The organism is Brevibacterium sp. S111 (genome assembly GCF_004745075.1).
Lineage (GTDB): Bacteria > Actinomycetota > Actinomycetes > Actinomycetales > Brevibacteriaceae > Brevibacterium.
Genome location: NZ_RHFH01000020.1, coordinates 1 through 42,514, shown reverse-complemented (window position 1 = coordinate 42,514; position 42,514 = coordinate 1). Strand labels below are relative to the sequence as shown.

Annotated in this window: 37 protein-coding genes, 2 tRNA genes, 1 other RNA gene and 2 pseudogenes; 21 read left to right on the top strand and 21 right to left on the bottom strand. The window is 64.6% G+C overall.

The features are described 5' to 3' along the window. Positions 1-135: 135 nt before the first annotated feature. A pseudogene (locus EB836_RS16630) lies at positions 136-321 on the bottom strand (MerR family transcriptional regulator); the annotation flags it as partial. Between the two features lie 114 nt (positions 322-435). Then, a complete protein-coding gene (locus tag EB836_RS16625; RefSeq protein ID WP_135542404.1) occupies positions 436-1,617 on the bottom strand; it encodes a PLP-dependent aspartate aminotransferase family protein in 1,182 nt (393 codons plus the stop codon). 109 nt (positions 1,618-1,726) lie between these two features. Between EB836_RS16625 and EB836_RS16620 the strand changes: the two genes are divergently transcribed. Next, a complete protein-coding gene (locus tag EB836_RS16620; RefSeq protein ID WP_135542403.1) occupies positions 1,727-2,203 on the top strand; it encodes an Lrp/AsnC family transcriptional regulator in 477 nt (158 codons plus the stop codon). 41 nt (positions 2,204-2,244) lie between these two features. Here EB836_RS16620 and EB836_RS16615 read toward each other — a convergent pair whose 3' ends face one another. Continuing rightward, positions 2,245-2,835, bottom strand: coding sequence for a DUF2249 domain-containing protein (locus tag EB836_RS16615; RefSeq protein ID WP_135542401.1), 591 nt, complete (start codon positions 2,833-2,835; stop codon positions 2,245-2,247). A 48-nt stretch (positions 2,836-2,883) separates the two neighbouring features. On the opposite strand from EB836_RS16615, the gene EB836_RS16610 reads away from it, so the two are divergent. Next, positions 2,884-3,549, top strand: a complete 666-nt coding sequence (locus EB836_RS16610) for a helix-turn-helix domain-containing protein (RefSeq protein ID WP_135542399.1) — start codon at positions 2,884-2,886, stop codon at positions 3,547-3,549. 54 nt (positions 3,550-3,603) lie between these two features. Continuing rightward, positions 3,604-3,945: a cupin domain-containing protein gene (locus tag EB836_RS16605; RefSeq protein ID WP_135542397.1), complete on the top strand. Its 342-nt coding sequence runs from the start codon at positions 3,604-3,606 to the stop codon at positions 3,943-3,945. Between the two features lie 247 nt (positions 3,946-4,192). Here the strand turns inward: EB836_RS16605 and EB836_RS16600 are convergent. Together EB836_RS16600 and EB836_RS16595 are read right to left on the bottom strand one after the other, a co-directional pair. Beyond that, positions 4,193-4,269 (bottom strand) — tRNA-Val (locus EB836_RS16600). A gap of 117 nt (positions 4,270-4,386) precedes the next feature. Continuing rightward, positions 4,387-4,884 (bottom strand): TetR family transcriptional regulator, encoded by a 498-nt coding sequence (locus tag EB836_RS16595; RefSeq protein WP_135542395.1) that lies wholly within the window; start codon positions 4,882-4,884, stop codon positions 4,387-4,389. A gap of 82 nt (positions 4,885-4,966) precedes the next feature. Here EB836_RS16595 and EB836_RS16590 point away from each other — a divergent pair. Further along, positions 4,967-5,043: transfer RNA gene (locus tag EB836_RS16590), tRNA-Pro, on the top strand. Between the two features lie 191 nt (positions 5,044-5,234). Here the strand turns inward: EB836_RS16590 and EB836_RS16585 are convergent. After that, positions 5,235-6,719, bottom strand: coding sequence for a solute carrier family 23 protein (locus EB836_RS16585; RefSeq protein WP_135542393.1), 1,485 nt, complete (start codon positions 6,717-6,719; stop codon positions 5,235-5,237). 226 nt (positions 6,720-6,945) lie between these two features. Here EB836_RS16585 and bioB point away from each other — a divergent pair, with 226 nt between their 5' ends. Next, positions 6,946-8,040, top strand: a complete 1,095-nt coding sequence (gene bioB / locus EB836_RS16580) for a biotin synthase BioB (RefSeq protein WP_205683401.1) — start codon at positions 6,946-6,948, stop codon at positions 8,038-8,040. A 75-nt stretch (positions 8,041-8,115) separates the two neighbouring features. On the opposite strand, the gene EB836_RS16575 is transcribed toward bioB, so the two are convergent. Continuing rightward, positions 8,116-9,657, bottom strand: coding sequence for a fatty acyl-CoA synthetase (locus tag EB836_RS16575; RefSeq protein WP_135542390.1), 1,542 nt, complete (start codon positions 9,655-9,657; stop codon positions 8,116-8,118). Positions 9,658-9,759: 102 nt separating this feature from the next. Here EB836_RS16575 and EB836_RS16570 point away from each other — a divergent pair, with 102 nt between their 5' ends. Next, on the top strand, positions 9,760-10,620 hold the full coding sequence (locus EB836_RS16570; RefSeq protein WP_135542388.1) for a Nif3-like dinuclear metal center hexameric protein: 861 nt from the start codon (positions 9,760-9,762) through the stop codon (positions 10,618-10,620). Positions 10,621-10,634: 14 nt separating this feature from the next. After that, entirely contained in the window at positions 10,635-11,363 is a 729-nt protein-coding gene (locus EB836_RS16565) for a hypothetical protein (RefSeq protein WP_135542386.1), read from the top strand. A gap of 50 nt (positions 11,364-11,413) precedes the next feature. Here EB836_RS16565 and yaaA read toward each other — a convergent pair whose 3' ends face one another. After that, entirely contained in the window at positions 11,414-12,190 is a 777-nt protein-coding gene (gene yaaA / locus EB836_RS16560) for a peroxide stress protein YaaA (RefSeq protein ID WP_135542384.1), read from the bottom strand. A gap of 140 nt (positions 12,191-12,330) precedes the next feature. Here yaaA and rnpB point away from each other — a divergent pair. Beyond that, positions 12,331-12,698: RNase P RNA component class A (gene rnpB / locus EB836_RS16555), an RNA gene on the top strand. Between the two features lies 1 nt (position 12,699). Here rnpB and ppgK read toward each other — a convergent pair. Beyond that, on the bottom strand, positions 12,700-13,542 hold the full coding sequence (ppgK, locus tag EB836_RS16550; protein WP_135542382.1) for a polyphosphate--glucose phosphotransferase: 843 nt from the start codon (positions 13,540-13,542) through the stop codon (positions 12,700-12,702). Between the two features lies 1 nt (position 13,543). Further along, the gene (gene map / locus EB836_RS16545) at positions 13,544-14,452 is read right to left on the bottom strand and encodes a type I methionyl aminopeptidase (protein ID WP_135542380.1); all 909 of its coding nucleotides are present in this window, start codon (positions 14,450-14,452) and stop codon (positions 13,544-13,546) included. Between the two features lie 209 nt (positions 14,453-14,661). On the opposite strand from map, the gene EB836_RS16540 reads away from it, so the two are divergent. Beyond that, complete coding sequence (locus EB836_RS16540) at positions 14,662-15,387, top strand: FCD domain-containing protein (RefSeq protein ID WP_135542379.1); 726 nt, start codon at positions 14,662-14,664, stop codon at positions 15,385-15,387. 124 nt (positions 15,388-15,511) lie between these two features. On the opposite strand, the gene ald is transcribed toward EB836_RS16540, so the two are convergent. Then, positions 15,512-16,630, bottom strand: coding sequence for an alanine dehydrogenase (ald, locus tag EB836_RS16535; protein ID WP_135542377.1), 1,119 nt, complete (start codon positions 16,628-16,630; stop codon positions 15,512-15,514). A 297-nt stretch (positions 16,631-16,927) separates the two neighbouring features. Between ald and EB836_RS16530 the strand changes: the two genes are divergently transcribed. Genes EB836_RS16530 through EB836_RS16520 form a run of 3 tightly spaced genes read left to right on the top strand, consistent with a single transcriptional unit; the run spans position 16,928 to position 21,541 of the window. Continuing rightward, positions 16,928-17,131 carry a hypothetical protein gene (locus tag EB836_RS16530; RefSeq protein ID WP_135542375.1) on the top strand — a complete coding sequence of 68 codons (204 nt, stop codon included), beginning with the start codon at positions 16,928-16,930 and terminating at the stop codon, positions 17,129-17,131. 4 nt (positions 17,132-17,135) lie between these two features. Beyond that, entirely contained in the window at positions 17,136-18,494 is a 1,359-nt protein-coding gene (glnA, locus tag EB836_RS16525) for a type I glutamate--ammonia ligase (protein WP_135542373.1), read from the top strand. 5 nt (positions 18,495-18,499) lie between these two features. Further along, a complete protein-coding gene (locus tag EB836_RS16520) occupies positions 18,500-21,541 on the top strand; it encodes a bifunctional [glutamine synthetase] adenylyltransferase/[glutamine synthetase]-adenylyl-L-tyrosine phosphorylase (protein WP_135542371.1) in 3,042 nt (1,013 codons plus the stop codon). Positions 21,542-21,568: 27 nt separating this feature from the next. On the opposite strand, the gene EB836_RS16515 is transcribed toward EB836_RS16520, so the two are convergent. Both EB836_RS16515 and glnA (EB836_RS16510) read right to left on the bottom strand, forming a co-directional pair. Continuing rightward, on the bottom strand, positions 21,569-23,035 hold the full coding sequence (locus tag EB836_RS16515) for a mycothione reductase (protein ID WP_135542369.1): 1,467 nt from the start codon (positions 23,033-23,035) through the stop codon (positions 21,569-21,571). Positions 23,036-23,161: 126 nt separating this feature from the next. Beyond that, complete coding sequence (gene glnA / locus EB836_RS16510) at positions 23,162-24,586, bottom strand: type I glutamate--ammonia ligase (protein WP_135542367.1); 1,425 nt, start codon at positions 24,584-24,586, stop codon at positions 23,162-23,164. A 143-nt stretch (positions 24,587-24,729) separates the two neighbouring features. On the opposite strand from glnA (EB836_RS16510), the gene EB836_RS16505 reads away from it, so the two are divergent. After that, entirely contained in the window at positions 24,730-25,170 is a 441-nt protein-coding gene (locus tag EB836_RS16505; RefSeq protein ID WP_135542365.1) for an RDD family protein, read from the top strand. A gap of 209 nt (positions 25,171-25,379) precedes the next feature. Here the strand turns inward: EB836_RS16505 and EB836_RS16500 are convergent, their stop codons facing one another. From EB836_RS16500 to lipB, 3 genes are read right to left on the bottom strand one after another with little or no spacing between them, the layout of a single operon-like run. Further along, on the bottom strand, positions 25,380-26,117 hold the full coding sequence (locus EB836_RS16500; protein WP_135542364.1) for a DUF4191 family protein: 738 nt from the start codon (positions 26,115-26,117) through the stop codon (positions 25,380-25,382). Positions 26,118-26,172: 55 nt separating this feature from the next. Further along, positions 26,173-27,225: a lipoyl synthase gene (gene lipA / locus EB836_RS16495; RefSeq protein ID WP_135542362.1), complete on the bottom strand. Its 1,053-nt coding sequence runs from the start codon at positions 27,223-27,225 to the stop codon at positions 26,173-26,175. A 10-nt stretch (positions 27,226-27,235) separates the two neighbouring features. After that, positions 27,236-27,874: a lipoyl(octanoyl) transferase LipB gene (gene lipB / locus EB836_RS16490; protein ID WP_135542360.1), complete on the bottom strand. Its 639-nt coding sequence runs from the start codon at positions 27,872-27,874 to the stop codon at positions 27,236-27,238. A 157-nt stretch (positions 27,875-28,031) separates the two neighbouring features. Here lipB and EB836_RS16485 point away from each other — a divergent pair, with 157 nt between their 5' ends. After that, complete coding sequence (locus EB836_RS16485; RefSeq protein WP_135542358.1) at positions 28,032-29,540, top strand: hypothetical protein; 1,509 nt, start codon at positions 28,032-28,034, stop codon at positions 29,538-29,540. Positions 29,541-29,634: 94 nt separating this feature from the next. On the opposite strand, the gene sucB is transcribed toward EB836_RS16485, so the two are convergent. The 3 genes from sucB to EB836_RS16470 all read right to left on the bottom strand — a co-directional run bounded on the left by sucB (position 29,635) and on the right by EB836_RS16470 (position 34,533). After that, the gene (gene sucB / locus EB836_RS16480; RefSeq protein ID WP_135542356.1) at positions 29,635-31,494 is read right to left on the bottom strand and encodes a 2-oxoglutarate dehydrogenase, E2 component, dihydrolipoamide succinyltransferase; all 1,860 of its coding nucleotides are present in this window, start codon (positions 31,492-31,494) and stop codon (positions 29,635-29,637) included. 21 nt (positions 31,495-31,515) lie between these two features. After that, complete coding sequence (gene lpdA / locus EB836_RS16475; protein ID WP_135542354.1) at positions 31,516-32,904, bottom strand: dihydrolipoyl dehydrogenase; 1,389 nt, start codon at positions 32,902-32,904, stop codon at positions 31,516-31,518. Between the two features lie 153 nt (positions 32,905-33,057). Further along, on the bottom strand, positions 33,058-34,533 hold the full coding sequence (locus EB836_RS16470) for a leucyl aminopeptidase (protein WP_135542352.1): 1,476 nt from the start codon (positions 34,531-34,533) through the stop codon (positions 33,058-33,060). Between the two features lie 107 nt (positions 34,534-34,640). Here EB836_RS16470 and EB836_RS16465 point away from each other — a divergent pair, with 107 nt between their 5' ends. Continuing rightward, entirely contained in the window at positions 34,641-35,747 is a 1,107-nt protein-coding gene (locus EB836_RS16465; protein ID WP_135542350.1) for a quinone-dependent dihydroorotate dehydrogenase, read from the top strand. Here EB836_RS16465 and EB836_RS16460 read toward each other — a convergent pair. Then, entirely contained in the window at positions 35,722-36,333 is a 612-nt protein-coding gene (locus tag EB836_RS16460) for a DUF3043 domain-containing protein (RefSeq protein ID WP_135542348.1), read from the bottom strand. The two genes, EB836_RS16465 and EB836_RS16460, sit on opposite strands and share 26 nt — an antisense overlap. A gap of 23 nt (positions 36,334-36,356) precedes the next feature. Between EB836_RS16460 and EB836_RS16455 the strand changes: the two genes are divergently transcribed. The 6 genes from EB836_RS16455 to EB836_RS16430 all read left to right on the top strand — a co-directional run bounded on the left by EB836_RS16455 (position 36,357) and on the right by EB836_RS16430 (position 41,951). Next, positions 36,357-37,733, top strand: a complete 1,377-nt coding sequence (locus tag EB836_RS16455; protein ID WP_135542346.1) for a dipeptidase — start codon at positions 36,357-36,359, stop codon at positions 37,731-37,733. A gap of 79 nt (positions 37,734-37,812) precedes the next feature. Beyond that, the gene (locus tag EB836_RS16450; protein ID WP_135542344.1) at positions 37,813-38,166 is read left to right on the top strand and encodes an iron-sulfur cluster assembly accessory protein; all 354 of its coding nucleotides are present in this window, start codon (positions 37,813-37,815) and stop codon (positions 38,164-38,166) included. Positions 38,167-38,198: 32 nt separating this feature from the next. Further along, positions 38,199-38,876, top strand: coding sequence for a leucyl/phenylalanyl-tRNA--protein transferase (aat, locus tag EB836_RS16445; RefSeq protein WP_135542342.1), 678 nt, complete (start codon positions 38,199-38,201; stop codon positions 38,874-38,876). Positions 38,877-38,986: 110 nt separating this feature from the next. Then, on the top strand, positions 38,987-39,859 hold the full coding sequence (gene coxB / locus EB836_RS16440) for a cytochrome c oxidase subunit II (protein WP_135542340.1): 873 nt from the start codon (positions 38,987-38,989) through the stop codon (positions 39,857-39,859). Continuing rightward, positions 39,856-41,553 carry a cytochrome c oxidase subunit I gene (gene ctaD, locus EB836_RS16435; protein ID WP_135542339.1) on the top strand — a complete coding sequence of 566 codons (1,698 nt, stop codon included), beginning with the start codon at positions 39,856-39,858 and terminating at the stop codon, positions 41,551-41,553. Before coxB ends, ctaD begins: the two co-directional genes overlap by 4 nt. Continuing rightward, positions 41,550-41,951 carry a cytochrome c oxidase subunit 4 gene (locus EB836_RS16430; RefSeq protein ID WP_135542337.1) on the top strand — a complete coding sequence of 134 codons (402 nt, stop codon included), beginning with the start codon at positions 41,550-41,552 and terminating at the stop codon, positions 41,949-41,951. Before ctaD ends, EB836_RS16430 begins: the two co-directional genes overlap by 4 nt. 98 nt (positions 41,952-42,049) lie before the next feature. Here the strand turns inward: EB836_RS16430 and EB836_RS16425 are convergent. Further along, positions 42,050-42,387, bottom strand: a pseudogene (locus EB836_RS16425) (transposase); the annotation flags it as partial. Positions 42,388-42,514 lie beyond the last annotated feature (127 nt).

The following is a 42,514-nucleotide window of genomic DNA, read 5'->3' as shown; positions in this document are numbered from 1 at the left end:
CAGTGACGGGCGACACGGACGTGCCGCCCCACCGCTCAGAAGACCACCGAAATCACGGCAGTACCACCTATCCAGAAAACTGATACCAGGTACGTGGACTATCGGGACCAAGTAGCGCTACGCGCCAATCGTCGTCAACGACAGCCCCAGTTCTTTGAGCAGCAGGATGCGTTGGAGGCGCACCAGAGCCGCTTCGTCGTAGCAGCGGTAGCCGTTGGCGGCGATGTACGTCGGCGGCAGCAGACCGATCGCGTCGTAATGACGCAGAGTCCTGCTCGTCGTTCCCGTCAGCCGTGCTGTTTCCTGAATGGACCAGTCCATGCCTGACAGCCTAGAAGTTGACGCGACGTCAAGGTCAAGCCAGAACTGAGACGACTGTGCCCGCCCCGGGATCGTCCGGGGCGGGCACGAGGGGCGCCGGTGCTCCGGTGGGCCTCAGGCGGCACTCCGGATCGCATCGAGTGCGGTGAACAGGTCGCGTGCGAGGTCATCGACATGTTCGAGCCCGACCGACAGCCGTACCAGTCCGTCGCCGGGCTTCGCGGTGGCCGCGACGGGGCGGTGCGTCAGTGAGGCCGGGTGCTGGATGAGTGTGTCGGCACCGCCGAGTGAGACGGCATGGACGATGAGGTCGCAGTGTTCGACCAGGGTTCGGGCGGCCTCGAAGCCCCCAGCGAGTTCGAGTGCGATCATCGCGCCGCCGCCGTCCATCTGCCGGCCGACGAGTCCGCGCGGGTCGCCCCCGGATAGGCCGGGATAGTGGACGCGGGCGATTTCCGGACGCGACTGCAGGCGGCGGGCGAGCTCTCCGGCCGTGTCCTGGGCCGCATGCATCCGCACCGACAGCGTGCGCAGTCCGCGATGGAGGAGATAGGCACCCATCGGATGCAGCAGGGCGCCGGTGATCGCGCGGACCTGGCGCAGCCGGGTGGCCCATTCGGAGTTCGCGGCGATGATTCCGCCCATCGCATCACCGTGGCCGCCGAGGTACTTCGTGGCGCTGTGGAGCACGAGGGCGGCACCGTGGTCGACGGGCCTCTGCAGCACCGGGGTGCAGAAGGTGTTGTCGACGAGGACGGGTACCCCACCGGCTGCTGTCACGACGGCCCCGATGTCGACGAGGTCGAGGCTCGGGTTGGCCGGGGTCTCGACGATGACGAGCCCGGTGTCCTCACGGATGGCCTCGGCGATTCCGTCTTCCTCGGCCCAGGTCACCGATGTTCCGAGCAGGCCGGATTCGAGGATGTGGTCGCTGCCGCCGTAGAGCGGGCGGACGGCCACGATGTGAGGGGTGCCGGCCTGGACCGCGGCGAGGAGGGCCGCGGTGAGTGCGGCCATGCCTGTGGCGAAGGCAACGGCCTCCTCGGTGTTCTCCAGGTCTGCCAGTGCTGTTTCGAAGCGTGCCACGCCGGGCTGCCACAGCCGCTGGTACACGGCCGAGTCGCCGGCGCCCGGCCGGTGCCCTGACGCGAGGTTCTCATATGAGTCCCCTCCGGTCCGGACGTCATTGACCGGGTTGGTGGTGGACAGGTCGATGGCAGGAACATGGACGCCGGCCTCCGCCAGACCCTCCATTCCGCCATGGACCATTCGGGTCTCCGGATGCATTGAGGTCATACTCGCATTCAATATGGTTCTCCTATTGCGCGCAAGGAATTCTCAAGAGACTTCGATGATCGGCGTCAGTGATGGAAATCCTGCGAGAATCTCTGGAAGAATGTGACTCATGTCGCAGAATGTCTCACTCGATGTCACCGACCACCGCCTCCTGCGGGCGCTCAACGCCGATGCGCGCGCCTCGGGCGCCGCCTTGGCCGCGGAAGTCGGCATCTCCGAGTCGACGGTGTCTCTGCGACTCAAGCGCCTCAAGTCCCTCGGCGTGATCCGCGGCTTCCGGCTCGATGTCGATCCCGGTGCCCTCGGTGTCAGCCTGCACGCTCTCGTCTCGATCCGACTGGCCAAGCACGACCGGGCCGATATCGACGCCTTCACGGCCGCAGCGCTGAAGTTCCCCGGGGTGGTGCGGATGTACCACATGGCTGGGGCGGATGACTATCTGCTGCACATCGTCGCCGCCGACACCGAGGCGGTGCAGTCGTTCGTCCTCGACTACCTCACCCGGTATCCAGCGGTAGCGCATACACGCACGAACCTCATCTATCGGGTCGAGGAGGGCTCGGCGTGGATGCCTGAGGACATCTGAGTCGCGTCATGTCGGCATCGGCGATGCCCACGAGGGGAGGCTCAGGGCCGGGCGGAGATCGTCAGGCCCTGCTTGCGCTGGTGGACGGAGAAGTACTTGAGCCCGTTCTCGGCGTCGGCGGTGAACCGGCGACGTGAGAGGCGCGGCAGCCATACGATCTGGCCAGGTGACAGGTCGATCGTGCCGGTTTCGGTCTCGAGCGTTCCGGCGCCGTCGAGAATATGGATGAGGACGTCGAGGTTCGGTCCGGTGTGCTCGCGGATCTCTCCGCCCGGGGCGAGGGCGATGACATTCGCGTCGAGATCACGCTGCTGAGTCGGCAGCTGCCAGACCGAACCGGACTCTGCCTCGGTGCCGGCCACCTCGGCGACGTCGAGGACGACCCGCGGAGTCGGAGTCGCCGCCTGCTTGACGATGCGCACCCGCACGGCGTCCTCGCTGCTCTCCAGCGGCTCCCATCCGACGGCATCGGCGAACTCGCGGACCATCTCTACGCGCAGGCCCTCGGGGACGTGATCATTGACGAGGATCAGCCCAGCACCGACGTCGAGCTTCTCGTAGGCGTCGATGATGAGTGGGTGGCGTTCGGGCTTGGGGATGGTGCGAACGTCGATGACGGCTTCTTCGGACACGAAAGCTCCTCTGGTTTGTTCTGAATATCTCTTGGATAAACTATCATCATGGACACTCGACTGGGACCACGCGGCGATTCCCTCGGCCGGCCGGATTCGACGGCTGCGCGAGGGGGTCGGCGCGCCGAAATCCTTCGACAGCTGCGAGGACGATCCAGTGCCACAGCGGTCGAACTCGCCGAGAGTCTCGGAGTTCACCCGAACACGGTCCGCTTTCACCTCGGAGTCCTCGAACGCGACGGTGACGTCGTTCGTCACACGCGGCCCGCTCATGGGCCCGGACGGCCCGAGGTCCGATACTTCCTCACGCCGGCCACGGACTCCGGGCCGCACCGAGCCGATCTGCTCGCTCGTATCCTTCTTTCGCGCGTCGCGTCCGCGCCCGATCCCGCGGGCGAGGCCGAGGAGGCGGGGTATCAGTGGGGGAGCGGTGCAGCCGCAGGCGCGGGCAGTCGGGCCGACTCCGCCGTCGACGGACTCATCGACACGCTGGATGCGGCCGGGTTCGCGCCGGCCCGCCTCGACGGGAATCAGATCGACCTCCACAACTGTCCGCTGCGCGAGTTCCTCGGCACGCACGGGAGCCTGGTGTGTGCGATCCACCGCGGAATGATGACCGGCTTCCTCGAAGCCGCACAGTCATCGAATGCCGTCGAATCGCTCGAGCCCTTCGCCACCCCGACCAGCTGCCGCGCCCGTCTGCGCAGACGCTGATCTGGACCCTGGACCACGAGCACCACTCACCAATGTGAAAGGAACCGCACCACCATGACCGAGAAGCTCACGTCCGAGAATCTTGCCGAACTCAGCCGCGAACTGCTCAGCAGAGCTCGCCGCGCCGGCAGCGGTCGAGCAGCCAAAGGAATATTCACCGGCACCTATCTGCGGCAGGTGCTGCTCGCCCTCACTGCCGGCTCCGAACTCGCCGAGCACGATTCCCCGCCCGAAGCGACATTGCAGGTTCTCGAGGGTTCTGTGCGTCTGACGACGACGGACGAGTCATGGGAGTTGTCGACCGGAGATCACATCGCCATCCCAGCCGAGAGGCACGCGGTCACCGCGCTCGAGGACGCCGCCTTCATTCTCACCATCAGAATGGACATCAGCTGAAGTGAGGATGTGACTCAAGGATTCCGATCGTGAGCTGCTCCAGTGGCTGTCGACGAGTCCTCAGCCCGCAGACGGGCGCGACACTGTCGATTCCTCCAGGGGGTGCGAAATTCGGCTTGGTCTATGCCGGTTATTGTCTCGGTGCCAATCCGAAGCCCCGTAGGATGAACATGAGACGTTGAGGGCTCGGGGGGCGCCGGGGGAGTGGATCGACGTGCGCCGATGGTGTCTGGGTAAGTGTTTGTGCTGGTGGGCCCAGAGGGACTCGAACCCCCGACCCTCTCGGTGTAAACGAGATGCTCTAGCCAACTGAGCTATAGGCCCCACTGCGTCATCGGAGACTCCGAGAACGCCTGATCAGTATGCCACACCCGTGGGGCTCCGACGAATCGCAACCGCGGCTCATCAGGGGCGCGGTCGTCTCGGCAGCAGGATCGGCATTCAGGGACGTGGTGGCGAACCTTGAAGGATCTGAGCGACATTCGCCGCGAAATTCTCTGCCACGTCGGCAGGGTCGATATCGAACAGTGCGCGACTCTGTTCGACGGCCACTGCACCCAGAGTCAGGGTCAGGACCCCTTGGGAGACGTCGGGTCCCAGCCGCTGGGCGTTGAGCGCCTGCGGAGCGACATCCTCGGCGGCGATCGAATAGCCGAGCAGGACGATCTCGGCACCGTCGCGATACTTCAGCAGGATCTCGCGCATGGACAGTGCCGCGGCCAGAGGGTCGGCCGTGACAGGGCAACGGGCATCGACCTCGGCTTTGAGGCTCTTCGAGATGAGGACGAGAAGAGACTGTTTGTCCTTGACGTGCCAGTAGAGAGCAGAGGGCTGAACCCCGAGTTCACGGGCCAGTCGGCGCATGGACAGGTCGCCGAGACCGTAGCGCGAAAGGATGTCCAAAGCGGTGTGCGTGATGCTTTCGGCGGTCAGTGCCAATGAGACATACCTTTCATTCTTCGTCTGGGGCTCGTCCCGATTTTTCAGATCGCGTTCCCCTCGCTATAGTAGTTCCTGGTCACGGGATATAGCGCAGCTTGGTAGCGCGCCTCGTTCGGGACGAGGAGGTCGTGGGTTCGAATCCCGCTATCCCGACCACGGGAAAGTGCCGCAGCATCGCTCAGGCGAGGTTGCGGCACTTTCTGCATCTCCAGCTCGACACAGTGCCGCAGGTCGTCTCCGGCAGCCGGAAGTGGTGATCATCACTTTTCGTACCAGCCATCGGGTTGCGAACCGATGGCTGGTACGAAACCTGATGGCGGAGTGCACGAAAAGCGGCTCGAGGGCCTCTACTCCCGCTCATCGCTCGCCTCCACGCCCGACGATGGAGCAGCTCCCGAACTCGGATCCGAGCCCGCTGACGAACCGTCCCCCGAGCTTGGGTCCGAGTCCGCTGATGGTTGCGCGCTCGGTTCGGCCTCGGCGAAGGTCTCGACGAGGGCATCGGGATCCGTTCCGCGCCACCGGGCGATCGCCTTCATCACCTGGTAGACGATGATCGCCGAGGCGGAGCCCAGTGCGATTCCTTCGAACTGGAGACCGCCGGGAGTCCAGGTGAAATTCGCAATCGCGACGATGAGGGACACCGCGGCGGTGTTGAGATTGATCGGATTGGCGAAGTCGACCCTGTTCTCCACCCAGATCCGCACACCGAGCATGCCGATCATCCCGTAGAGGACGGTTGCCGCACCGCCGAGGACGCCCGGGGGAATGGTGGCGATGATCTCGCCGAATTTCGGCAGCAGGCTGAGGATGAGTGCGATGACCGCAGCGCACAGGTAGGCCGCGGTGGAGAAGATGCGAGTAGCGGCCATGACGCCGATATTCTCCGCATAGGTCGTCGTTCCCGAACCGCCTCCGGAGCCGGCGAGGATCGTGGAGAATCCGTCGGCGAAGAGTGTGCGTCCCGTCAGCTTGTCCAGATCTCGTCCCGTCATGGCCGCCACCGACTTCACGTGCCCGATGTTCTCGGCGATGAGAACGAGGACGACGGGCAGGAAGAGGCCGAGGTATCCGAGATCGAATGCCGGAGCATGGAACGCGGGCAGTCCGACCCAGTCGGCCTGGTCGACGGTCGTGAAGTCGATCTCGCCCTGCAGCCACGCCGCCGCGTAGCCGATGAGCACCCCGATGAGGATCGACAGTCGCCCGAACATGCCCCGGTACGCCACGGTGACCAGCAGAATGGCCACGATGGTGATGACTGCTGTCAGAGGTGCCTCCTGCACCCAATCCCACGCGGCCGGTGCGAGGTTGAGCCCGATGAGGGCGACGATGGCACCGGTCACGACAGGTGGCATCGTCAGTTCGATCCACCGCACCCCGACGAAATGGACGACGAGCCCGACGAGCGCCAAGGTGACTCCCACAGAGATGATTCCTCCCTGCGCCAAGGCCATGGCGTGCGGTTCGAGGTCCTCGCCGGCGGTCGCCGAGAACCCGGTGACCGCACCGATCGGTGCCAGCAGGCCGAACGAGGACCCGAGGTAGGACGGCATCATCCCCTTGGTGATGAGCAGGAAGAGCAGGGTGCCGATCGCGGTGAAGAACAGAGTCGTCGACGGCGGGAAGCCGGTGAGCAGCGGGACGAGGAACGTCGCACCGAACATCGCGACGACATGCTGGGCACCGACGCTGATCGTCCGCGGCCAGCTCAGACGCTCTTCGGGCAGCACACGCTCTCCCGGGCGGATGGTCCGCCCGTCGCCGTGCAGCCGCCAACCGCGCTGTCTTCCGGGCTGCTGCCGAGTGCCCGTCTGCTCCGAGTCCGTCATTGCGCTCCTTGTTCCGTATTCATCGCCGAGTCCGGGAGGTGGCCTCAGCCGCCGGAAGAATTCTATGCGCTCACTGACAATTGGGGTGTCCGGGCGCCGGGGGTGAGTGGCCGGAGACGTGGCAGGAAGGGCATCTCTGCTATCGTATTGAACACTGTTCAGGACTGTTGACCTGGGCAGATTTCAAACCAGGATTTCTTCCAGTCAGGCAAAGGACCATTCGATGATGACCATGACTCCCCACCGACTTGCCGATTCCATTCTGGACGGAGGACAGATCACCGAGTCTGAAGCACTCGCCCTCCTGGCCACGCCCGATGCAGACCTCCTCGAACTCGTATCCGCCGGATCCCGGCTGCGCCGCCGGTACTTCGCGATGACGATCAAGCTCAACTACCTCGTCAATCTCAAATCGGGGATGTGCCCGGAGTCCTGCGCGTACTGCTCGCAGTCGCTGGGATCGACGGCCGAGATCCTCAAATACTCGTGGCTGAGCACCGAGGAGGCGATGGACCAGGCGAACATGGGAATCGGCGGGGGAGCCGCACGTGTCTGTCTCGTCGCCAGCGGTCGCGGGCCCAGCCGCCGCGATGTCGGCCGCGTCGGCGAGATCGTCGAACGGCTCAAGGGCGAGAACCCCGACGTCGAGGTCTGCGCGTGTCTGGGCATCCTTCGCGAAGGGCAGGCCGAGGCACTGAGAGATGCCGGTGCCGATGCCTACAACCACAACATCAACACAGCCGAGTCCTTCCACGACAACATCGTCAAGACCCACACCTACGAAGACCGGACGAACACCGTCGAGCTCGCCAAATCCGCCGGACTCTCGCCGTGCAGCGGACTCATCGTCGGCCTCGGCGAGAGCGACGAACAGATCATCGAAGCTCTCTTCGCGTTGAAGAACCTCGATTCCGATTCCATTCCGATCAACTTCCTCGTGCCTTTCGACGGCACCCCGCTCGAAGGCCAATGGAACCTCACCCCGACACAGTGCATGAAGATCGTCGCAACGGCACGCTTCGTCTGCCCCGATCGCGAGATCCGTCTCGCCGGCGGGCGCGAGATCCACCTCAAATCTCTCCAGCCGATGGCACTGCACCTGGCGAACTCGATCTTCCTCGGCGACTATCTCACCGCCGAGGGGCAGGCCGCCGCCGACGACCTCGCGATGATCCGTGACAACGGCTTCACGGTCCTCGGCCAGGACGACACCGCGGACCAGCAGGGCGATGCAGGCACGGACATCGCCGCGGGTGCCGATCGCAGCGATCCAGTCATCCGCAGGCGCGGGGCCGGCACGGCTCAGGGTGCGAACGTCTGAGGATCGTCCCTCTTTTCCGAGGCCGAATCCGTCTGCGTCGAATCGGAGCCGTGTGGGCTCGACCGGCAGACGTCCTCAGACGTCGCGCAGGCTGCGCTTGAGGATCTTGCCGGCAGAGTTCTTCGGAAGTTCGGCCACGAATTCCACTCGTTTGGGCACCTTGAAGCCCGCCAGACGGTTCTTGACGTGGGCGATGACCTCGTCAGCGCTCAGTTCCGGCTGTCCCGATCTGAGGACGACGAAGGCCGTGATCGCTTCGATCCACTTCTCATCGGCGACGCCGACCACTGCCACCTCGGCGACCGGAGCCAGCTCGAAGATCGCGTCTTCGACCTGCCGGCTGGCGACAAGGACTCCGCCGGTGTTGATGACGTCCTTGACACGGTCGACGACTTCGATGAAGCCCTCCTCATCGACCTTGACGAGGTCGCCGGAGTGGAACCAGCCATCGTCGAATGCCTCGGCGGTGGCGTCGGGACGATTCCAATAGCCTTCGCACAGCTGCGGTGAGCGGTAGAGGACCTCGCCTTCAGTGCCCGGGGCGACGTTGTTGCCGGCCGAGTCGACGACGCGGGTCTCGACGAACATGACGGGGCGTCCGGCGGAGCCCGGATGATCGTCGTGCTCCTCCGGGCGCAGCACCGTGCACAGGGGGCCGAGCTCGGACTGCCCGAAGCAGTTGTAGAACCCGAGTTCAGGCAAGCGTGCCCGGAGTCGGTCGAGGATTGGTCCGGGCATGATCGAGGCGCCGTAGTAGGCCTTGCGGAGGCTGTCGAGATTGCGGGTCTCGAGCTCGGGACTGTTCGCCAGTGCCACCCAGACCGTGGGCGCGGCAAAGAATGTGCTGATCTCGCGTTCTTCGAAGATCGCCAGCAGCTCATCGGGAACCGGTGCGGGGACGATGATGTTGTGGGCGCCGACGGACAGCAGCGGGATGAGGAAGACGTGCATCTGCGCGGAGTGGTAGAGCGGGAGCGCATGGACGCAGCGATCATCCGCGGTGAAGTCGAGCGACAGCAGCGCCGAGAGGTATTCGTGGATCAGTGCGCGGTGTGTCATGACTGCTCCCTTCGGCGCCGAGGTGGTGCCGGAGGTGTAGAGCAGCTGTGCGACATCGGCATCGGTGACCGAGAACTCACCTGCGCCGACCGGGGCGATGTCACCTGCGGTGGCGACAGGCACGAGAGTCGAGAAGTCGATGACCTGAGCGCTCCCACCCGTCGGAGTGGCCGTGACGGTGTCGAGCAGGTCGCCGTCGGCGAAGACGATCTTCGCTCCGGCGTTGTCGAGGATGTAGTCGAGCTCGTCGTTCTTCAGCTGATAGTTCACCGGCACGTGGATGGCACCCTTGCGGGCACAGGCGAGGTAGAGGAAGACGTAGAGATCCGAGTTCTTGCCATAGGCGGCCACTCGGTCGCCCTTCGTCACGCCCAGGCGCACAAGCTCCCGGGCGACGGCCGTGACAGCTTCGTCGAGCTGAGCGTATGTCCACCTCCGATCCGAGAATTCGATCGCCGTGGCCGCGGAGAAGCGGCCGGCGCTGCGACGGATGAGATCGGAGATCGTCGAAGTGTTGCTGGAGGTCGGAGAGGCGGCTGCGGTATCTGAAACTGACATGGTTCCAATATATGGGCGAATTCGACGATGTGTGAAGTTGATCTCATTGCCGGGCCCCCAGCTCGGAAGGTTCCCGCTCGGGGAATGTAATAGTGTGGAGCCATGAGACATCCGAAGGTGAGTGACTGCGTCGACGTCTTCGATGCGCTGTGGCCGCCGGCCCTGGCCGAGTCCTGGGATTCGGTGGGCCTGGCGGTCGGGGATCCCGACTCCGAGGTGCGTTCGATCCTCCTGGCGCTCGACCCGATGGACGCGGTCATCGCCGAGGCTGTGGTGCTCGGAGCCGATCTCGTGTTCAACCACCACCCGCTCATGCTCAAACCGGTGAAATCTGTGAACGCCGCCACGCTCAAGGGCGGGGCCGTGCACACGCTCATCAGCAACGACATCGCACTGTTCAATGCGCACACGAATGCCGATTCCGCTCGCGGCGGTGTCTCCGATGTCCTCATCTCTCTGCTCGGCATCACCGACGCCGAACCCCTGACACCGCACACCGCTGGGATCGCCGCCTCCGCCGAGCCTGAGCTTCCTGCTACGGGCATCGGACGTGTCGGTGACCTGCCTCAGCCGACCCCGGTGAGAGAGCTTGCCAGACGTCTGGCAGCGCAGCTTCCGCGCACCACCACAGGAGTGCGCATCGCCGGAGATCCCGCTGCGACAGTGACTCGAGTCGCCGTCTGCGGGGGTGCCGGAGATTCCCTCTTCGACGAGGTTCGCGCCCATGGCGCCGAGGTCTACGTCACCGCTGACCTGCGCCACCACCCGGCAACCGAAGCGCTCGACACCTCAAACCGGCGCGAAGGCGGACTCGAAATCATCGACGTCTCCCACTGGGCGTCCGAGACCGTCTGGCTCAACGCCGCGGCCGAAGCACTCGAAGCGGAGTTCGCCGCCCGTGGCTTCACCGTCTCCCTGCAGCATTCGGCCGTCAACACCGACCCCTGGGTCGAACGCTACTGACGAGGAGACACTTGATGCTCATCACCGATGCTCAGCGCGCCGCGCTGACGACCCTCATCGAACTCACTGCCCAGGGCCGCGCCCTGCGCTACGAACATGAGAACCCGAAACGAGCCGGGGAACTGCAGGAGCTCGTGCGCAAGCACAAGGAACTCGGCGATGAGCGGGCCCAAGCGAACGAAGTCGTCGAAACCCACCGTGCTGCGATCGCCGAGACGAATGCGCTCATCGAGGCCCAGCGGGCGAAGATCGAGAAGAAGAGCGTCGAACTCAACGACGGCACAGGACTGACCAGCCGGGACCTGGTGAATCTGCAGGACGAGATCGCCGGGCATGAACAGCGCGTGGGCGAACTCGAGGAGTCCGAACTCGAGGAGATGGAACGGCTCGAAGCCGCCGAGGCGGGACTCGCCGCCATCGATGACAGGCTTGCCGAGGTCACGGCGGCCGGACGCGAAGTGCAGACGGCCGTCAAGAATCGGCAGGCCGAGCTGAGCGAACTTCTCACAGTCAATGAAGCGGAATCCGAACAGCCTCGACGTGAGCTTCCGCAGCAGGTGGTGACGGCCTTCGAGGCGAATGTGCGCCAGGGCGGCCCCGGAGCCGCACTGCTCACGGGGCCGAACTGTCAGGCCTGCGGGCAGGAGATCGGTGGAGCCGCGTGGAACGCGATGCTCGGCGCCGATGTGAACGAAACCTACGCATGCGAGGAGTGCGAAGCGGTGCTGCTGCGGCGCAGCTGACCGCTGCCGCGCCATTGCACACGGCCCCGGGGCTGCACGCTCAGAGCGATTCAGTCACGCAGAACGATTGTCAGAGCCGCGGGCTTCGACGCAGTGTGCGCAGTGAACTCGACCTCGTAGAACTCTTCGGCACGGGCCACCAGCTCCTCGATCGTCTGCGGCAGCGGGCGCTCGTCGGCGAGGAGACGGCCGGCGAACTGCCCGCGATAGAACTTCGCCCAGTGGGAGACGACACGACGTCTGCCGTCGCTGTCGGTCACCGCCCCCATGAGCACGACCCGGTCATGGGGCCCGGGCCACGCGGCCCGATAATCGCTCGAACGGCAGTCGAGGGCCACCTCGTCGGGTTCGAGGGCACAGGACTTCGCAAGGATCGGCTTCCAGTACGAGGTCAGCCGACCCAGCGTTCCCAGCTCGGTCTTCATCGCCAGCCGGTAGGCCGGGATGACATCGAGGCCGTGAACCCGGCCGAAGAGGGCGGAGAAGACCTGGACGTGGCGCAGACGTTCACGCAGGGTCTCGTCGTCCTCGGCCGCGGCCACCAACTCGTCCGAGCCCATCGCCTCATAGAGGACACCAGAGTAGGTGAGCAGGGCCGGGGCACACGGGATCGAGTCGAGAACCGTATTGCGTTCGACATCTGCGGCCAGGGATCTGCCGACGCCGAGGCGCTCGAGTGCATCCCGGCTCTTCGACGTCTTCTGCAGCGCGGAGAGCACGCGCTTGCGCTTGCTGGTGAGGTCCGGAGCCGAGAGACCGTCGAGGTCGAGAGTCGGTCCGGAGGCGGCCGGCGTCTTGCCCTCGGAGGGCGGCAGGAGGATCTTCACCCTTCCATCGTAGGAGCACCAGCGGACACGATCGCAGGCGGTATCGGATGAGCTTCGTCACGTTCGCCTCGACCCGGGGGAGGTGGGAGAGACGCTGTGCGACGGAGTCCGTCGAAGACGCTAGACTGGGTTGCTTGAGGACAGGTCACCAGACGGCCGCGGCTCTCGTCAGAGGGCTGAGGAACGTCCGGGCTCCCCAGAGCAGGGATGGTGGGTAACACCCACCCGGGGCAACCCGCGGGCCAGTGCAACAGAAAGCAGACCGCCCAGTTCCGACTGGGTAAGGGTGAAACGGTGGTGTAAGAGACCACCAGAGTGTCGGGTGACCGACGCTGCTGGGTAAACCCCATCCGGAGCAAGATCAGACAGACAGCGTTCGAGGCGGCTCGCCGAGCTGTCGGGTGGATTGCTTGAGGCCGGTGGCAACATCGGTCCCAGACAGATGGCCGTCAGGCGAGAAGGGTGACCGACTCGTCGACAGAACCCGGCGTATCGGTGGCCTGTCCTCATCACATCTTTTCGGACCGAACGCGCTTGACCTTCGCCTGCCCGCCGTTGACGGCGATCATCGCCGCACCGACGATTCCGGCGTTGTTGAACAGCTTCGCTGGTTTGAGTTTGGCGCGAGTGGAGATGAGCGGCAGGAACTGCGCATGCGACTTCGACACCCCACCGCCGACGATGATGACGTCCGGTGCCACAAACAGCTCGACGAGCGAGTAGTACTGCTGCAGGCGTGCCGCCCACTCCGAATAGGACAGCCCCAGGCGGGTCTTGACCGACTCGGCCGCCTGCGTCTCCGCATCCGCACCATTCATCTCGATATGACCGAGCTCCGTATACGGCACGAGCCGTCCCTGTGTGAACAGTGCGGTGCCGATGCCCGTGCCCAGGGTGGTCAGGAGCACGGTCTTCTTCCGGTGGCTGCGCCCGGCGCCGAAGATCATCTCGGCCAGTCCGGCCGCATCGGCATCGTTGAGGAAGTACACAGTCCTGCCAGTGCGGTCGCCGATGACCGCGTCGATGTGCGAACCGATCCAACTCTGATCGAGGTTCGCGGTGTATTCGACGCGACCGCGCCGGATCACGCCGGGGAAGCCGCAGCCCACGGGCAGAGAGTCGAGTTCTGCCCGATCGGTGACGAGTTCGAGATCGAGGGCCTGCTGAGTGAGGTCCTCGAGCAGCACGGCGATCGTCTCAGCCACTGCGGTCGGGGTGCCCGGCTTCGGGGTGAGCACCCGCAGTCGTTTGAACGGCAGTCTTCCGGTCGTGGTGTCGACGAGTGCCGCTTTGATCCCGGTCCCGCCGATGTCGATGCCGATTGCGAACCTGTGGGCCGCCTCGGTGCTCATCTCAGTTTCCACCGTTCACCGGTCCCGCAGCGATCGCCGTGTCGGCATCCGGCAGGGTGAGGATGTCCGCGCCGGTCTCGGTGACGACAAGGGTGTGTTCGAACTGGGCCGAACGCCTCCGATCCTTCGTCACCACGGTCCAGGCATCGTCCCACACATCCCAGTCGATCGTGCCGAGGTTGAGCATCGGCTCGATGGTGAAGATCATTCCCGGTTCGATCGTCTCCGCGTGCGCGGGCGCGGCATCGTAGTGGGGGACGATGAGTCCGGAGTGGAATTCGCGGCCCACGCCGTGGCCGCTGTAGTCACGGACGACGCCGTAGTCGAACCGCTTCGCGTACTTCTCGATGACGCGACCGATGATGTTGATCTCGCGTCCGGGCCTGACCGCCTTGATGCCGCGCATCATCGCCTCATAGGTGCGTTCGACGAGCAGCCGAGACTCCTCGTCGGCCTGCCCGGCGGTGAACGTGTAGTTCGTGTCGCCGTGCATCCCCTGATAGTAGGCGGTGATGTCGACATTGACGATGTCACCGTCTTCGATGACCGTCGAATCGGGAATGCCGTGACAGATCACCTCATTGACCGAGGTGCACACGGACTTCGGGAATCCGCGATAGCCCAGGGTCGAGGGGTACGCGCCGTGATCGCACATGTACTCGTGGGCGACGGCGTCGATGTCGTCGGTCGTGATGCCGGGGACGATCATCTCTCCGACGACGGCCAGAGCATTGGCAGCGATCCGTCCCGCTGCTCGGACGGTCTCGATCTCTTCTGCGGAGTAGAAGTTGTTCCCGCGCCCTTCGTTCGCGTCGGCGCGTCCGACGTATTCGGGGCGGGCGATGGTCTTCGGCACTGTCCGTTCGGGAGAGATGGTGCCGGGGGTCAGGAGGCGCGTGTGAGCAGTCATGATGCCTTCGATTCTATGGTGGTTGTCCGACTTTGTCCCACTTCGCGGGCGCCTGTCGCTGCTTCGGGCAGGCCGCGGGCACGACTAGAATCGAAACAGGGGAGGCGTTCGGAACGGACTCGCCCGCGTCGAATGACTCCGGTCCCGACCATCTGGGCGTGACCGCGGGCCGCCGGCGAGAACAGACGGCGCGAACAGAGGGAGGCAGAGTGAGCGAGGAGACGACGGCCGGGAACCATGAGTTCTCCGGCCTCGGCGAAGTCGTGAGCCTGACGAGCGCGCCTCAGCAGATCGCCGACCACATCCTCTCCGGAATCGCGGTCGGGGCTCTGCCGGAAGGCACCCTTCTGCCGGGAGAGCGGACCCTGGCCTCCGATCTGCAGGTGTCCCGGTCGAGCGTGCGTGCGGCGCTGCTGCGCCTCGAGCGCCTCGGTGTCGTCGAACGTCGCCGAGGACGCGGGGGAGGGACCTTCGTCAAGAACGCCCGCCCAGAAGCGCTGGCGCCCATGGCCGGTCGTATCGATGAGTTCCACGCCGAGCGGCGCAATCTGCTCGATGCCCGCGCCGTGTTTCAGAATTCCCTTGCCGCGACGGCGGCCCGTCGCCGCACCGAGACCGAGCTTGCCGAACTGCACGAATTGGCTCAGATCTATTCCCAACGCGCCGAGGCAGCCGCCGCCCGAACCGCGGACGCGCAGTTCCATTTCGCGATCGCCCGCGCCGGCCACAACCCTGAACTCGTGCGGATGGCCATCGACATCGATACGAAGATCAACGCGGGATTCCGCCACGACCCGTTCTCTGCCGAGCTCTTCGACCACGCCGTGGCCGACCACGCCGCGATCGTCGAGGCGATCGCCGAGGGGGATGCGCAGAAAGCCGGTCAGCTCTGTGAGGACCATTTCCGCTACACCACCATCGTCTCCCGCGACTGAGCCGCCCGGGAGACCCGTCAGGCCGGGGGCCTCATGCCCGGATTGTTCTGAAGTCGACTGCCGAAGGCCGGCACTCCCGGATGGGAGCGCCGGCCTTCGGCATCTGCGGTGACCGCGGTCGGACTCAGTTGGCGAGCGCGTGGGCCACGGACACGGCCTCGAGACCGAATGCCTCGGCGACGTTGTCGTTGGTGACGTGGCCGTTGTGGATGTTGAGTCCGCGTGCCAGTGCCGAATCATTCGACAGGGCCTTGTGCCAGCCCTGGTCGGCGATCTTGACAGCGAACGGCAGCGTCGAGTTCGTCAGCGCCGCCGTAGCGGTGTTCGGCACGGCTCCGGGCATGTTCGCCACACAGTAGTAGACCGAGTTGTGAACGGTGAACGTCGGATCATCGTGCGTCGTCGGACGCGAGTTCTCGAAGCAGCCGCCCTGGTCGATGGCGATGTCGACGAGGACCGAACCCGGCTTCATGCCCGCGACCATCTCATCGGTGACGAGCTTCGGAGCCTTCTTTCCGGGGATGAGCACGGAGCCGATGACGAGGTCGGCGCCGGCCAGAGCCTTCGTGATCTCGTACTTGTTCGACACCTTCGTGCCGATCGCACCGGCGAAGGTCTCGTCGATCTGGCGCAGACGGGGGATGTTGATGTCGATGACCTCGACGGTCGCTCCGAGGCCGAGCGCCATGCGGGCCGCGTTCGTGCCGGCGACACCGGCACCGATGACGACGACATTGGCGCGCTCGACGCCGGGGACGCCGGAGAGCAGGATGCCGCGGCCGCCGTTGGCCTTGAGCAGGCTGTGCGCACCGACCTGCGTCGACAGGCGCCCGGCGATCTCACTCATGGGAGCCAGCAGCGGGAGTCCGCCGCCGTCGGGCTGCACGGTCTCGTAGGCGATCGCGGTGGTGCCTGCCTCCATGAGGGCACGGGTGAGCGCCTCGTCGGCGGCCAGATGCAGGTAGGTGAAGAGGATGAGGTCCTTGCGCAGGAAGCCGTACTCCTGAGCGATCGGCTCCTTGACCTTGAGGACGAGATCGCCTGCGGTCCAGGTGCTCTCAGCATCGGGAGCGATCTTCGCACCCGCGGCGGCATACTCTCCGTCGGTGATGAAAGAGCCTTCGCCGGCTCCCGCCTGCACGGTGACTTCGTGGCCGTGGGCGACGAGCTCGTGCACGCCGGCAGCTGTGATGGCGACTCGGAACTCGTTGTTCTTGACCTCTGTGGGCACTGAAATGCGCATTGTGTGTCCTTCTTTCATGATTGAGCGCCGCTGGGGCGAAGGCCGCCGACTTCGACGTCGGTCGACGATGGTTCAACTGTATTCCTTAGAAGGTTTGGAGAGCAAACCTTTAAGGCTGTTTTCGTCTTGTCAGATACGGAATCAGTGTATTTCGGTACCAGATGACGCGGAAAACATGATTCCAGCCGGGCGTGATCGGCTGGCAGGTCTGAGAACACGGGATGCACCGCGAACTCCCTGCGAAACGGTAAGCTGAAACTGTCAACGCAGAACCCCGCTGAGGAGAGAGGGCTCGACATGGGACTCTACGAAGATATCGACGATCCTGACTCGAAGTACTACTTCAATCTTGAGACGAACACCGTCGAAAAGGGCCTGGTCAGCGACTGGACGCACCGGATGGGCCCGTACGAGACCGAAGAGGTCGCACGCGCCGCCCTGGACAAGGCTCGCGAACGCAGCCAGAAGTGGGACGAAGACGACGAGAAGTGGAACGGCTGATCGGATGTCACGTCAGGAGGAATTCGTTCTCAGGACCGTTGAAGATCGTGATGTGCGATTCATCCGACTCTGGTTCACCGATGTCCTCGGGCAGCTGAAGTCCGTGGCCATCGTGCCGGCCGAACTCGAAGGCGCCTTCTCCGAGGGCATCGGGTTCGACGGCTCGGCGGTGGAGGGGCTCGCCCGGGTCTACGAGGCCGATATGGTGCTCAAACCCGACCCCTCGACGTTCTCCCTGCTTCCCTGGCGGGGAGAGACCGAACCGACCGGGCGGATGTTCTGCGACATCCATGTGCCCGGGGGAGAACCGGCACCGGCGGATCCGCGCAATGTCCTCAAACGCACTCTGGCGAAAGCCGCCGAACGCGGCTTCACCTTCTACGTGCACCCTGAGATCGAGTTCTATCTGTTCAAGACCGACAACCTCGACCCGGTCACCGGCATCACCGACGGCACCGCGCCGAAACCCGTCGACACCGCGGGATACTTCGACCATGTCAACGGCGGCACAGCCAATGACTTCCGACGCGAAGCGGTGACCATGCTCGAAGCCATGGGCTTGTCGGTGGAGTTCTCCCACCACGAAGCCGGACCCGGGCAGAATGAAATCGACCTGCGCTACGCAGACGCCCTGACCATGGCCGACAATGTGATGACGTTCCGGTCAGTGATCAAGGAAGTCGCGATCTCCAGGGGCGTCTACGCCTCGTTCATGCCCAAACCGCTGTCGGAGCACCCAGGCAACGGCATGCACACACATGTGTCGCTGTTCGAAGGGGAGAACAATGCCTTCTTCGAACCGGGAGCGGAGTATCAGCTCTCGAGGACCGGGCGCCAATTCATCGCCGGTCTGCTCACACACGCCGCCGAGATCTCGGCGGTGACGAATCAGCACGTGAACTCGTACAAGCGGCTGTGGACCGGTCATGAGGCTCCGTCCTACATCTCCTGGGGTCACCGCAACCGTTCGGCCCTCGTCCGGGTGCCGCAGTACAACTCCGGCAAGTCCTCCTCGGCGAGGGTGGAATACCGGGCCATGGACTCCTCGGCGAACCCGTATCTGTCCTATGCCCTCATGCTCGCCGCCGGGCTCAAAGGAATCGAGGAAGGCTACGAGCTTCCCGAGGAGGCCGAGGACAATGTCTGGCAGCTCTCGGACACCGAACGGCGGGCGATGGGTATCGAGGCGCTGCCGCGCAGTCTGTCTCATGCGCTGGAGATCATGGAGAGCTCGGATCTCGTGGCCGAGACCCTCGGCGAAGAGGTCTTCGACTTCTTCCTGCGCAACAAGCGTCAGGAGTGGAACGACTACCGTGCCCAGGTGACACCCTATGAACTCGCCAAGCATTTCACTTCGATGTAATCCCCATGGCAGGAATCACTTCACGCACGACCAGCGTCCCGGATGCGACAGCCCGATTCCTCCACGAGCTCGATGAGCTCCTGGGCCAGCCTCTGGCCACGGATTCGCGCTTCGTCGAGCTGCTTCTGGCAACCCCGGATCCGCACGGTGCCGCCCTCGGGCTGCTCCGGGTCGTCGAGGCCGCTGGGCAGGACTCCGCGGCGCTGCTCTCGGCCGTTCGCTCCGGCACTGCGGAGACGCTGGCAGAAGACGAACTCAACCGGCCGCTGCTGGCGCGCCTGCTCGCGGTCATGGGCACCTCGGAGGCGATGGTCGACCACCTGGTCCGACATCCTGATTCGCTGCCGCTTCTGCTGGTGCCCGAACCGTTCCTGCTGATCTCGACACCCGCCGCCTCGGCGGTGTCGCTGCGGGCCGAGATGCTCCAGGCCGTCGGTGCCGACCCCGAGTCCCCGGCACCGCTCGCCACCGTGACCGGAGACGAGGGGATCCGCTCGCTGCGCCGGAACTATCGTGACGCCGTGCTGCGGCTGGTCGCCGATGATCTCGCGGCCGAAGCGCCTGAGGAGATCGTCGACCACGTCATGGCGGTCCTGTCCGATCTTGCCGCCGCCGCGCTCGATGCTGCTCTGGCGATCGCCAGAGCCGAAGTCGACGGGGGAGACGGGATCCGCTTGGCCGTCATCGCTCTGGGTAAGACCGGTGCCCGCGAACTCAACTACGTCTCCGACGTCGATGTCGTCTTCGTCCTCGACTCCGCCGACGACGGCGACGCGCGGGATCTCGCCACGGATCTGGCCCAGCGGACACGGGCAGTCCTCTCCGACGCCGGAGGCGAACCTGCGCTGTGGGAAGTCGACACCGCGCTGCGTCCCGAAGGCAAGGCCGGAGCACTGGTGCGCACTCTCTCGGAGTTCGAGCACTACTATGCCGACATCGCCCAGAACTGGGAATTCCAGGCGCTGCTCAAAGCCAGGCCGGTGGCCGGTGATGCCGAAGTCGGCAGACGGTTCTCGGACTCGCTTCTGCCGCTGGTGTGGAAGGTGGCCAGTCGTGAGGGCTTCATCGACGGTGTCAGATCGATGCGTCGTCGCGTCGTCGACCTCATCCCGGCCGCTGAGGCTCCGCGTCAGATCAAGCTCGGTCGCGGGGGCCTGCGTGATGTCGAGTTCTCTGCCCAGATGCTCCAGCTCGTCCACGGCGGCACCGACGAGGACATCCGCACCCCGAACACTCTCATGGCGCTCGAAGAGCTCGGCGAGCACGGATACATCGGCCAACAGGATGCTTCCGTGTTCTCCGCCGCCTACCGGTTCATGCGCGTCGTCGAGCATCGGGTGCAGATTCCCCGGATGATGCGCAATGCTCTCATCCCCGATGACGATGCGAAGTTGAGGATGCTCGCCCGGTCGGTCTTCCGCTCCGGCTCCCGCACCGGTGCCCGCCTCGAAGAGACCCGCCGCGACTACGCCAGACACGTCACCCGACTGCATGAGCAGATCTTCTACCGGCCGATCCTCGAAGCCGCCGTCGGCGTCCATGGGGCCGTCGTCGAAGCCCACAAGCGCGGCTCGAGTCTGCAGGCCGCAGCCGATCGTCTGCGGGCCTTCGGCTATCGGGATCCGCAGGGTGCTCTGGGCCATATCAAGGCCCTGACGACCGGCGTATCGCGCACGGCGATGGTGATCAAACAGGTGCTGCCGGCGCTGCTCGACTGGTTCTCCGACGGAGTCGAACCCGACCGGGCACTTCTGGCGTTCCGGCGACTGAGCGAATCGCTTGCCTCTTCCGGCTGGTTCCTCAAGATGCTCAGGGATTCCGGACTCGCCGCCAAGTCGGTCGCCGATGTGCTGTCCCTGTCCGGCTACGCCACCGAGCTGCTGCTGCGCCAGCCCGCGGCGGTGGCCTGGTTGGACAAGTACGACAATCTCGCTGCCCGTGACCTCAACGTGCTGTCGGCCGAAGTCGACGGACTGCTCAAACGTCACGGAGGCGCCGCTGTCACGCCGATCCGCGAGACCTACAGTCGAGAACTGCTGCGCATCGCCCTGCGCGACGTCCTCGATGTCGGCGACCGATCCGCGATCCCCGGCGATCTCTCAGATCTCATGGATCTTGCCGTCCGCGGTGCGCTGGAAGCCGTGCGCACCGACCTCGAGACACCGGAGACGCCCGATTACGAATTCGCCGTCATCGCGATGGGCCGCTGGGGCGGACGGGAGATCGGGTACTTCTCCGACGCCGATGCGATGTACGTCGTCCGAGCGAAGTCGAACGATCTCGACGCCGAGGCGAAGGGCAAGCTGAGCAAACATGCCAACAAGGTGGCGCTGCAGCTGTCCTCACGGCTCAAGGCCAGCGAAAGCGCACAGGGAGTCGACCTCGACGCGGATCTGCGGCCCGAAGGCAAGAACGGACCGCTCGTGCGCAGCTTCTCCTCCTACCAGGCCTACTACGCGAAATGGTCACAGCCGTGGGAAGCCCAGGCGCTGCTGCGGGCGCGTCCGGTCGCCGGAGACGAAGGACTGATCGAGGACTTCCTCTCACTCATCGACCCGCTGCGGTACCCCGCCGAGATGCCGCACAAGGCGCTGACGCAGGTGCGCACGCTCAAGGCGCGGATGGAGGACGAACGCCTGCCCCGCAATGCGGACAAACGGCGGCACCTCAAGCTCGGCCGCGGCAGCCTCTCCGACGTCGAATGGACCGTCCAACTCCTCCAGCTCGAGCATGGGCATGAGTTGGCCAGTCTGCGCACGACCTCGACCCTGCAGGCACTCGCTGCCGCCACCGAGGCGCAGCTGCTGCCCGCCGAGGATGCCGCGCAGCTGGCGGAGGCATGGCAGCTGGCCACGGATGTGCGGTCTGCCGTGATGCTCTTCAGAGGTCGCACCGCGGAATCACTGCCCGGTGACCACACCGAGCTCGAGGCCACGGCTCGGTTGCTCGGCTACGCCGCCGGCGAGGGCCATGACCTCGAGGACGATTATCTGCGCACCACCCGGCATGCCCGTGCCGTCATGGAGCACCGCTTCTACGGCTTCTGAGCCGAGCCTGCCGACGGCCGCTGGTGCTCAGTCCTCGAATTCGAGGCCGAGGAGTGCATTCTCGATGACTTCGGGCAGGGCCGGATGGATCCAGTACTGTCCCGTGGCCACCTCGTCGGCGGTCTGGCCGAAGGCCATCGCCTGGATGAGGGGCTGGATGAGCATCGACGCTTCGTGTCCGACGATGAATGCACCGAGGATCAGCCGACTGCGGCGGTCGGCGATGATTTTGACGATGCCCGGGTCGTCGGCCATCGCCCACCCGTAGGCGACATCCGAGAACTGTTGGACCTTCACGGTGATGTCGTGACCGGCCTCCTCGGCTTCCTCTTCACTCATCCCCAGATAGGCGACCTGCGGGGAGGAGAATACCGCTCCGGGCACCGCATGGTGGTTCACCCTGGCGAGGTCCTCCTCGCGAGCCGCCCCCGGCTGCCCTGCGGCGACATCGGCGTCGAGGTTGCGTCCGACGATCTTCGCTTCGTGATTGGCCACGTGCTTGAGCTGATGCGGTGAGCAGATGTCGCCGAGGGCGAAGACACCGGGCACCGGCGAGCCCTCGGAGAGCACCCGCTGATGATCGTCGACGGCCAGCCGGTGCCCGTCGCTGACGTCGAATCCGGCGGTCGCGACATCGAGTTCGGCGGTGTTGGGCACCCGGCCGGTGGCGACGAGCACTGCGTCGGCGGTGATCGTCTCCGGCCGGTCGACCTCGCCGAGGCGGCCGCTGGGTTCGAGGCCGATCGTGACTTCGCCGTGGTCGACGTCGATGTGCCCGGCCTGCACGCCGTGGAGGACGGAATGGGACGAGTCGAAGATGCGAGTGAACTCGTCGGCCGCCTCGGCGTCGATGTTGCCCAGCAGGCGAGGCCCGCGGGCGAGGACGGTGACCTCGGTGCCGAGGGAGGAGAAGATGTGGGCGAACTCCATGGCGATGATGCCGGAGCCGATGATGACCAGGCGCTCGGGCTGGGTGGGGCGACGCATCACCGTGTTCGAGGTGAACACCGGGTAGTCTTCGCCGTCGACGCGGGAGGCGTCGAGCCCGTCGATGTCGGGGATGACGGGATGTGCACCGGCGGCGATGACGATGCGGTCTGCGCTGATCTCCTCACCCGAGGCGGTGCGCACACTCTTCGGGCCGGTGAAGTGAACGTGTTCGGCGACGACGGTGATGTTCGGCTGTCGATCGCTGCTGCGGTAGTCGCGACCGCCGGATTCGATGGCGTCGATGCGAGAGAAGATGCGGTCCTGGAGTCCTGCCCAATCGACCTGCGGCTGTGTGGGGGAGAGGTTGTAGCGGTCGGCCTGCGCGGCCTGCTCGGCCAGAGTGGCAGGGTAGACGAACATCTTCGTCGGTATGCAGCCGACGTTGAGGCAGGTGCCCCCGAAATGCCATTCCTCGGCGATGGCCGTCTTCAGTCCCTTGAATCGCTTGTCGAGGAACATGTTCCCCGATCCGGTGCCGATGAGCAGCAGGTCGTAGTGCGTCAAGATCCAACCCTCCAATGGTCAGTGTTCCGGCCCGTGCGGTCACGAGGCGAAGAGGCGAAAGGGCGCCACGGGTGAAAACCCGTGACGCCCCCACTCTATTCCTGTCCTGCTGTGCGCAGGCGAAGGTCAGAGCGCGTAGTAGAGCTCGAACTCTGTGGGAGTCGGACGCAGGCGTGCGACGTCGAGTTCGTTCTCACGTTTGATCCGGATCCAGGTTTCGATGAGGTCGGGGGTGAAGACGTCACCGGCGGTGAGGAAGTCGTGGTCCTTCTCGAGGTCATTGAGCGCCTCGTCGAGGGTGCCGGGGACGATCTTGATGTCCTTGGCTTCCTCCGGGGGCAGCTCGTAGAGGTCCTTGTCGATCGGCTCCGGCGGTTCGATGCGGTTGCGGATGCCGTCGATGCCGGCCATGAGCTGCGCGGAGAACGCGAGGTAGGGGTTCGATGAGGGGTCGGGCACACGGAACTCGAGACGCTTGGCCTTCGGGGAGGATCCGGTGACGGGGATGCGGATCGCTGCCGAACGGTTCCGGGCCGAGTACACGAGGTTGACCGGGGCTTCGTAGCCGGGGACGAGGCGGCGGTAGGAGTTGATCGTCGGGTTCGTGAACGCGAGTACGGCACCGGCGTGTTCGATGAGTCCGCCGATATACCAGCGGGCGAGGTCGGAGAGACCGCCGTAGCCGTTCTCGTCGTAGAAGAGGGGCTCGCCGCTCTTCCACAGCGACTGGTGGCAGTGCATACCCGAACCGTTGTCGTCGAACAGCGGCTTCGGCATGAAGGTCGCGGACTTCCCGAGCTCGAATGCCGTGTTCTTGATCACGTACTTGAAGTCGAGCAGCTGGTCGCCTGCGTGCTGGAGAGTCTTGAACTTGTAGTTGATCTCCTGCTGACCGGCGGTGCCGACCTCATGGTGGGCACGCTCCATCTCGAAGCCGATCTGCTCGAGCGTCAGTGACATGTGATCTCGGATGTCGGCGTACTGATCCTGCGGCGAGACGGGGAAGTAGCCGCCCTTGAAGGGGGTCTTGTATCCCTGGTTGCCGCCGGGCTCGTCGGTGCCCATGTCCCAGGCCGCTTCCTGCGAGCCGATCTTGTAGAAGCTGCTGCCGGGGGTGTTCTCGTACCGGATGGAATCGAAGAGGTAGAACTCCGCTTCGGCACCGAAGAAGACGGTGTCGGCGATTCCGGTGCTCTCCAGGTAGGACTCTGCCTTCGCCGCCACCTGACGAGGGTCGCGCGAGTACGGCTCATCGGTGAAGGGATCGACGATCGAATGCGTGATGACCAGCGTCTTCGCGTCGCGGAACGGATCGATGTACGCCGAGGTGACATCCGCGAGCAGCTTCATATCGGATTCGTGGATGCCCTGGAATCCCGTGATGGAGGACCCGTCGAAGAGCAGACCCTCGGTGATCTCCTCTGTGCCGTAGGAGGCGGCGGGGAGGTTGAAGTGCTGGACCACACCGGGCAGGTCGCAGAACCGGACATCGACGAATTTGACGTCGTTCTCCGAGATGTAGTTGACGAGTTCTTCAGCAGACGAGAACACTTAGGTCTCCTAGTTCGAGTACGGTGGCCGTTTGTCCTGACCACGGTCAATCCTAGTCGCCCCGGAATGAAGTGGTGATGACGCTCATGTTTCGGGCATGTTTCCTGAGGATTCACTCAGGCCGGATTTCGTAGGGTGGGAGGGTGATCAATCGTGACGACCTCGGTTCCTGGCTCGAAGGACCCCGGTTCGACAGGGAAGAAGACGACTGGCCTGGCAAACGGCTCGGTCTGCCTGTCTCCGGTTCGCATTCTCTGGCTCCTGCGTGGAAGCGGATCCTCGCTCTTCTCGTCGACTGGCTGATGTGTCTGGCGATCGCCAACGTCATCGACCCGGCCAATCCCTTTCTGGCCCCCGGTTTCTTCGCCTTGGAGAATCTCCTGCTCGTCGGCACACTCGGCTACTCGGTCGGCCATCGCCTCTTCGGCATCGAGGTCCGCCGGCTGTCCGGGCATGTTCCCGGGCTGCTCAAATCGTTCATCCGTGCGGTGCTCGTCGTGCTCGTCATCCCCGCTCTGATCTTCGACCGGGACAACCGCGGACTGCACGACCTCGCCGCGGGAACCGTCATCCTCCGCCGCTGACACCCGGTGAGGGGGCGAACCGGCCCGACCAGACCACCTGCCTGGCCTCGGAACACTTCCGCCGGGACAGAAGCGCAGAAGAAAGCGGCGTTCAGGACAGTAGCGCAGAAGAGACTGAAGCGGCGCCGACTCGTTTCGAGCCGGCGCCGCTTCTGTGCGCGATCCGGGTGCTGCCGCCGCCGTTGCGAGGGTCGATCAGCGCCTGTCGATCAGCGTCCGCGCATCGCCTTGTGATTCGGGCGGGCCTTGTTCGGGTCGATGCCCTTGGGAATCGGGGGACGCGATCCCTGTGTGCCCAGCGCCGCCAGGCGGTTGCGCACGGCGAGGACTTCTGCCCGGTTGAGTTTGCGCGGCAGCTTCTGCACGGTCGGCACGACCTGCTTCATCGCCAGCTGACCGTCTTCCTTGCCGCCCTGGAAGGTGTGGACGGGAACATTGGGCAGGATGCGCTCATGGCGCTTCTTCTCCTTGGCCAGCAGCTTCGCACTGCGTCCCTTGGGCCCTTCGCTGAGCAGGACGACGCCGGCGCGACCGGTGGAGCGGAACACGAGGTCACGGCTCTTCGGGTCGATGGCGATCGGCTTCTCATCCATGAGGTAGCCGCGACGAGCAGTGTTGAGGACGGCGCCGAAGGCGCCCGGCTGTCCGTCCATCTGCGCGAAGGCCGCAGTCTCGGCGAAGCGGCCGAGCATGAACATGCCCAGCAGCAGACCGAGCATGAGACCGAGGATCGTCGTGAAGATCACGGTGGTTCCGCCGATCAGCAGACCCACCAAGAGCCCGATCAGCGTGAGTCCGAGCACCGCCGCGGCCAACAGCCACGGCGTCGCCTTGTTGTGCTTGGCGGACAGCTCGTAGACCTGGCGCATCTGTGCCAGACGACCGGGTTTCTTGTTCGGATCCTTCGGCTTGCGCCGGAAAATTCCCTTGCGCGGTTCTTCGCTCATTCTCTCACTTGCTCTTGAGGGGCGTCGCGGCGACATCACCAGGTGACGAACGCCTTCATTGCTCAGCTGTCAAGTCTACCTCTTCGCCGGGTCCGAAGGTATCCACGACGGCCTGAGCCTCCTGCTTGGCCGGGGTGTGCTTGTCGAGATGCTGCAGGTGGGAGGGAATCTCCTCTCCGCGACGGCGCATCGCAGTCGCCCACAGGCGACCGGCGCGGTAGGACGAACGCACGAGCGGGCCCGACATGACGCCGAGGAAGCCGATCTCCTCGGCGGCATCGCGCAGCATCACGAAGTCGGCCGGTTTGACCCACCGGGTGACGGGGTGGTGTCTGGGGGAGGGGCGCAGGTATTGGGTGATCGTGATGAGGTCGCAGCCGGCGTCGTGGAGGTCCTGCAGTGCGGAGATGATCTCATCGTTCGTCTCACCCATCCCGAGGATGAGATTCGACTTCGTCACGAGTCCGGCCTCTCGGGCCTGAGTGATGACGGACAGCGAACGCTCGTACCGGAAGGCAGGGCGGATGCGCTTGAAGATGCGCGGAACCGTCTCGACGTTGTGGGCGAGCACCTCGGGGCGGGATGAGAACACCTCGGCGAGCTGATCCGGCTTCGCACTGAAGTCGGGGATGAGCAGCTCGACGCCGGTGCCGCGGCCGTCGACATACTCGAGGTCGTGGATCTGGCGCACCGTCTCCGCGTACAGCCATGCACCCCCGTCTTCGAGATCGTCGCGGGCGACGCCGGTGATCGTGGAGTAGCGCAGCCCCATCTCGGCCACCGAGGCGGCCACGCGGCGAGGTTCGTCCGCATCGAATGCGGCCGGTTTGCCTGTGTCGATCTGGCAGAAGTCACAGCGTCGGGTGCACTGTTCGCCGCCGATGAGGAAGGTCGCTTCGCGGTCCTCCCAGCACTCGAAGATGTTCGGGCAGCCCGCTTCCTCGCACACGGTGTGCAGATCCTGCTTGCGCACCAAGGACTTCAGGGAGGTGTATTCGGGCCCGATATGGGCTTTGGCCTTGATCCAGGCGGGCTTGTCCTCGATCGGAGTCTCGGAGTTGCGGGCTTCGACCCGAAGCATCCGGCGGCCTTCTGGTGCAATCGTCATCGGCGTTCTCCTAGGCTGTGATGGTCTCTTGCAGAATCTCGTTGAGACGGTCTGCCGTGTCCTCCGGCGTCACCGTCCGTCCGATCTCTGCGCTGATGGAAGTGGTGTCGGCGTCGCTGATCCCGCACGGGATGATGCTTTCATAGGCGCCGAGTTCATTGCTGCAGTTCAGGGCCAATCCGTGCATCGTGACACCCTCGTGGATGCGGATGCCGATGGCTCCGACCTTGCGGTCACGGCGGAGCCCGTCGCCGAGCAGCCAGACGCCGGCGCGTCCTTCGACGGTGGTGGCTTCGATGCCGTATTCCGCAAGGAGTCGAATCATCGCGTCCTCGAGCTGGGACACGAAGAGGCGGACCTCTTTGGGGTCGTTGAGGCGGTAGATGAAGTAGGCGACGAGCTGGCCGGGGCCGTGCCAGGTGATCTTCCCGCCACGGTCGACATCGATGACTTCGGTGCCATCTGTGGGCCGGTCGGCCTCCTCGGTGCGTTTGCCGGCCGTGTAGACGGGGGAATGCTCGAGGTACAGCACCGTCGACTCCCTCCGTCCTGCGAGCACTTCTTCGTGATATCTCTTCTGCATATCCCAGGTCTGCCGATAGTCCGAGAGGACCGGAGCGAACCCGAGCGTTTCTGTGGCCAAGGGCATGGCTCCACACTATGACTCTTGCACCCCGGGTTCAATTTGACCGCGGGCCGTCGAGAACCCGGTTCCCGGAATGTGACCCTTGACATCGAGGTGCCGACGCTATCACTATTAAATAAACACAAATAGCATAGAAAGCCATCAACGGAGATGACGAAACATGACATGGGAGCTTCAGGCACAGATCTCCGACGACGTCTACCGTGTGAGCGGTCCCTCAGGAGAAGCCGTTTGGGGGATCGACAACGATTCCTTCGATGTCGACGATCCGGAGGCCCTCGGCACTGCCGAAGTGGAACTGCCGACCGGTCGACGGTCACTGCTCCTCGTCCCCACTCTGCCCGGCGGCCTCGTCCTCGACGTTGTGCGCGCCTATCAGGGACTGACCGATGCCGAGCTGTGCACTCTGTTCCTCGGCATCGTCACGGAACTTCGCGGCTGCTCATGTCCCGAACAGCGGCTGAGTCTGAAGGCGTTCGCACTCGAAGCCGCAGGACGTCCGGTGCTCATCCCCGGTCTCTCGGTGCCCTTGGAGACGTCACCGCGGCGTGCCGTGGGGGAGATGCTCTACCACGCCGGCTGCGGCCGTCCGTGGGCCGAATGCCTGCTGCCGGTCAACCTTGCGCTGGCTGATTCGTCACAGGCGCTGCGGGCCGTCGTCGGCGACCTGCTCGCGGATTCGGGTCCCGACACCGGGCTGGCTGCGGCACTCGACGAAGTGGCCGAATCGATGCGGTCACTGGCCAGCCCGGCTCCGCTCCCGCTGGTGCCGGCCGATCGGGAAATCGCGCCCGAAACAGCTCTGACGGCGCGTCTGCGTGCTGTAGCCGGTCAACCTCTCGGTCGCGGATCCGGCCGAGATGCGGTGCCGGTCGAACGCAGCGCCACGAGGTTCCCGACCCGGACGAGTGAGCCGGTGGCCACGGGCTCACCGGCCACTGGAACCGAGTCGAGGACCGCTGATTCGACTCAGACTCACGCAGCACGGACCGTGTCCGCCCCGGGCTCAGCCGCTGAAACCCTGCGTGCGGCCAGCCGACGGTCCCTGAGGAGGCGTCAGCGCTCGCGCCGTCGGGGCCCCGGATCCTCCGCGCTTCAACAGGCGGCCGGACGGTTTCGCGGGTTGTTGAGAACCTGGCTGCATCGTCTCAGGGGAGCAGGCCGAGGACAGTGGCTGGTCGCCGCGGCCGCGTGCCTCACTCTCGTCGGTGGTCTCCTCGTCTGGCAGTCGTGGACGGCCGGTGAACTCGATTGGCGGAGGACTGCCCCGAACTCCCAGACCGTGTCGGGCGATACGGCAGAGCTCAGCGCTGAGGAGGTGGCACACGTTCTCTCGCGACTCTGCGCCGACCGAGCTCAGGCGCTCAGCGATGGGGACGAGGCGGCCCTGCAAGTGCTGACTGTGCCGGGATCGGCCGCCGCAGCCGCCGATGAGCTCATCGATCCTTCCCGGTTCATCGGCTCCGACTATTCCATCGCAGTCGATGGGGTGGAGATCATCGATGCCGATGCGAACAGGATCGTCGCCTCGGCGCAGATGCACTCCACCGCGGGAAGCGGCAGCGAGACCGAGGACTTCGGGATGCTGTCGGTCGAATTCGAACTCAAACGCCTTGACGGCCGCTGGCGGGTCGAACAGGTCACCGAGACGGCAGTCGGACAGCACTGATGATCGCGGCAGGACTGCAACCTGGTCATGAATGACCCGAGGGGCCGACCACGGATGGTCGGCCCCTCTTCAGGGTGTGCGGAAGACCGCAGCCTCAGAGGTCGAGGTCGGCCTCGAAGTTGCCCTCTTCCAGACGTGCCTTGATGGTCTGCAGGAATCGACCCGCATCCGCACCGTCGACCAGCTGGTGGTTGTAGGTCAACGGCAGATACACCATGTCGCGGATGGCGATCGACTCGTCACCGTCGGCCGTCTGCACGGCGATGGGGCGACGGACGATGGCACCCGTGCCGAGGATGCCCATCTGCGGCTGGTTGATGATCGGCGTATCGAACAGCGCCCCCACGGAACCGATGTTGGTCACGGTGAACGTGCCGCCCGAGAGCTCGTCCGGCATGATCTTGTTGTTGCGGGTCCGGTCGGCGACATCATCGATGGCCTTGGCCAGACCAGCGACGCTGAGGTCACCGGCATCCTTGACCACCGGCACCAGCAGACCGCGTGGGGTATCCACGGCGACGGCGAGATGCTCGTGATCGAAGTAGGTGATCTGCTGCGACTCGAGATCGTACTGTGCGTTGACCTTCGGGTGCACCTGAAGCGCTTCGACGATGGCCTTGGCGAAGAACGGCAGGTAGGTCAGCTTCGAGCCGTGCTTGGACTGGAAGGCATCCTTGTTCGCCTTGCGCAGCTTGACGATGCGAGACATGTCGACTTCGACGACCTGCGTGAGCTGAGCAGAGACCTCGAGGGACTCGCTCATCCTCTTCGCAATGGTCTGGCGGATCCGCGAGGCCTTCTCCGTGGTGCCGCGCAGCTTCGCGACCTCCTCGGGGATCTCGACCTTGAACGGTGCCTTCGGCGCACCGGATGGTGCGGCGGCAGCGGCAGGTGCCGTGGGTCCGTTCTTGGCCGCCGTCTCGACGTCCTGTTTGCGGATGCGACCGCCGACGCCGGTGCCGGTGACCTGCGAGAGATCGACGCCCTTCTCGCGTGCCAGACGACGCACGAGCGGAGTGACATAGGCGGCGTTCTCACCGACCGTGTCCGCTGCAGCAGGAGCCTGCGTCGCGGCCTCGACCGGTTCCTCGGCCTGCGCTGCCGAAGCAGTCTGGGCGGAGGGTGCCTGTGCCGGCTTGGGCGCCGACTCCTGCTTCGGGGCCTCCTGTGCGGGCGCCTCCTGCTTGGGGGCTTCCTCGGCGGAGGTTTCCTGCTGGGGAACTTCCTCGGCAGGTTCTTCCTGCTGGGGAGCTTCCTCGGCGGGCGCCTCGTCCTTCGGGGCCTCCTCGGCGGGAGCCTCTTCCGCAGGTGCTCCGGTTCCGACACGTGCCAGGGGTGCGCCGACCTCGACGGTCTCGTCCTCTTCGGCCAGATGTGCCTGGACGATTCCGGCGACGGGGGATGGCACCTCGGTGTCAACCTTGTCGGTGGAGACCTCGAGCAGCGGCTCGTCGACCTCGATCTCGTCGCCGACTTCCTTGAGCCAGCGGGTCACGGTGCCTTCGGTGACGGATTCGCCGAGCGCCGGCATCGTGATTTCGGTGCCTTCACCTGAGCCTTCGGACTGTGCAGCCGGTGCGGTCTCGGCGGCCGGTTCCTTGTCCGTGCTCTCGTCTTCGGCGGGAGTCGAGTCCTCGGCGGGGGCCGAGTCCTCTTCGGGCTCTTCGGCGGGAGCTTCTTCGGCAGCCGGAGCGGAATCGTCGGAGGACGATCCGCTGCCGTCGCCGATGTAGGCGAGATCTCCGCCGACCTCGACGACGTCGTCTTCATCGGCGAGGATCTTCTCCAGTGTGCCCGCGTACGGGCTGGGGATCTCGGTGTCGACCTTGTCGGTCGACACTTCGAGCAGGGGCTCGTCTACTTCGACCTCGTCGCCGACGGACTTGAGCCAACGGGTGACTGTGCCCTCGGTGACCGACTCTCCGAGAGCCGGCATCTGAACGGAATTCGACATGAGTTTTCGTCTCCTCGGATCTTATGAGTGGAAGTGCAGGGGTTTGCCGGCCAGAGCCAGGTGAGCTTCGCCGAGAGCTTCGTTCTGCGTCGGGTGAGCATGGATGAGCTGTGCGACTTCCTCGGGGAATGCTTCCCAATTGACGATGAGCTGAGCTTCACCGGCCTGCTCGGACAGGCGCGCGCCGATGCCGTGGACACCGACGACCGGACCGTCCTTCTCGCGGATGACCTTGATGAGTCCGGTGGTTCCCAGGATGACGGATTTGCCGTTGCCGCCGAGGTTGTACTCGAGCGATTCGACCTGGTCCTTGCCGTACTTCTCCTCGGCCTGAGCCGAGGAGAGCCCGACGGAGAAGATCTCCGGTTCGCAGTAGGTGACGCGGGGGATGCCCGATTCGAGCACGGGCACCGGGTTCAGGCCCGCAATCTCCTCGGCGATGAAGATGCCCTGGCCGAAGGCGCGGTGGGCCAGCTGCAGGCCGGGCACGATATCGCCGCAGGCGTAGATGTTGCCGACGCCGGTGTGGAGACGTTCGTTGGCGAGGACGAATCCGCGCTCCATCGGAATGCCCTGCTCTTCGAATCCGAAGCCCTCGGTCACGGGACCGCGGCCCACGGCCACGAGGAGGTATTCGGCTTCCAGAGTCGATCCGTCTTCGAGCGTGACCTTGACCCCGTCAGCGGTCTCCTCGACACCCTTGAACATGGTGCCGAGCTTGAACTTGATCTTGCGCTTCTTGAAGGCGCGTTCGAGGTTCTTCGAGATCGTCTCGTCTTCGTTCGCGACGAGGTGCTTGAGACCCTCGACGATCGTGACGTCGGCGCCGAAGGAGTTCCAGACGCTGGCGAACTCGACGCCGATGACGCCGCCGCCGAGGACGATGGCCGAGTTCGGCACCTTGTCCAGTTCGAGAGCCTCGGTGCTCGTGATCACGCGATCGGTGAGCTCGAGTCCGATGGTCTTCGAAGTCGAACCGGTCGAGAGCAGAACGTTCGTGCCCGTGACGGTGTGGTTGCCGTCTTCGCCGCTGACCTGGACGGAGCCCTTGCCGACGAGCTTGCCGGTGCCGAAGTACGTGTCGATTCCGCGAGCCTTGACCAGGCCCTGCAGCCCTTTGTAGTTGCGGGTGATGACTCCGTCCTTGTACTCGAGCACCTTGTTGATGTCGATGCCCTTGAACTCGGCTTCGATGCCGAATGCTTCGGAGTTCTTGGCGGAGTCGGCGACCTCTGCGGCATGCAGAAGGGCCTTCGTCGGCACGCAGCCACGGTGGAGGCAGGTGCCGCCTACCTTGTCGCGTTCGATCAAAGCGACCTTCATGTCGAGTTCTGCGGCTCGCAGAGCAGCGGCATAACCGCCGGTTCCGCCGCCCAGAACGACAAGGTCGTAGGTCAATGAATCACTCACGGATTACTCCTCGTAGCTGTGAATAAGCCTGCGCTAAGCAGCTTTCTGTCTTATCTTTCCACTTTTCTCGCTCGGGGCGAAAGGAAACGCTGTCTGATTGGACACAGGTGGGGATCATCACGTTGACCTCGACAGCGTGTAGAACTTCGTTGTTCAGCCCTCCGACTTCGCGATTTCGATGAGCGTGCGCACCGCCGCTCCGGTCGCCGCCTTCGGGGTGTATCCGAAGGGTGCCGAGCCGTTGAAGCTGGGCCCGGCGATATCGATGTGCGCCCATTCGGTGCCGTCGCCGACGAACTCGCGCAGGAACGCGGCCGCAGCGAGCATGCCGCCGGGTCGCGGCCCCGAGTTCGTGAGGTCCGCCGAGGTGGAGTCGAAGCCCGAGAGCATCTCCTCCGGAATCGGCATCGCCCACATGTTCTCACCGGCCACGCCTGCCGAGGCGATGACCTCTTCCCGCGCCGTCGTCGATCCCATGACCCCCGAGGTGCGTTCGCCGAGGGCGACGATCTGGGCGCCGGTGAGAGTGGCGACGTCGATGAGCAGGTCGGGGTTCTCGGCGTCGGCGTCGGTGAGTGCATCGGCGAGGACGAGGCGGCCCTCGGCATCGGTGTTCGTGACTTCGACCGTCTTGCCGCTGCGCATGGTCAGCACATCGCTGGGCCTCTGTGCTGAGGAGCCGGGCATGTTCTCGGCCATCGGCAGCCAGGCGGTCACACGCACGGGCAGTCCGAGGTCGGCGATGCCGAACAGTGCCTGCACGACGGCGGCCGAACCGGCCATGTCGGACTTCATGTCCTCCATGCTCTTGGCCGGCTTGAGCGAGATTCCGCCGGAGTCAAAGGTGATGCCCTTGCCGACGAAGCTGAGATGGCGCTTGGCACCCTTCGGCGCGTATTCGACCTTGACGAGACGGGGGCCGCGGGTCGAGCCCTGTCCGACGCCGATGATGCCGCCGTAGCCCCCGGCCTTGAGTTCCTTGTCGCCGAGGACGGTGACTTTGAGTCTGCGTTCCTTGGCCTGCGTCTTGACGATCTCGGCGTAGGACTCGGGGTAGAGGTCCAGGGGCGGAGTGTTGACGAGGTCACGGGCACGATTCGTCGCGGCCGCGATCGCGGTTCCGGCGTCATGGGCGGCGGCGAACGTCTTGCCCTTGGGCCCGATGACGCTGACTTCGCCCGGGGCTGCGCCTTCGCTGCGGTAGTCAAGGAAACGGTAGGCACCGAGCCCGGCGCCCACGGTGACGGCTTCGACCTCGGCGGGGGTGGCCGCCGGCAGAGCCAGGGCGACCGAGTCGACGCCGTCGAGTGCGCGCAGCGCCGCACCGGCGCCTCGGCGCAGTGCCTCAAAAGTGGCGGCGACGTCCTCGGTGGCGGCGTCGAAGTCGCCGAGGCCGACGAGCACCACGGAGTCCGCAGCGACGCCCTTCGGCGAGGGAATCCGAGCGGTGGAACCGGCCTTTCCGGTGAACCCGATGGCCTTCGCAGCCTCGTCGAGCGCGGTCCGCGCGGCCTTCGCTCCTTCGAGCGCGAGGACCGTCGAATCCGCGGCGCCCAGCACCAGCACGGAGGCGGTGGCCTTCACCGGTGAGGTAGTGGAGTAGCTGCTTGGGGTGGATGAACCAGCCATGAGTTCCCTTTCAGTCGTCTTCAGTCGTCTTTGAACGTTGATTCGATCCTAATGCCAAACAATGCGCGATGCGGAAGCGGCGGGTGACTGTGACATATTCTGGGGATGTGTACTCATTGATCTTCAGACTTCTCTTCGCACCGATGGATGCCGAACGGGCCCATCATCTCTCGTTCTCCGCACTGCGTGCACTCGACCGTGTTCCGCTGCTCGGCCGTGTTCTGCGCTTCGTCTGTGCGCGCCGAACCGTCCGCCCCGTATCGGTATTGGGCCTGCCGTTCCCCAACCGAGTGGGCCTGGCCGCCGGATTCGATAAGAACGGGGTCGGGGTGCGGGCCATGTCCGCCCTGGGCTTCGGTCATATCGAGGTCGGAACGATCACCGCCCATGCGCAGCCCGGCAACGATCGTCCGCGCCTGTTCCGGCTGCGGGAGAATCTCGCGCTGCTCAACCGCATGGGCTTCAACAACGACGGTGCGCGGCAGGCTTCGTTCAACATCGCCGAGGAGCGGAAGAGGATCGACGCGCTCCCACCTGGCCCGCGTCCGATCGTCGGAGTCAACATCGGGAAGACGAAGATCGTCGAGGCGGCCGATGCGGTCGCCGACTATGCGGCGTCGACTCGGGTGCTGGCCCCTCTGGCCGACTACCTCGTCATCAATGTCAGCTCGCCGAACACCCCGGGACTGCGGGATCTGCAGTCAGTGAGCAGCCTCGAACCGATCATCACCGCAGTCCGTGACACCGCCGCTGAGGTGGTGGCGGCGCCGCGTTCGACGCTCGGTCACGTGCCGCTGCTGGTCAAGATCGCCCCCGACCTCGCCGATGACGACGTTGCCGAGATCTGCGAGCTCGCCTTGCGCTCCGGAGTCGACGGCCTCATCACGACGAACACGACGATCGACCGATCCGTGCTGGGCGGGCAGGAGGCCCGGTTCGCCGAGGTTCAAGCCGGCGGAATCTCCGGTCGCCCGCTGGCCGAACGTTCCTTCGAGGTGCTGCGCCTGGTGAAGGAGCATGTGGGCGATAGCCTCACGGTAATCTCCGTCGGGGGAATCGCGGATGCCGAAGACGCCCGGGCACGAGTGGCCGCGGGCGCCGATCTGGTCCAGGTCTACTCGGAGATGATCTACTCCGGACCGTTCTTCCCCGGCCGCGTCATCCGCGGCCTCGAGTCGAGTCGTCTGCTCACTCGGGGTACTGGCGGCGTTTGACCTGAGGCTTGGGCATGCGCAGGGGCCGCAGCTGGATGCTGCGCATGACCGCGTAGAAGGTGATGCCGCGTTCAACCGAACCGAACTTGTTGCGCAGCCGATTTTTGAGGATGTAGTTGAGCACGAACGCATCGAGGATGATGAGTGCGATGAGCCCCCACACCGCGTAGGTGAAGTACTGCTGGATCTGCACCGGCTGCGTGAAGGCGATGACGAGGATGAGGATCGCGGCGGGGATGAAGATCTCCCCGACCGAGAACCGGGCATCGACGTAGTTGCGGATGTAGCGGCGCTGGGGTCCCTTGTCGCGGCGGGTGAGGTACTTCTCCTCACCATTCATCATTCCGATGCGCGCACGATCGCGTTCCTGGCGCTGCTGCTCCTTGGCCTTCTTGTTCGCAACCTTGCGATCCTTGTTCACCAAGGGCTGACGGCGCGCGGACTCCTGCTGACTGCGCTTGGGCGTGGGCCGTCCCTTCTTCGCCTCCGCATCGCGCCGAGCGTCGGCTTCTGCGGAGTTGTCGTCATGGACTGGCTGAGAGGCGGAGGTTTTGTCCTCGGCACGAGATTTTTTACTTCCGAACACCTGATGAATACTACCTTTGGAGAATGAGCGAATCGACTTCAGCACTTGACAGTGCACAATTGCATGCCGAATTGGACGCCATCTTCGACGAGGTCCTCAACGATCTCACGAGCCTGGTGGCCATTCCCTCCGTGGCTTGGCCGAGCTTCGACGCCGCCAATGTCACCGCCAGCGCTGAGGCGGTGGCGGGCTTGGCGCGGGACCTCGGCCTGGATGCCGAGATCCTCACCGCACCGCAGTCCGACGGCACCGACGGCTACCCCGCAGTCGTCGCATCGATTCCCGCGCCCGAGGGAGCTCCGACCGTCCTGCTCTACGCTCACCACGATGTGCAGCCGCCCGGACGAGACGAGGACTGGAACACGGAGCCCTTCGTCGCCACCCGCAGGGGAGATCGTCTCTTCGGCCGCGGTGCAGCCGATGACAAAGCCGGCATCATGGTCCACCTCACTGCTCTGCGTCTGCTGGCCGACCGCCTCGGCGTCGGTGTCACACTCTTCTTCGAAGGGGAAGAGGAAGCGGGCAGCCCGAGTTTCCGCAATTTCCTCGAGACCTACCGGGAACGCCTGCGCGCCGATGTCATCGTCGTCGCCGACTCCGGCAACTGGGCCGCGGGAGTCCCCGCGCTGACGACGAGCCTGCGCGGAATGTGCGCGATCGAGTTCGAAGTCTCCACCCTCGATCACGCAGTCCACTCGGGCATGTACGGCGGCGTCGCACCGGATGCGATGCTCGCGATGACCAAGGTGCTCGCCAGCCTGCACGATGAGAACGGATCGGTCGCAGTCTCGGGCCTCCACTCAGAGCACGGGACCGACATCGACTACGACGAGGCGACCCTGCGCGCCGACTCGGGAGTCTTGGACAGCACGACGCTCATCGGAGCCGGCACACTCGCCTCGCGGCTGTGGACGCAGCCGGCCATCACCGTCATCGGCCTCGACATCCCGGGTGTGGCCGTGTCCTCGAATACTCTGCAGTCCTCGCTCCGGGCCAAACTCTCGATCCGCCTGGCACCCGGAAACACCCCCGCCTCGGCGGTGAGGGCCGTGGAGAAGCACCTCCGAGCGAACCTGCCCTTCGGCGCGCAGCTGAGCATCGGCGAGACCGAGGGCGGCAGCCCGTGGCAGGCAGATGAATCCGATCCCGTCGTCCAGACTGCCCGGCGGGCCCTCACAGACGCGTGGGGGACTGAGTCGGTGACGATGGGCATCGGCGGTTCGATTCCCTTCATCGCCGATCTGCTCGAAATCTTCCCGGACGCGTCGATTCTCGTCACCGGTGTCGAAGACCCCGATGCCAGGGCCCACAGTGCCAATGAATCGCTCTACCTGCCCGACTTCAAGGCCGCGATCGTCGCCGAGGCGCTGCTGCTGCAGCGGCTGGCACCGACGCGATGAGCGCGCCGGGGAATAGGATCCGCGCCGGGGACGTTGTTTGCGGTGTAGCCTGGGGACAGGAACGTGAGAAGGAGTAACCATGACTGTGACTGAAAAAGCCGAGGCCACCCACGAGGTCGAGCTGTCGTCCACCGCTGCCGACAAGGTCCGCAGCCTGCTCGAACAGGAAGGTCGCGATGACCTGCGCCTGCGCGTGGCTGTCCAGCCCGGCGGCTGCTCCGGGCTGATCTACCAGCTCTACTTCGACGAGCGCTACCTCGACGGTGACGCGGTGCGTAACTTCGACGGCGTCGAGGTCATCGTCGACCGGATGAGCGTTCCCTACCTCAGCGGTTCGACCATCGATTTCGCCGATACCATCGAGAAGCAGGGCTTCACCATCGACAACCCGAATGCCGGCGGATCCTGCGCCTGCGGAGATTCGTTCCACTGATCTGCTGTCGCTGACGAGGAGGACCGCTTCTCATGGACCTGGAGGATCTGCGTGCCGTGTCGTTCACGGCCACGCAGCCCCAGGTCCTTTTGTCGTATCGGGCCGGACTGTTCCCGATGGGGGTCGGCGCACAGGGCACCGGTCGCATGGGTTGGTGGGCGCCGCGGCGGCGCGGAGTGCTCCTGCCCGGCGACCTGAGGGTGACGAAGAGTCTGCGCAAATCGATGAAGCACTTCACCTACAGCACTGATCGCGCCTTCGAGCAGGTCATGCGCGCCTGCGCCGATCCGAACCGGTCGGGAACCTGGATCACCGAGGAGATCATCTCCCTCTACTGCGGATTGCACAGGGACGGGTGGGCGCATTCGGTCGAGGTCTGGGCCGAGGACGAACTCGTCGGAGGGCTCTATGGCGTGGCGATCGGATCGTTCTTCGCCGGCGAATCGATGTTCCACACCGCCAGGGACGCCTCGAAAGCAGCTCTGGTCTACCTTGTCGGTCTCTTCGACGGGGTCGACGTGACCACCAGCAACGCACCAGCTGCCACGGCGAACATCCCGCCGGAGCCGGGGGAGTGGCTCATCGACACTCAGTGGCAGACATCACATCTGCAGAGCCTCGGCGTGTCGGAGCTCAGTGGTCTCGAGTACTCGGCACGGCTAGATTCCGCGCTCCGCGGCGATCTCTGTCAGCATATTCTCAACAAATGAACATCTGCAGGTGAATTTCTACCGTCTGTAGCGGTAGTCTTAGACTCGACAGAGTAAGTACTCGTCTCTCGGCCTGACCAGAGACGAAAGAACGTTGTGAAAGGCTGCACGTGGATTCTCCGAATCAGTCAGGACCGCAGCGGTCCTGGGCGAAGCGGCTCGGCATTCTGAGCGCCGTATTGATACCGGCGTTGCTATCGGGTTGCACGAAAGAGCAGATCGCCACAGGATTCCTTCCCGTCGAATCGAAGGGCGCGACGAACCACACGGACGCCTACACAGCACTGTGGAACGGCGCCTGGATCGCCCTTCTGCTGGTGGGTCTCATCGTGTGGGGCCTCATCCTGTGGGCGATGGTCGCGTACCGTCGTCGCAAGCACGATCGTGGACTGCCGGTCCAGATGCGCTACAGCATGCCGATCGAAATCCTCTTCACGGTGACACCGGTCGTCCTCGTCCTCGGGTTCTTCTTCCAGAACGTCCAGGTCATGGAGCAGACGACCGATGATACGACTCCCGGCGAGCAGGTCATCGAGGTCGCAGCCAAACAGTGGGCCTGGGACTTCAACTACGAGACCGAGGACGTCTACTACGCCGGAACACAGGTCGAACTCGACGGCACCGAGGCGCCGGAGGAAACGGCTCCCGTGCTCTACCTCCCGGTCGACACCGACCTGGAGATCCGCCTGCACTCCCGCGACGTCCTCCATTCCTTCTGGGTTCCCGCCTTCCTCGAGAAGCGCGATATGATCCCCGGCCACGACCAGAGCCTGCATCTGCGTGCCGAGAAGGAAGGCGAGTACGTCGGCAAGTGTGCCGAGCTGTGCGGCGAGTACCACTCTGAGATGCTTTTCAACGTCAAGGTCGTGTCGAAGGAAGAGTTCGCCGACTATACGAAGTCTCTTGCCGATCAGGGCAACACAGGCCAGCTGGGACCGGAGTACGATCGCAACTGGTACCCGAAAGAAGGTGCTGAACAATGACCGCCACGATGGATCAGGCGGCTCTTGACGCTCCAGTCGTTCCACGGAGCAAGGGCAAGATCATCGTCGACTGGATCACGTCGACGGACCACAAGACGATCGGGTACATGTACCTCATCGGCTCATTCTTCTTCTTCTGCGTCGGCGGTGTGATGGCGCTGATCATCCGCCTCGAACTCTTCGAGCCCGGGATGCAGATCGTCGAAACCAAGGAACAGTACAACCAGCTGTTCACCATGCACGGCACATTGATGCTGCTGATGTTCGCGACCCCGCTGTTCGCCGGTTTCGCGAACGTCATCATGCCGCTGCAGATCGGCGCTCCGGACGTGGCGTTCCCACGACTGAACGCGTTCGCTTTCTGGATGTACCTCTTCGGCAGCCTTGTCGCCATTTCGGGCTTCCTCACCCCTCAGGGTGCGGCATCGTTCGGATGGACCGCATACGCGCCTTTGAGCAATACGACGTTCACTCCGGGTGCCGGAGGCAACTTGTGGGTCCTCGGCCTCGCGCTGCAGGGCTTCGGCACGATCCTCGGCTCGGTCAACTTCATCACCACCGTGATCACGATGCGCGCACCGGGCATGACGATGTTCCGGTTGCCGATCTTCAGCTGGAACGTCCTCGTCACTGGTATCCTCGTGCTCATGGCCTTCCAGCCTCTGGCCGCGGCTCTGCTGGTCCTCGGTGCAGACCGAGTCCTCGGCTCCCACGTGTTCAGTCCCGGCAACGGCGGACCGATTCTCTGGCAGCACCTGTTCTGGTTCTTCGGACACCCCGAGGTCTATGTCATCGCTCTGCCGTTCTTCGGCATCGTCACCGAGATCTTCCCCGTGTTCAGCCGTAAGCCCGTCTTCGGCTACAAGGAACTCGTGTTCGCGACGATTGCCATCGCGGCTCTGTCGGTGACCGTGTGGGCCCACCACATGTACGTCACCGGTGTCGTGGCTCTGCCGTTCTTCGCCTTTATGACGATGCTCATCGCGATCCCGACCGGTGTGAAGTTCTTCAACTGGATCGGAACGATGTGGAGAGGCTCGATCACATTCGAAACCCCCATCGTTTGGGCGATCGGCTTCATGGCGACCTTCATCTTCGGTGGTCTCACCGGTGTCATCATGGCCAGCCCCGCTTTGGACCAGCAGATCTCGGACACCTATTTCATCGTCGCCCACTTCCACTACGTCGTCTTCGGCACCGTCGTCTTCGCGATGTTCGCCGGGTTCTACTTCTGGTGGCCGAAGTGGACAGGCAAGATGCTCAACGAGAAGCTCGGACACATCCACTTCTGGATGCTGTTCGTCGGCTTCCACGGCACGTTCCTCGTCCAGCACTGGCTCGGTGTCGACGGCATGCCCCGTCGTTACGCCGACTACCTGCCGCAGGACGGCTTCACCTGGATGAACCAGGTGTCGACGGTCGGCTCGCTGCTGCTGGGTCTGTCCATGGTTCCGTTCTTCTGGAACGTGTGGATCACCTCGCGCAACGCACCGAAGGTCACGGTCGACGACCCGTGGGGCTACGGAGCATCGCTCGAATGGGCGACCTCGTGCCCGCCCCCGCGTCACAACTTCACCTCGCTGCCGCGGATCCGCTCTGAGCGTCCTGCCTTCGACCTCAACCATCCGGAGCTGCTCGAATACGCAGGTCACAACTCCTCTGAGGAACAGCTGATTGGAGGTTCCGTCAAATGAAATCTTCGATCGTAGTCTTCCTCGTCAACGCGGTGTTCTTCTTCGCCGTATCCGTGGTCTACGGATTCGCCACCGACTGGGGCGAGATGGTCGGGTTCCCGGCCCTGCTGCTCACCGGCGGCATGTCAGGAATGATCGGTATCTACCTGTGGCTGACGGACCGCCGTGTCGGTCGTCAGCCCCAGGACCACGAAGATGCCGAGATCTCGGATGCGGATGCCGACTACGGGTTCTTCAGCCCGTGGAGCTGGTGGCCGATCGCGTGTGCGGGTGCCGCTGCCGTTGCGTTCTATGGAATCGCCATGGGTTGGTGGATCTTCCCGTTCGGTGCTCTGCTCGGCATCATCGCTCTCGTGGGCCTGTCCTACGAACACGATCGCGGGGACTTCGCCCACTGATCTGAGATCCCGCGTGATGTACCCAGCCGCACACTGTGGCCCGAACTCTGATGAGTTCGGGCCACAGTGCCATTCACAGCGTCTGCGACCGTTGTACCGTCGAGCGGACATCTCGCAAGGTAATGCGTGAGGCTTCGAAACCCGAGTGCTGATCCCCGCAGAAGCCCGAGCCGTCCGTTCATCGATTCGGTGGGCCCGTTCGGTGTTCCCTGCTCGGTGAAGAGCACCAACACGTCCGCTACTCGGCGCTTCTCCGGCGAGCTTGAGGGCGTGGAAGGGCTGCACGACTTCGACAGCATCAGGCAACTCCTCGACGACGGCTGTTGGGATGCCGGTGAGTCCGTCCATAGCGACGACGTCGACAGCATCGAAGCCAGTCCTTCGGTCGGGCCTTCAACCATTGTTTGAACCCGTGTTTCGAGCGTCCGGGCACCATTGAGTATTCGGTGGTGTGAGCGCCACTGACTATTGTGGTTGAGCGCCACCCGATATTGCCTTTCAGCGCCACCGGGTCGTGGCGGTGAGCGCCAGGCCGTCACCCGACGCTCACCGACAATTGGTCA

Coding starts and splice junctions, on each gene's coding strand:
- EB836_RS16625 (WP_135542404.1), bottom strand. CDS start 1,617: ATGACCTCAATGCATCCGGAGACCCGAATGGTCCATGGCGGAATGGAG.
- EB836_RS16620 (WP_135542403.1), top strand. CDS start 1,727: ATGTCGCAGAATGTCTCACTCGATGTCACCGACCACCGCCTCCTGCGG.
- EB836_RS16610 (WP_135542399.1), top strand. CDS start 2,884: ATGGACACTCGACTGGGACCACGCGGCGATTCCCTCGGCCGGCCGGAT.
- EB836_RS16605 (WP_135542397.1), top strand. CDS start 3,604: ATGACCGAGAAGCTCACGTCCGAGAATCTTGCCGAACTCAGCCGCGAA.
- EB836_RS16585 (WP_135542393.1), bottom strand. CDS start 6,719: ATGACGGACTCGGAGCAGACGGGCACTCGGCAGCAGCCCGGAAGACAG.
- bioB (WP_205683401.1), top strand. CDS start 6,946: ATGACCATGACTCCCCACCGACTTGCCGATTCCATTCTGGACGGAGGA.
- EB836_RS16575 (WP_135542390.1), bottom strand. CDS start 9,657: ATGTCAGTTTCAGATACCGCAGCCGCCTCTCCGACCTCCAGCAACACT.
- EB836_RS16570 (WP_135542388.1), top strand. CDS start 9,760: ATGAGACATCCGAAGGTGAGTGACTGCGTCGACGTCTTCGATGCGCTG.
- EB836_RS16565 (WP_135542386.1), top strand. CDS start 10,635: ATGCTCATCACCGATGCTCAGCGCGCCGCGCTGACGACCCTCATCGAA.
- ppgK (WP_135542382.1), bottom strand. CDS start 13,542: ATGAGCACCGAGGCGGCCCACAGGTTCGCAATCGGCATCGACATCGGC.
- map (WP_135542380.1), bottom strand. CDS start 14,452: ATGACTGCTCACACGCGCCTCCTGACCCCCGGCACCATCTCTCCCGAA.
- ald (WP_135542377.1), bottom strand. CDS start 16,630: ATGCGCATTTCAGTGCCCACAGAGGTCAAGAACAACGAGTTCCGAGTC.
- EB836_RS16530 (WP_135542375.1), top strand. CDS start 16,928: ATGGGACTCTACGAAGATATCGACGATCCTGACTCGAAGTACTACTTC.
- glnA (WP_135542373.1), top strand. CDS start 17,136: ATGTCACGTCAGGAGGAATTCGTTCTCAGGACCGTTGAAGATCGTGAT.
- EB836_RS16520 (WP_135542371.1), top strand. CDS start 18,500: ATGGCAGGAATCACTTCACGCACGACCAGCGTCCCGGATGCGACAGCC.
- EB836_RS16500 (WP_135542364.1), bottom strand. CDS start 26,117: ATGAGCGAAGAACCGCGCAAGGGAATTTTCCGGCGCAAGCCGAAGGAT.
- lipA (WP_135542362.1), bottom strand. CDS start 27,225: ATGACGATTGCACCAGAAGGCCGCCGGATGCTTCGGGTCGAAGCCCGC.
- lipB (WP_135542360.1), bottom strand. CDS start 27,874: ATGCCCTTGGCCACAGAAACGCTCGGGTTCGCTCCGGTCCTCTCGGAC.
- EB836_RS16485 (WP_135542358.1), top strand. CDS start 28,032: ATGACATGGGAGCTTCAGGCACAGATCTCCGACGACGTCTACCGTGTG.
- sucB (WP_135542356.1), bottom strand. CDS start 31,494: ATGTCGAATTCCGTTCAGATGCCGGCTCTCGGAGAGTCGGTCACCGAG.
- EB836_RS16470 (WP_135542352.1), bottom strand. CDS start 34,533: ATGGCTGGTTCATCCACCCCAAGCAGCTACTCCACTACCTCACCGGTG.
- EB836_RS16455 (WP_135542346.1), top strand. CDS start 36,357: ATGAGCGAATCGACTTCAGCACTTGACAGTGCACAATTGCATGCCGAA.
- EB836_RS16450 (WP_135542344.1), top strand. CDS start 37,813: ATGACTGTGACTGAAAAAGCCGAGGCCACCCACGAGGTCGAGCTGTCG.
- aat (WP_135542342.1), top strand. CDS start 38,199: ATGGACCTGGAGGATCTGCGTGCCGTGTCGTTCACGGCCACGCAGCCC.
- ctaD (WP_135542339.1), top strand. CDS start 39,856: ATGACCGCCACGATGGATCAGGCGGCTCTTGACGCTCCAGTCGTTCCA.
- EB836_RS16430 (WP_135542337.1), top strand. CDS start 41,550: ATGAAATCTTCGATCGTAGTCTTCCTCGTCAACGCGGTGTTCTTCTTC.